Annotated in this window: 56 protein-coding genes and 1 tRNA gene (1 of these 57 running past the window's edge); 35 read left to right on the top strand and 22 right to left on the bottom strand. The window is 65.9% G+C overall.

The genetic code is table 11. The features are described 5' to 3' along the window. The 5 genes from WFK61_RS07335 to WFK61_RS07315 all read right to left on the bottom strand — a co-directional run. A protein-coding gene (locus WFK61_RS07335) for an SDR family oxidoreductase (RefSeq protein WP_047573970.1) crosses the window boundary here: on the bottom strand, positions 1-445 show its 5' portion. 302 nt of this gene lie to the left of the window's left edge; 445 of the gene's 747 nt are visible here — the first part of the coding sequence; its start codon is at positions 443-445; the stop codon falls past the left edge of the window. 12 nt (positions 446-457) lie between these two features. Next, positions 458-1,630 (bottom strand): GNAT family N-acetyltransferase, encoded by a 1,173-nt coding sequence (locus WFK61_RS07330; protein ID WP_336810883.1) that lies wholly within the window; start codon positions 1,628-1,630, stop codon positions 458-460. Further along, positions 1,627-1,953, bottom strand: a complete 327-nt coding sequence (locus tag WFK61_RS07325; RefSeq protein ID WP_336810882.1) for a hypothetical protein — start codon at positions 1,951-1,953, stop codon at positions 1,627-1,629. Before WFK61_RS07325 ends, WFK61_RS07330 begins: the two co-directional genes overlap by 4 nt. Further along, positions 1,950-2,789 (bottom strand): isocitrate lyase/PEP mutase family protein, encoded by an 840-nt coding sequence (locus WFK61_RS07320; RefSeq protein WP_336810881.1) that lies wholly within the window; start codon positions 2,787-2,789, stop codon positions 1,950-1,952. The genes WFK61_RS07325 and WFK61_RS07320 overlap by 4 nt, the downstream gene beginning before the upstream one ends. A 325-nt stretch (positions 2,790-3,114) precedes the next feature. After that, on the bottom strand, positions 3,115-4,947 hold the full coding sequence (locus tag WFK61_RS07315) for an IlvD/Edd family dehydratase (protein WP_336810880.1): 1,833 nt from the start codon (positions 4,945-4,947) through the stop codon (positions 3,115-3,117). Between the two features lie 258 nt (positions 4,948-5,205). Between WFK61_RS07315 and WFK61_RS07310 the strand changes: the two genes are divergently transcribed. After that, positions 5,206-6,390 carry a pyridoxal phosphate-dependent aminotransferase gene (locus WFK61_RS07310; protein WP_336810879.1) on the top strand — a complete coding sequence of 395 codons (1,185 nt, stop codon included), beginning with the start codon at positions 5,206-5,208 and terminating at the stop codon, positions 6,388-6,390. A gap of 347 nt (positions 6,391-6,737) precedes the next feature. Here WFK61_RS07310 and WFK61_RS07305 read toward each other — a convergent pair whose 3' ends face one another. Continuing rightward, positions 6,738-7,547, bottom strand: coding sequence for a DUF3108 domain-containing protein (locus WFK61_RS07305; protein WP_336810878.1), 810 nt, complete (start codon positions 7,545-7,547; stop codon positions 6,738-6,740). 287 nt (positions 7,548-7,834) lie between these two features. Between WFK61_RS07305 and rpmB the strand changes: the two genes are divergently transcribed. Next, positions 7,835-8,122, top strand: a complete 288-nt coding sequence (gene rpmB, locus WFK61_RS07300; protein ID WP_291659159.1) for a 50S ribosomal protein L28 — start codon at positions 7,835-7,837, stop codon at positions 8,120-8,122. A 180-nt stretch (positions 8,123-8,302) separates the two neighbouring features. Here the strand turns inward: rpmB and WFK61_RS07295 are convergent, their stop codons facing one another. From WFK61_RS07295 to WFK61_RS07250, 10 genes are all read right to left on the bottom strand, one after another. Next, a complete protein-coding gene (locus WFK61_RS07295; protein WP_336810877.1) occupies positions 8,303-9,301 on the bottom strand; it encodes an esterase-like activity of phytase family protein in 999 nt (332 codons plus the stop codon). Beyond that, positions 9,301-11,193 (bottom strand): cobaltochelatase subunit CobT, encoded by a 1,893-nt coding sequence (gene cobT, locus WFK61_RS07290; RefSeq protein ID WP_336810876.1) that lies wholly within the window; start codon positions 11,191-11,193, stop codon positions 9,301-9,303. Before cobT ends, WFK61_RS07295 begins: the two co-directional genes overlap by 1 nt. A 31-nt stretch (positions 11,194-11,224) precedes the next feature. Further along, positions 11,225-11,575, bottom strand: a complete 351-nt coding sequence (locus WFK61_RS07285) for a GFA family protein (protein WP_336810875.1) — start codon at positions 11,573-11,575, stop codon at positions 11,225-11,227. 16 nt (positions 11,576-11,591) lie between these two features. Next, complete coding sequence (gene cobS / locus WFK61_RS07280) at positions 11,592-12,578, bottom strand: cobaltochelatase subunit CobS (RefSeq protein ID WP_047579425.1); 987 nt, start codon at positions 12,576-12,578, stop codon at positions 11,592-11,594. Between the two features lie 415 nt (positions 12,579-12,993). Beyond that, complete coding sequence (locus tag WFK61_RS07275; protein WP_336810874.1) at positions 12,994-14,154, bottom strand: glycosyltransferase family protein; 1,161 nt, start codon at positions 14,152-14,154, stop codon at positions 12,994-12,996. After that, the gene (locus WFK61_RS07270) at positions 14,151-15,401 is read right to left on the bottom strand and encodes a glycosyltransferase (protein ID WP_336810873.1); all 1,251 of its coding nucleotides are present in this window, start codon (positions 15,399-15,401) and stop codon (positions 14,151-14,153) included. The genes WFK61_RS07275 and WFK61_RS07270 overlap by 4 nt, the downstream gene beginning before the upstream one ends. Continuing rightward, the gene (locus WFK61_RS07265) at positions 15,398-16,060 is read right to left on the bottom strand and encodes a class I SAM-dependent methyltransferase (RefSeq protein WP_336810872.1); all 663 of its coding nucleotides are present in this window, start codon (positions 16,058-16,060) and stop codon (positions 15,398-15,400) included. Before WFK61_RS07265 ends, WFK61_RS07270 begins: the two co-directional genes overlap by 4 nt. Positions 16,061-16,239: 179 nt before the next feature. After that, positions 16,240-18,063, bottom strand: a complete 1,824-nt coding sequence (locus tag WFK61_RS07260; protein ID WP_336810871.1) for an adenylate/guanylate cyclase domain-containing protein — start codon at positions 18,061-18,063, stop codon at positions 16,240-16,242. Beyond that, on the bottom strand, positions 18,050-18,499 hold the full coding sequence (locus WFK61_RS07255; RefSeq protein WP_336810870.1) for a Crp/Fnr family transcriptional regulator: 450 nt from the start codon (positions 18,497-18,499) through the stop codon (positions 18,050-18,052). The genes WFK61_RS07260 and WFK61_RS07255 overlap by 14 nt, the downstream gene beginning before the upstream one ends. Then, a complete protein-coding gene (locus WFK61_RS07250) occupies positions 18,496-21,237 on the bottom strand; it encodes an ABC transporter ATP-binding protein/permease (protein ID WP_336810869.1) in 2,742 nt (913 codons plus the stop codon). Before WFK61_RS07250 ends, WFK61_RS07255 begins: the two co-directional genes overlap by 4 nt. A gap of 159 nt (positions 21,238-21,396) precedes the next feature. Here WFK61_RS07250 and WFK61_RS07245 point away from each other — a divergent pair, with 159 nt between their 5' ends. From WFK61_RS07245 to WFK61_RS07175, 15 genes are all read left to right on the top strand, one after another. After that, positions 21,397-22,461, top strand: a complete 1,065-nt coding sequence (locus WFK61_RS07245) for a polysaccharide lyase family 20 protein (RefSeq protein ID WP_336810868.1) — start codon at positions 21,397-21,399, stop codon at positions 22,459-22,461. A 26-nt stretch (positions 22,462-22,487) separates the two neighbouring features. Beyond that, positions 22,488-24,365 (top strand): ABC transporter ATP-binding protein, encoded by a 1,878-nt coding sequence (locus WFK61_RS07240; protein WP_336810867.1) that lies wholly within the window; start codon positions 22,488-22,490, stop codon positions 24,363-24,365. Then, positions 24,362-26,317, top strand: a complete 1,956-nt coding sequence (locus WFK61_RS07235; protein ID WP_336810866.1) for an ABC transporter substrate-binding protein — start codon at positions 24,362-24,364, stop codon at positions 26,315-26,317. Before WFK61_RS07240 ends, WFK61_RS07235 begins: the two co-directional genes overlap by 4 nt. A 6-nt stretch (positions 26,318-26,323) precedes the next feature. Then, complete coding sequence (locus WFK61_RS07230; RefSeq protein ID WP_336811193.1) at positions 26,324-27,322, top strand: ABC transporter permease; 999 nt, start codon at positions 26,324-26,326, stop codon at positions 27,320-27,322. Next, a complete protein-coding gene (locus WFK61_RS07225) occupies positions 27,319-28,506 on the top strand; it encodes an ABC transporter permease (protein ID WP_336810865.1) in 1,188 nt (395 codons plus the stop codon). The genes WFK61_RS07230 and WFK61_RS07225 overlap by 4 nt, the downstream gene beginning before the upstream one ends. A gap of 30 nt (positions 28,507-28,536) precedes the next feature. Further along, on the top strand, positions 28,537-29,676 hold the full coding sequence (locus tag WFK61_RS07220) for a glycosyltransferase family 4 protein (protein WP_336810864.1): 1,140 nt from the start codon (positions 28,537-28,539) through the stop codon (positions 29,674-29,676). Then, complete coding sequence (locus WFK61_RS07215; protein ID WP_336810863.1) at positions 29,673-30,497, top strand: polysaccharide deacetylase family protein; 825 nt, start codon at positions 29,673-29,675, stop codon at positions 30,495-30,497. The genes WFK61_RS07220 and WFK61_RS07215 overlap by 4 nt, the downstream gene beginning before the upstream one ends. A gap of 111 nt (positions 30,498-30,608) precedes the next feature. After that, positions 30,609-31,889 carry a glycosyltransferase family protein gene (locus WFK61_RS07210; protein ID WP_336810862.1) on the top strand — a complete coding sequence of 427 codons (1,281 nt, stop codon included), beginning with the start codon at positions 30,609-30,611 and terminating at the stop codon, positions 31,887-31,889. A gap of 72 nt (positions 31,890-31,961) precedes the next feature. Further along, positions 31,962-32,150: a twin transmembrane helix small protein gene (locus tag WFK61_RS07205; protein WP_336810861.1), complete on the top strand. Its 189-nt coding sequence runs from the start codon at positions 31,962-31,964 to the stop codon at positions 32,148-32,150. Positions 32,151-32,303: 153 nt separating this feature from the next. Beyond that, on the top strand, positions 32,304-32,900 hold the full coding sequence (locus WFK61_RS07200; RefSeq protein ID WP_336810860.1) for an acyloxyacyl hydrolase: 597 nt from the start codon (positions 32,304-32,306) through the stop codon (positions 32,898-32,900). Between the two features lie 58 nt (positions 32,901-32,958). Beyond that, positions 32,959-33,540 carry a cob(I)yrinic acid a,c-diamide adenosyltransferase gene (locus tag WFK61_RS07195; RefSeq protein ID WP_336810859.1) on the top strand — a complete coding sequence of 194 codons (582 nt, stop codon included), beginning with the start codon at positions 32,959-32,961 and terminating at the stop codon, positions 33,538-33,540. 8 nt (positions 33,541-33,548) lie between these two features. Continuing rightward, positions 33,549-34,250, top strand: coding sequence for a rhomboid family intramembrane serine protease (locus WFK61_RS07190; RefSeq protein WP_257735291.1), 702 nt, complete (start codon positions 33,549-33,551; stop codon positions 34,248-34,250). Between the two features lie 164 nt (positions 34,251-34,414). Further along, complete coding sequence (locus WFK61_RS07185; RefSeq protein ID WP_336810858.1) at positions 34,415-35,161, top strand: electron transfer flavoprotein subunit beta/FixA family protein; 747 nt, start codon at positions 34,415-34,417, stop codon at positions 35,159-35,161. Beyond that, on the top strand, positions 35,161-36,105 hold the full coding sequence (locus WFK61_RS07180) for an electron transfer flavoprotein subunit alpha/FixB family protein (protein ID WP_336810857.1): 945 nt from the start codon (positions 35,161-35,163) through the stop codon (positions 36,103-36,105). The genes WFK61_RS07185 and WFK61_RS07180 overlap by 1 nt, the downstream gene beginning before the upstream one ends. An 84-nt stretch (positions 36,106-36,189) precedes the next feature. Further along, on the top strand, positions 36,190-37,074 hold the full coding sequence (locus tag WFK61_RS07175) for a 3-hydroxybutyryl-CoA dehydrogenase (protein WP_336810856.1): 885 nt from the start codon (positions 36,190-36,192) through the stop codon (positions 37,072-37,074). Between the two features lie 30 nt (positions 37,075-37,104). Here the strand turns inward: WFK61_RS07175 and WFK61_RS07170 are convergent, their stop codons facing one another. Next, positions 37,105-37,611: a DUF3060 domain-containing protein gene (locus tag WFK61_RS07170; RefSeq protein ID WP_336810855.1), complete on the bottom strand. Its 507-nt coding sequence runs from the start codon at positions 37,609-37,611 to the stop codon at positions 37,105-37,107. Positions 37,612-37,832: 221 nt separating this feature from the next. On the opposite strand from WFK61_RS07170, the gene WFK61_RS07165 reads away from it, so the two are divergent. Next, positions 37,833-38,390: an HNH endonuclease gene (locus WFK61_RS07165; RefSeq protein WP_336810854.1), complete on the top strand. Its 558-nt coding sequence runs from the start codon at positions 37,833-37,835 to the stop codon at positions 38,388-38,390. Between the two features lie 3 nt (positions 38,391-38,393). Here WFK61_RS07165 and WFK61_RS07160 read toward each other — a convergent pair whose 3' ends face one another. After that, positions 38,394-38,921 carry a disulfide bond formation protein B gene (locus tag WFK61_RS07160; protein ID WP_336810853.1) on the bottom strand — a complete coding sequence of 176 codons (528 nt, stop codon included), beginning with the start codon at positions 38,919-38,921 and terminating at the stop codon, positions 38,394-38,396. A gap of 7 nt (positions 38,922-38,928) precedes the next feature. Beyond that, complete coding sequence (locus WFK61_RS07155; protein ID WP_336810852.1) at positions 38,929-39,540, bottom strand: YqaA family protein; 612 nt, start codon at positions 39,538-39,540, stop codon at positions 38,929-38,931. Positions 39,541-39,738: 198 nt separating this feature from the next. Between WFK61_RS07155 and WFK61_RS07150 the strand changes: the two genes are divergently transcribed. From WFK61_RS07150 to WFK61_RS07115, 8 genes are all read left to right on the top strand, one after another. Continuing rightward, positions 39,739-39,823 (top strand) — tRNA-Leu (locus WFK61_RS07150). A gap of 182 nt (positions 39,824-40,005) precedes the next feature. Next, positions 40,006-41,283 (top strand): tyrosine-type recombinase/integrase, encoded by a 1,278-nt coding sequence (locus WFK61_RS07145; RefSeq protein WP_336810851.1) that lies wholly within the window; start codon positions 40,006-40,008, stop codon positions 41,281-41,283. A 213-nt stretch (positions 41,284-41,496) separates the two neighbouring features. Continuing rightward, positions 41,497-41,694, top strand: coding sequence for a helix-turn-helix domain-containing protein (locus WFK61_RS07140; protein WP_336810850.1), 198 nt, complete (start codon positions 41,497-41,499; stop codon positions 41,692-41,694). Further along, entirely contained in the window at positions 41,691-41,945 is a 255-nt protein-coding gene (locus WFK61_RS07135) for a helix-turn-helix domain-containing protein (protein ID WP_336810849.1), read from the top strand. The genes WFK61_RS07140 and WFK61_RS07135 overlap by 4 nt, the downstream gene beginning before the upstream one ends. Then, positions 41,942-42,166, top strand: coding sequence for a hypothetical protein (locus tag WFK61_RS07130; RefSeq protein ID WP_336810848.1), 225 nt, complete (start codon positions 41,942-41,944; stop codon positions 42,164-42,166). Before WFK61_RS07135 ends, WFK61_RS07130 begins: the two co-directional genes overlap by 4 nt. Further along, entirely contained in the window at positions 42,163-42,486 is a 324-nt protein-coding gene (locus tag WFK61_RS07125) for a DUF6074 family protein (protein ID WP_336810847.1), read from the top strand. The genes WFK61_RS07130 and WFK61_RS07125 overlap by 4 nt, the downstream gene beginning before the upstream one ends. A 281-nt stretch (positions 42,487-42,767) precedes the next feature. Further along, positions 42,768-43,649 carry a hypothetical protein gene (locus tag WFK61_RS07120; protein ID WP_336810846.1) on the top strand — a complete coding sequence of 294 codons (882 nt, stop codon included), beginning with the start codon at positions 42,768-42,770 and terminating at the stop codon, positions 43,647-43,649. 311 nt (positions 43,650-43,960) lie between these two features. After that, positions 43,961-44,812 carry a hypothetical protein gene (locus WFK61_RS07115; protein WP_336810845.1) on the top strand — a complete coding sequence of 284 codons (852 nt, stop codon included), beginning with the start codon at positions 43,961-43,963 and terminating at the stop codon, positions 44,810-44,812. On the opposite strand, the gene WFK61_RS07110 is transcribed toward WFK61_RS07115, so the two are convergent. Together WFK61_RS07110 and WFK61_RS07105 are read right to left on the bottom strand one after the other, a co-directional pair. Beyond that, positions 44,809-45,366 (bottom strand): hypothetical protein, encoded by a 558-nt coding sequence (locus tag WFK61_RS07110; protein ID WP_336810844.1) that lies wholly within the window; start codon positions 45,364-45,366, stop codon positions 44,809-44,811. The two genes, WFK61_RS07115 and WFK61_RS07110, sit on opposite strands and share 4 nt — an antisense overlap. 178 nt (positions 45,367-45,544) lie before the next feature. Beyond that, on the bottom strand, positions 45,545-46,150 hold the full coding sequence (locus WFK61_RS07105; protein WP_336810843.1) for a hypothetical protein: 606 nt from the start codon (positions 46,148-46,150) through the stop codon (positions 45,545-45,547). 278 nt (positions 46,151-46,428) lie between these two features. Here WFK61_RS07105 and WFK61_RS07100 point away from each other — a divergent pair, with 278 nt between their 5' ends. From WFK61_RS07100 to WFK61_RS07075, 6 genes are all read left to right on the top strand, one after another. Further along, positions 46,429-47,685, top strand: coding sequence for a S49 family peptidase (locus WFK61_RS07100; RefSeq protein ID WP_336810842.1), 1,257 nt, complete (start codon positions 46,429-46,431; stop codon positions 47,683-47,685). After that, complete coding sequence (locus WFK61_RS07095; RefSeq protein WP_336810841.1) at positions 47,682-47,912, top strand: hypothetical protein; 231 nt, start codon at positions 47,682-47,684, stop codon at positions 47,910-47,912. Before WFK61_RS07100 ends, WFK61_RS07095 begins: the two co-directional genes overlap by 4 nt. A gap of 399 nt (positions 47,913-48,311) precedes the next feature. After that, positions 48,312-48,626, top strand: a complete 315-nt coding sequence (locus WFK61_RS07090; RefSeq protein ID WP_336810840.1) for a hypothetical protein — start codon at positions 48,312-48,314, stop codon at positions 48,624-48,626. A 2-nt stretch (positions 48,627-48,628) separates the two neighbouring features. Further along, positions 48,629-51,220 (top strand): phage tail tape measure protein, encoded by a 2,592-nt coding sequence (locus tag WFK61_RS07085; protein ID WP_336810839.1) that lies wholly within the window; start codon positions 48,629-48,631, stop codon positions 51,218-51,220. A gap of 9 nt (positions 51,221-51,229) precedes the next feature. Beyond that, a complete protein-coding gene (locus tag WFK61_RS07080) occupies positions 51,230-52,375 on the top strand; it encodes a phage late control D family protein (protein WP_336810838.1) in 1,146 nt (381 codons plus the stop codon). 689 nt (positions 52,376-53,064) lie between these two features. After that, on the top strand, positions 53,065-53,244 hold the full coding sequence (locus WFK61_RS07075; RefSeq protein WP_336810837.1) for a hypothetical protein: 180 nt from the start codon (positions 53,065-53,067) through the stop codon (positions 53,242-53,244). 339 nt (positions 53,245-53,583) lie between these two features. Here the strand turns inward: WFK61_RS07075 and WFK61_RS07070 are convergent, their stop codons facing one another. Next, entirely contained in the window at positions 53,584-54,330 is a 747-nt protein-coding gene (locus tag WFK61_RS07070) for a hypothetical protein (protein ID WP_336810836.1), read from the bottom strand. Positions 54,331-54,359: 29 nt separating this feature from the next. Between WFK61_RS07070 and WFK61_RS07065 the strand changes: the two genes are divergently transcribed. From WFK61_RS07065 to WFK61_RS07055, 3 genes are all read left to right on the top strand, one after another. Continuing rightward, positions 54,360-54,782: a hypothetical protein gene (locus tag WFK61_RS07065; RefSeq protein WP_336810835.1), complete on the top strand. Its 423-nt coding sequence runs from the start codon at positions 54,360-54,362 to the stop codon at positions 54,780-54,782. A gap of 88 nt (positions 54,783-54,870) precedes the next feature. Then, positions 54,871-55,149, top strand: a complete 279-nt coding sequence (locus WFK61_RS07060) for a hypothetical protein (protein ID WP_336810834.1) — start codon at positions 54,871-54,873, stop codon at positions 55,147-55,149. A 92-nt stretch (positions 55,150-55,241) separates the two neighbouring features. Next, on the top strand, positions 55,242-55,958 hold the full coding sequence (locus tag WFK61_RS07055; protein WP_336810833.1) for a DUF429 domain-containing protein: 717 nt from the start codon (positions 55,242-55,244) through the stop codon (positions 55,956-55,958). The last annotated feature ends 54 nt before the right edge of the window (positions 55,959-56,012 follow it).

Genomic DNA, 56,012 nt, shown 5'->3' with positions numbered 1-56,012 from the left:
TGGTCGCGCCATAGGCGTAGCGGTTCGGAATGCCGCGCACCGAGCCCGCGCCGGAGGCGATGTTGACGATCGAGCCCGAGCCCTTGGCCAGCATGCCCGGCAGGAAGGCCTGGATCGTGCGGTGCATCGACTTGACGTTGAGGTCGAAGGAGAAATCCCAGGCCTTGTCGTCGGTGTCGAGCACCGTGCCGTGATGGACGAAACCGGCGGCGTTCACGAGGATGTCGACCGGGCCCACCTTCTCGGCGAAGGCATTGACCGCCTTGCTCGACAGCACGTCGAGCTTGCGCTTCTTCGCCTTCGGAATGCCTTCCAGCAGGGCGACATCCTTGTCGGTCGCCCAGACGGTGGCGCCCTCGGCGACGAAGGCCTCGGCGATGGCCCGGCCGATCCCCTGCCCCGCGGCGGTGACGACCGCGACCTTGCCCTTCAAACGTCCTGCCATGCTCGTTTCCTCTTATTGCCCGGCTTTTGCGAAGGTCTTGCGCATATGGGTCAGCCGCCGGTCGGCCATGTCCTCATGATGCGTGATGGCGAAGCCCAGCCGCTCGTACCAGCCGATGCGCTGGGTCAGCTTGGCATGGGTGTAGAGGTGGACCGAAGCATAGCCGAGCGCCTGCGCGCGCTCGTCGGCAAAGGCCATCAGCGCGGCACCGAGCCTGCGACCGCCGGCCTCGGGCGCGACGGCGACGCTCCAGACGGTGAAGTCTTCCGGCTCGATATCGAGCACCAGCGCGGCTTCCAGTTCACCGCCCTCGCCTTCCGCGAGCCAGACCTCGTGTTCCGCGACGACCTGCGCGTAATCGGCGATGCGCGGCAGCGAAGGCACGCCGATGATGCTCTCGTTCGGCGTATAGGCCGCATTCTTGAGCGCGAGGATCGCCGGGATATCGGCAAGCCCGGCCCGGCGCAGCGCGACCGCGCCGACATGGCCGCCGGTCTGGTTGAAAGCGCCGAGCGAGAGCCTCTGCTGGCCCTGCTTGTCGAAATTCGACGGCGCCAGCCAGCGCCGGAAGGCCTGGGCCCGCACCGGCCATTCGCCATCGAGGATCGAGAACCAGGCGGTGTCGCGGTTGGCGCCCTTCACCACCATGTGCTGGCGGAACAGACCCTCGTACAGGAAGCCGAAGCGCAGGGCGGCGCGCTTGGAGGGCTCGTTCCGGTTGTTGCACTTCCATTCGTAGCGGCGATAGCCGAGCGAGAAGCCGTAATCGCCGACGAGATAGATCGCCTCGGTCGCCGCCCGCGTGCGCTGCAGGGCCGGCGAATAGGTGATCCAGCCGACCTCGAACACACCATGCTCGGGCCGGATCTCCATGATCCAGAGATGGCCCTTGGCCTTGCCGTCGGCCTTGTCGATCACCGCGAGCGGCACGATGCCGGCCTTGGCCACCATCGAATCGAGCAGCGCGCGATACTCGTCCTTGCTCTTCGGCGGCGCGGCCGGCAGCCAGTCCCAGACATCGTCGCGCGCGACATCGCAAGCCCAGATCTCGTCGATATGCTTGGCGACATCGAGCGGCTCCAGCCGGCAATACTGGCCTTCCAGAACCTTGGCCGGCGGGAAGGGCGGCGCTTTCCAGCCTGCCGAAAGCGTGGACTGAGCAGGCGGTGCGATCATCGGCATCATGGCTTCGTCATCTCCTGCCAGCCGGTGAGATCGGCGGTCACGGTCCACCCGGCGCCGAGCTCCTCGCGGATCGCCTCGACGATGGCAGCCCCCTCGGCCTCCCAGGCCAATTGCTCGACGGCGTCGGGAAAGCGCGAGCGCGCCTCGTCATCCTCTTCATAGATCGCGTCGAACGCATCCATCCAGGCTTCCAGCCGGTCCGCGAGCTCGTCGGACAAACCCGCATCTTCGGCATCGACGGCCTTGCGCCGGCCCTTCGCATCGACCGTCCAGAGGCCGCTGCGGCCGAGCCAGGCCGGGGCGATCAGGAGCGTGCCGCTCATGAGCGCTCCGCGAGGTCTTTGGTGAAGAACGGGTTCAGCGGGGCCGAGGGACCGTTGCCGGCAAAGCCCTTGAAGCTGCCCTCCTCCGCGATCAGGCGCGTCGCCTCGATGAAGGCGGCCCAGGCCGCCCGCGCCAGCGCCCCGCCGATCGAGATGCGGCGCGTGCCGGTCGCCGCGATATCCGAAACCGACAAACCGAAATCACCATAGATCAGCGTATTCACCGGCTTGCCGCCGGCCGCGGCGACGATGGCTCCGATATCGGCCGGGGTCTTCGGGCCGGGCGCATAGAGCACGTCGGCGCCCGCCGCCGCATAGGCCTCGATCCGCCGCACCGATTCCTTCAGCGGCTCGGGATGCCCGGTCAGGAAGCATTCTGCGCGCGCCGTCAGCACCACGCCGGAACCGGTCTCGTCGATCGCCTTGCGTGCCGCCTTGATACGCTCGACCGCGAGCTCGAACGGATAGAGCGGCTCATCGGCACGCCCGGTCGCATCCTCGATCGACAAGCCCGCCACGCCGGTCGCGACGCAGAGCTTGACGTTGGCAGCGACGCCGTCGGGCGTATCGGCGAAGCCGTTCTCGAAATCGGCATTGACCGGCAGATCGGGCACAGCCTTCACGATCTCCGCGATATGGCCGAGCATCATGTCGCGCGGCACGTCCTGGTCGGCGCGTCCCTGCGTGAAGGCATAGCCCGCGCTGGTCGTCGCCAGCGCCTTGAAGCCCTGGCCGCGCAGCCAGCGGGCCGAGCCGAAATCCCAGGGATTGGGCATCACGAAGCAGCCGGCCTCGTGGAGCTTGCGGAAGGCTGCGACCTGCGGGCTCTGTGCCATGATTTAAATCGTTTCAAATGGAGGCGGAACGAACGGCTGCCATAGTGTCGAGGGTCGTATCGTTTGTCAGCCCCGAAGACCGCGCGTCGCGCAGCGAACGCCGATGCGCAGGCGGAATGGCGTGGGGCGCGGCGCGGGCGGCGAGCTTTAGCGAAGAAGCGCCATGAAGCGTGTCATCCCGCACGCGCCACGGCGCGAAGTGCCGCTGCGCAGATGCGGGATCGCGTGACGAGAAGGCGCTTTTATTGGGCGACGGTCCCGTGTCTGCGCCGCGGCATTGGCATGCCGCAGCGCGCACGGGAAGACACCTTTCAAACGCGAGACATCAGTGGTTGTCGCGCGGGATGCCGAACTTCTTGTGGATCTTCTGGTACTTGACCGCCGGCTTGAGGACCATGCCCTCGGACAGCTCGTCGACGATCTTGCGCTGGATCTCCTGCCAGGGCGTCTGGCTCTTCGGATACTTGTAGCCGCCGGCCGCCTTGAACGCCGCCTTGCGCTCGGCAAGCTCCTCATCCGAGATCAGGATGTTGGCGGTGCGCTTCTTGAGATCGATGCGCACCTTGTCGCCCATCTTGAGCATCGCGAGCCCGCCGCCCGTCGCCGCTTCCGGCGAGGCGTTGAGGATCGAGGGCGAGCCCGACGTGCCGGACTGACGACCGTCGCCGACGCAGGCGAGCGCCGTGATGCCCTTCTTGATCAGGTAATCCGGCGGCCGCATGTTCACGACCTCGGCCGCGCCGGGATACCCGATCGGCCCGACGCCGCGGATGAACAGGATGCAGTGCTCGTCGATGGCGAGCGCGGGATCGTCGATGCGGTGGTGGTAGTCCTCCGGCCCGTCGAAGACGATGGCGCGACCCTCGAAGGCCATCGGGTCCTTCGGGTTCTCCAGATAGCGCTTGCGGAATTCCGGCGTGATCACGCTCGTCTTCATGATCGCGGAATCGAACAGGTTGCCGGAGAGGTTGAGGAAGCCGGACTGCGCCTTCATCGGCTGGTCGTAGCTCTTGATCACCTCGCGGGCGATCGAGAAGGCGCCCTTGCAGTTCTCTTCCAGCGTCTTGCCGTTGGCGGTGATCGCGGGCTTGAGCTTGCCCTTCTCGATCAGCTCCGCGATCACGGCGGGCAGGCCGCCGGCGCGGTAATAGTCCTCGCCGAGATACTCGCCGGCCGGCTGCAGGTTCACCAGCAGCGGAATCTCGTAGCCGATCTTGGTCCAGTCCTCGTTGTCGAGCTTGACGCCGATATGCTTGGCGATGGCGTTGACATGGACGGGCGCATTGGTCGAGCCGCCGATCGCCGAATTGATGACGATGGTGTTCTCGAACGCCTCGCGCGTCAGGATCTTCGAGGGGATCAGGTTCTCCCAGACCATCTCGACGATGCGCTTGCCGGTGAGATAGGCCATCTCGTAGCGGTCTCGGTAAGGCGCGGGGATCGCGGCGGCGCCGGGCAGCGTCATGCCCATGGCCTCCGCCAGCGAGTTCATCGTCGAGGCCGTGCCCATCGTGTTGCAATGGCCGGCGGAGGGCGCCGACGAAGCGACCAGATCGACGAAGCCCTTATAGTCGATCTCGCCGGCCGCCATCATCTGGCGGGCCTTCCAGACGATCGTGCCCGAGCCGGTGCGCTCGCCGCGGAAGGAGCCGTTCAGCATCGGGCCGCCGGGCAGCGCGATCGCCGGGATATCGACCGTCGCGGCCGCCATGATCTGGGCCGGAGTGGTCTTGTCGCAGCCCGTCGTCAGCACGACGCCGTCGAGCGGATAACCGTAGAGGATCTCGACCAGCGAGAGATATTGCAGGTTGCGGTCGAGCGCCGCCGTCGGCCGCTTGCAGGTTTCCTGGATCGGATGGATCGGGAATTCGAAGGGCACGCCGCCCATCTCGCGGATGCCGTCGCGGACGCGCGAGGCCAGCTCGATATGGTGGCGGTTGCACGGCGCGATGTCGGAGCCGGTCTGGGCGATGCCGATGATCGGCCGGCCCGACTGCAGCTCTTCCCGCGACAGGCCGAAATTCATGGTGCGCTCGATATAGAGCGCGGTCATGTCGGCATTGTCGGGATTGTCGAACCACGCCTTCGAGCGCAGCTGCTCGGGCTTGATGCGCCGAACCGGCTTCTTGCCGGGGGTCTTGCCGGGTGCCTTGGCCATCCTCGTTTCCTCTCGTTCGGCGCGGCGCTGGCGGCCGCTTGCCGATCTCACATTCAAACGATTTGAGACTAGCCATCATGCCCATCGCCCGCGGCTCGGCAAGGCCCAATCTGGCTGATAGTCATACTATTTAATCATGCTGTATGCAGCATGCAACAATCCTGCGATGCGCCGCCCGCGCTTGCCAGCCGTGCCGGTTTGGCGCCAAGAACGCAGGAAAGCCGGCCTTCACGCCAACGCTGCCCGAGGAAACGCGCCATGACCCTTCACGTCGTCCCCTCCTTCTCCCGCATCGGCGAGGAGAACGCCTTCGCCGTGCTGGCCCGCGCCACCGAATTGCAGCGCCAGGGCAAGGACATCATCAATCTCGGCATCGGCCAGCCCGACTTCTCGACGCCCAATCATATCGTCGAGGCGGCGGTGAAGGCCCTGCGCGACGGCCATCACGGCTACACCCCCGCCAACGGCATCCTGCCCCTGCGCGAGGCGGTCGCCGCCGACCTGCACAAGCGCTTCGCGGTCGAGGTCTCGCCCGAGAGCGTGATGATCGTGCCCGGCGGCAAGGTCACCATGTTCATGGCGATCCTGATGTTCGGCGAGCCCGGCGCCGAGATCCTCTATCCGGACCCCGGCTTCCCGATCTACCGCTCGATGATCGAGTACACCGGCGCGACGCCGATCCCGGTTCCGATCCGCGAGGAGAACGGCTTTGCCTTCTCCGCCGAGGAAACGCTGGCGCTGATCACGCCGAAGACGCGCCTGCTCATCATCAACTCGCCGGCGAACCCGACCGGCGGCGTCACGCCCAAGGCCGAGATCGACAAGCTCGTCGCGGGTCTGGCGAAGTTCCCGGACGTCGCCCTGATGTCGGACGAGATCTACGATCAGATGGTCTATGACGGCGAGAAGCATGTCTGCCTTCTCAGCTATCCGGAAATCCGCGACCGGCTGATCCTGCTCAACGGCTGGTCCAAGACCTATGCGATGACCGGCTGGCGGCTGGGCTATTCGGTCTGGCCGAAGCCCCTGCTCGACAATGCCCGCAAGCTCGCGGTGAATTCGCATTCCTGCGTCAACGCCCCCGCGCAATGGGCGGGCTTGGCGGCGCTCACCGGCCCGCAGGACGCGGTGCATATGATGCTGGCCGAGTTCGACCGGCGCCGGAAAGCCGTGGTGAAGGGGCTGAACGACCTGCCGGGCGTCTCCTGCATCGAGCCCAGGGGCGCGTTCTACGCTTTCCCGAACGTCTCGCAGACCGGCTGGAAGGCGAAGAAGCTGGCTTCGGCCCTGCTGGAGGAAACCGGCGTCGCCACCATCGGCGGCCCCGATTTCGGCGTCCATGGCGAGGGCTATATCCGCCTCTCCTATGCCAACTCGCTGGAGAACATCGAGAAGGCGCTGGAGCGGATGAAGACCTTCCTCAACACAGCAAAGGCGGCGTGAATCGCTTTTGAGCTGAGCAAAACGCCAAGCTGTACCGCCAACCGCAAGCTCGCGACTAGCGCCCCCCTTGTCATTCCGGGGCGACCCGAAGGGTCGAACCCGGAACCCACGACCGGGCGGGCGGCTTACAACGCGGCATAGAATGTCTCACCCAGTCGTGGGTTCCGGGTTCGCGCCTGCGGCGCGCCCCGGAATGACAATCGTGGGGCTCGAACATGCCGTGATGTGGGCGCTCGCACGACCTTACCGTCATTGCGAGAAGCAAAGCGACGAAGCAATCCAGGGGCGGCAGAGCTCTACGCCCTCCTAGATTGCTTCGCTGCGCTCGCAATGACGGCCTTGGCCGCTCAGTTCCGCGCGCTGGCGGTCACGCCGGGGTCGACCTTGAAGCTGGAGGCCTCGATCACCGCCGTGCCGATCATCGTCTTCACGGAGATGCGCACCGGCACCATCACGTCGGTGCCGGCGATCGGCGCGAGCCAGGCCGTGATGTCGCGATTCTCGGCCATGAACTTGGTGCTGGGCCGGAGCGCCCGGTGGCCGGCGATCGGCACGAACCGCGCCTGGCAGATCGAGACCGGGCCGCTATAGCCTTCCAGCTTGACGTTGCGGGTACCGGCGCTCGACAGCTTGATGTCGTAGCGCGCCGCGCCGTCGAAGATCGGCAGCGTGCGGTTGCAGGCGCCGTCCTTGCCCTTGCCGTTGACCGGCATCAGGAAGGCGCTGAGCGGGTCGACGATATTGCGCTTGTGGCTGTCGTTCAGCGGCACGCGATCGGGCTTCTCGTCGATCGGCGGCTCGATATCGATGCCGGCGACGGCGCCTTCGGCCAGCGCCATGCGGACGGTCCGGCTCTCGCTGGAATTGGCGGAGCTCACCGCGAAGGTCTTCGGCGCGAGCCGGCCGCCGACGAGCGTGCCCGTCGCTGCGCCCGAGCCACGGCCGCCCGTGACGCCCCCGGCGATCCCCGTGAGCTTCGCCGACATGTCGAGCTTGTAGCCGGAATTGTCGATGCCGCCGCTGAGGCTCGCCGTGCCCAGGGTGATTCCCAGCAGCGAGACGTCATAGCGCGCGTCGAGCGAAGCCGCGTTTGCCCCTGCCGCCAGACCGGCGGCGAGGACGAAGCCTGCGAGGGACGATGCGACGGCGGACTTCATCCATTGTCTCCGGAACGCGCGATCCTGCGCTGAATGCACTCTGAATCGGCCCGAATCGTGACCGTCTTCTCCGCGCGGCGAAGCGACGGCCGGTTGAAGCATCGGACCCTGATCTTTACACCCCGTTAACGCTGAAGGCCATGTGAACGGCTTGCCGGAGTTTTCCTTGACGCAAGCTCCGGCCTTGGCTATGGAACCGCGACTTCAATTTGACTTCCGGTGCTCGCCGGCACGTCGCGTGTCGGTTTTTTTGTTTGAGCGCCCCCGGGAACGTAAGGAACGATATCATGGCCCGCCGTTGCGAACTGACCGGGAAAGCCACCCAGACCGGCCACCTCGTCAGCCACTCGAACCGCAAGACGAAGACCGTCTTCCGTCCGAACCTCGTGAACGTCACGCTGCAGTCGGACGCGCTCGGCCGTTCGGTGCGCCTGCGCGTTTCGGCCAACGCCCTGCGTTCGGTCGAGCATCGCGGCGGTCTCGACGCCTTCCTGCTCAAGGCTGCGGCCGGCGACCTCTCGACGGGCGCCCTCTCGCTGAAGCGCGACCTCGAGAAGAAGCTCGCCGCCAACTGAGCGGGCTTTAACCCTCGGGTTTGAAGGAAGCGGCCGCAAGGCCGCTTTTTTCGTTTGGGCGTCGCGAGCAAGTCATTCTCGGGCGAAGCGAAGCGCAGACCCGAGAATCTTGGACAGGAAGAGGCTTCGGCGCCAGCTGGTCATGAGATGCTCGGGTCAAGCCCGAGCATGACGTGTTCTCTACGGAAGCAGCTCGAATTCCAGCAGCACCGTGCGCTGCAGGAACGAGAAATTGTCGTCCGAGATCAGGGTCAGCACCGTGCGCCCCTCCTCCTGATGGACCGACAGCCCCTCCATATTATCGATCTCGAAGCCCAGATCGGCCTCGATCAGGCGCGGTCCATCCACCAGCGCCCCCGGCCGGATATCGCGCCCAGCGATTCGCCTGATCCGCATCCCGACGCCGCGCAGCGGCTTGTACCAGCGCTCCAGCACCAGCATGTCGCCTGACGGCAGGAAGGCGAGATCGGTGATGTCGTAGCCGTCATGGCGGGCGAGCTTGAACAGGCCGGGCTGAGGACCACCGACGAGCGCACCGAGCGTCGGCTCGTCCTCCTTGCCGGAACGCTCGGCGATCGCGACCAGCGCCCCCTTCAGGAGGCCCGCAGGCATGACGCCGAGAGCCTCCAGCCCGCGATTGCGCGGCAGGCGCTTCAGCTCGGGCGGGAGCGAGACGGGCCGCGCCCGCGCCTCGACGCCTTCGCGCGCCCAGTCGAAGCGAGCGACCTCATGCTTGCGCTCGATCCCGACATAAGCCGTGCCGTCATGGATGCAGAGGCTCTCGGTATCGTAGAGCCCCGAGCGCGCGAGCGGCCGGCCGGAGCCGCCGAGAATCGCCGCCATCTCCGCCTCGCCGAGCCCGGTGAGCTTGCCGCTACTGGACGTGACCTTCGCCGTCAGCCAGTAGCCGCGATCGGTCACCGCGACGAGATCGCGCCCGCCATTCAGGCGCGCGAGGCCGGACAAGCCGCCGAAACGCGGATGGCCGGAGGAAAGCACGAGCCCGCTGCGGAATTGTAAGGCCCCGAAGCGGCGCTGCTCCGGCCGGCGCGGCTCGAAAGCCGCAATCGGCCGCACTGATACCCCGACGGAAAAACGGGTCTGCTCGACCGCCTGCGCGGCGCCGGGCAGCGCGAGCGCGCCGAGCCCTGCCAGCGCGGCGCGGCGCGTGAGACGCATCAATGCCCGCGGCGCTTGGAGCCGGAACCGCCCGGACCGTCCTCTTCGAACAGCTCGGCGAGCTTCTCGGTCATCACGCCGCCCAGCTCCTCGGCATCGACGATGGTCACGGCGCGGCGGTAATAGCGCGTCACGTCATGGCCGATGCCGATGGCGATGAGCTCGACCGGCGAACGCGTCTCGATCTCGGCGATGACATGGCGCAGATGCCGCTCGAGATAGTTGCCGGCATTGACCGAAAGGGTGGAATCGTCGACCGGAGCGCCGTCCGAGATCACCATCAGGATCTTGCGCTGCTCGGACCGGCCGAGAATGCGCTTATGCGCCCAGTCCAGCGCCTCGCCGTCGATATTCTCCTTGAGCAGCCCCTCGCGCATCATCAGTCCGAGATTCTTGCGCGCGCGCCGCCAGGGCGCATCGGCCGCCTTGTAGATGATATGGCGGAGATCGTTCAGGCGGCCGGGATTGGCAGGCTTGCCCGATTGCAGCCAGGCCTCGCGCGACAGGCCGCCCTTCCAGGCGCGGGTCGTGAAGCCGAGCAGCTCGACCTTGACGCCGCAGCGCTCCAGCGTCCGGGCCAGGATGTCGGCGCAGGTCGCCGCGACCGTGATCGGCCGGCCGCGCATCGAGCCGGAATTGTCGATCAGCAGCGTGACCACAGTGTCGCGGAAATTCGTGTCCGATTCCTGCCGGAAGGAGAGCGGCTGGAATGGATCGAGGATGATGCGCGGCAGACGGGCCGGATCGAGCGCGCCCTCCTCCAGGTCGAATTCCCAGGTCCGGTTCTGCTGCGCCATCAGGCGCCGCTGCAGCCGGTTGGCGAGGCGCGCGACCACGCCCTGGAGATGGGCGAGCTGCTTGTCGAGATAGGCGCGCAGGCGCGTCAGCTCCTCGGCGTCGCAGAGCTCCTCGGCCGTGACGACCTCGTCGAACTTCTGGGTATAGGCCTTGTAGTCGGTCTGCGGCCGGTCGTTGCCGCGGCTCTCGCGCGGACGCGGCGCCTCGCCGGCCTCCTCGGATTCGGAGTTCTCGTCCTCCTCCTCCCAGTCGCCGGCCGGCGCGTCGGTCGCCTCGGAGGCGCCTTCCTGCAGTTCCTCGGTCGCGTCCTCGCTGACCTCGACCTCGGAGCGGTCGGCCCCGCTCTCCTGCTCGGATTCGCCGTCCTGCTGCTGCTGGTCCTCGGAGGACTGGTCCTGGTTGTCCTCGTCCTCGTCCTGCTCGTCGCCCTGCGCCGTCTGCTCGGCCATGTCGAGCGCGGCCAGCATGTCGCGCACCGTGCGGGCGAAGCCGCGCTGGTCCTCGATCGTCCTGGTGAGCCGGTCGAGCTCGGAGCCCGCCTTGGACTCGATCTGCTCGCGCCAGAGCTCGACGACCTTCTCCGCCGCCTTCGGCGGCTTCAGGCCGGTCAGTCGCTCGCGCACCATCAGGGCAAGCGCATCCTCCAGCGGCGCATCGGCCCGGTCGGTGACCTCCTCGTAGCGCCCGCCGCGATGATAGCGGTCCTCCAGCATCGCGGTGATGTTGCCGGCCATGCCGGACATCCGCCGCGAGCCGATCGATTCGACGCGGGCCTGCTCGACGGCGTCGAACACGGCGCGGGCGGCATCGCCCTCGGGCGCGGCGCGGCGATGGATCGCGGCATCATGGCAGGCGAGCCTGAGCGCCATCGAATCGGCATGGCCGCGCAGGATCGCCACGTCGCCGGGGCTGAGCTTGCGCGGCGGCTCGGGCAGGCGCGCCCGCTCGCCGACGAGCGAAGGCTTGTCGGCGGCGAAGACGATTTCCATCTCCGGCTTGCGGGCGATCGCCTTCATGGCGCCCGAGATCGCCCGCTTCAGCGGCTCGGCCGGAGCCTCTTTCGGCGTTCCTGGCTTGCGGTTCGAGATGGACAAGACTGAGGCCGTCCTCTGGGTTCCGTGACTGTTACCGCGACCGGCCGTCGTACTGGATCGACTGGAGCTCGGTCGGCTCCACACCGGCAAGGCAGCGCACATTGATCGCGACCGTCGGCGTTCCGTCCGGCATCGCGCCGCGCGCGAAGGATTCGACGCCACAGGTCTCGCAGAAGAGATGCTGGATCTTCTGCGAATGGAAGCGGTACTCGGTCAGCGCATCCTCGCCCTTGGTCAGGGTGAAGGCGCTGGCGGGCGAGAACGTGAGGATCGAGCCGCGGCGCTGGCAGTAGGAGCAGTTGCAGGTGATCGTCTGCCCGAGATCGGCTTCGACCTCGTAGGCGACCCGCCCGCAGTGGCAGCTTCCCTGATACTGCGCCATGGCTCGTGCCCTCCCGTTAGCTGAGCACCACGTTCGCGGCGCTTTCCGGCAGTTCCTTGCCGAAGGAGCGCTGGAAGAACTCGGCCACCAGCGTGCGCTCCATCTCGTCGCACTTGTTCAGGAAGGTGACGCGGAAGGCGAAGCCGATATCGCCGAAGATCGCCGCGTTCTCGGCCCAGGTGATGACCGTACGCGGGCTCATCACGGTCGAGAGATCGCCGTTCATGAAGGCGTTGCGGGTGAGATCGGCGACGCGGACCATCTTGTTGATGACATCCTTGCCTTCCGGCGTGCTCTGAAAGTGCTTCGACTTGGCGAGGACGATCGCGACCTCGTTGTCATGCGGCAGGTAGTTCAGCGTGGTGACGATCGACCAGCGGTCCATCTGGCCCTGGTTGATCTGCTGGGTGCCGTGATAGAGGCCGGACGTGTCGCCGAGGCCGACCGTGTTGGCGGTGGCGAACAGGCGGAAGGCCGCATGCGGGCGGATGACGCGCTTCTGGTCGAGCAGCGTCAGCTTGCCGGACTGCTCCAGCACGCGCTGGATCACGAACATCACGTCCGGGCGGCCGGCATCGTATTCGTCGAAGACGAGCGCGATGTTATTCTGCAGCGCCCAGGGCAGGATGCCGTCCTGGAACTCGGTGATCTGCTTGCCTTCCTTCAGCACGATCGCGTCCTTGCCGACGAGGTCGAGGCGCGAGACGTGGCTGTCGAGGTTGACGCGGACGCAGGGCCAGTTGAGGCGGGCGGCGACCTGCTCGATATGGGTCGACTTGCCGGTGCCGTGATAGCCCGAGATCATGACGCGGCGGTTATGCGCGAAGCCGGCGAGGATCGCGATCGTGGTGTCGCGGTCGAATCGGTAATCCGGGTCGAGGTCCGGCACATGCGGATCGGCTGCGGAATAGGCCGGCACCTCGAGATCCGAATCGATCCCGAAAGTCTGGCGCACCGACAGCTTCATGTCGGGCAGGCCGGGCGCAGTCGTCGTCGTCATCATCTTGTCTCCAGGCAAAGGGCCATGACCGGAATTCGCCGGTTAACCCAGAGCCGACCGAGGAGGGAGGCGGATCGTCCCTCATTAGAGCGAAAGACCGGAAGCGGCAATTCGCAAAGCTGCACCCCGGCCCTCGCAAAGGGCATGCCGGCTGAGAGCCTCTAACAAAACCCGGAGGGGTCTCGATGGGTTTTGGAGGAGCCGAATGCCAGGAGGAGCGCGCAGCCGATATCCCCAGATATCGGCAAGTCGGTCCGACGCCGCAGGCGGCCCTCCAAAGCCCACCTGCGGCGCCGGGAATTCGGCCGCCCGCGGCGTCGCGGCGCTTGCCGATACCGAGGGTATCGGCTTCACCCCGCTCCTGGCGGAGCGGACGAATTGCCGGCGTCGAGACCCCTCCGGGTTTTGTTAGAGGCTCTTAGTGTCGGGCGCGGCCGGCGGCCATGGCGAGAAGCTCGCTTACGATCGCGGCCGATCGGGCAGCGCCATTCCGATCAATCGGCAATGCGGGCGGCCGGGAGCCGATGGCTTCGCCGACGGCGTCCGCCAATGCCACCGCGTCTCCGACGAAATCGCCGGACAGCCGGAAGCAGCGCGCCAGGCCGGCCCGCTCCATCGCCTCGGCGCGGACCGTCTGCTCGGTCTCGTTATCGGCATCGAACGGCACGACGACCGCCGGCCGGCCGGCCGCGACGAGATCCAGCACGGTGTTGTAGCCGGCCTGGCTGACCGAGACGGCGCAACCGGCGAGCAAGGCCGGAAAGTCCGGCCGTGCCCGCTCGATCACGACCCTTCCGGGCGCCTCGAAGGCGAGCCGCGCGATATCGTCCTCCGCCATGCCGCGCCCGGCGAGAAGCCGCCAGCGCCGCCCGGAGCGATCGAGACGCGCCGCCGCGACGGCGCAGGCGAAGAGCGGCAGGGCAGCAGCCGAGCCGCCGCCGGAGACGATCACCTCGTCATTGTCCTGCACGGCACCGACCGGGCGATCATCGGCGAGATAGCCGGTATAGCGCAGCTTCGCCGCAAGCCCCTCGCCCACCGGCCACGACCGGTCGAGCGGCAGGAAACCGGCATCGCCATGGACGAGGACCGCGTCGAACATCCCCGCGATCCGCTCCTCGGCCTCGGCGATCCGGTCGGGCCGCGGCGTCACCAGCACGTCGCGCACCGAGGAGAGCACGAGCGCCTCGGGCCGCGCCGCCTTCACGGCCGCAATCAGCGCCAGGAACTCCCCGGCCAGCTGCCGCCGGCCGAAGGGGAAATGCTCGACGATCACGACATCGGGCCGCAATCGCGCCGCCAGCTCTTCGAGCCTGGCGATGCGGGCGCTCCTGCGCTCGGGATCGATCGGCTCGCCGGCCTCGTCGAGCAGCGTACGGAAATCGGTGCCTTCGGTCCTGATCACAGGCAATTGCACGAAGGCGAAGGGCTCGCCCTCCATTGCGCGCAACGGCATGCCGCCGCTGGCCAGCGTCACCGAGAAGCCACCCCGAGCCAGCGCCCGCGCCAGATTCGCCGCTCGCACCAGATGGCCGCTGCCGAGCAGATGCGTCACCGCGATCAGGACGGAAGCGCTCATGCCGCCTCTCCGGACGAATGGCGCAGCATTGCCGCAACCCGGTCGAGCCCGGCCTGCGCCGAGAAGGCATCCGTCAGGCGCGCGTAAGCCGCCTCACCCAAGGCGGCACGCTTTTCAGGTGCCCCGGCGAGTTCACCCAGCGCAGCGGCCAGAGCGGCGACATCGCCCGGTGGCACCAGCAATCCCTCGACGCCATTGCGCACGAATTCCGGTATCCCCGCGAAATCGGTCGCGACGATCGGCAGGCCCTGGCTTGCCGCTTCCATCACCACATTGGGCAACCCGTCGCGGTCACCGTCGCCGGCCTCCTTGGAGGGCAGCACGAAGAGATCGGCCACCCGCAGCGCGGCGATGACCTCGTCCTGCGCCTTCGGCCCGGCCCAGGTGACCCGGTCGCCGAGACCGAGTGCCTGCGCCTGCGTCTGCAAGGCCTTCAGCTTCTCGCCGCCCCCGATATGCGTGAGGCGCCAGTTCAGCGTGCAAGGCAGCTTGGCCAAAGCTTCCAGCAGGTCGTCGAAGCCCTTCTTCGCGACCGCGCGCCCGATGGTGACGAAGCGCACCGGATCGTTCGCGTCCGAGCCATTGCGGGCCGATCGCGGTCCCGGCGCCGGAAAGCGTGCAAGGTCGAGCCCGTGATAGACGAGCGTGACCTTGTCGGGCCGATCGGAAAGTCGCTCCAGCTCGCGATGGCCATCGCGCGTGCAGGTGACGCCCCAGGCGGCGGAGGCGATCTTCTCGCGCTTCTCCCAGTCCTGCGTCGTCCAGATGTCCTTGGCATGGGCCGAGAACGACCAGGTCAGTCCCGCGAGCAAGGCGGCATAGCGGATCACGGAAGCCGGCGTGTGCAGGTAATGCACATGCAGATGCCGGATCTCCCGAGGTAACTCGCTCGCCATCACGCAGGCCTGGCCGAAGCGGCGCCAGCGATTGCGCGTCCGGTCGCGGGCGAGATCCCTCAGGAAGACCGGCAGCAGCCGCAGCAGACCCGGCCGCAACAGGGCAGCGAGGAAGCCGCGTGCGACGCGCCCCGGCTCGTCATGGAGATATTCCGGGAGATAGCGCACCGGCGCGGTGATCTGGTTGTGCATCAGGTGCTTCGCGGCGTCGGTCGGGTGGCGCAGCGACCAGATCTCGAAGGCCAGGCCACGCTGCTGCAGGCCCAGCAGTTCCTGCGCGATGAAGGTCTCCGACAGGCGCGGATAGCCCTTCATCGCCACCGCGATGCGCGGCGCCGGGCGCTCCGTCATCGCCGCCCGATCAGCATGAAGCGCGTATAGTTCTTCGTCGGCTGGGCGCCTTCAAACCAGACCTCCGACAGGCCCGCCTGCTCGCGGAAGGCATCGAGCGAGGGCACGCAACTGCGATGATCCGGCTCGCGGAAATAGTCGTTGGACTGCAGCACCAGCGGCAGCCCCTGCGGCAAGGTCGCGATCCAGCCCGGCACGTCGTCGAGATGCTCGCAGCTCGTGTTGATGACGAGCCCCGGCGCAGGCGACTGCGCTGCGAAATCGAGCGCCATCATGTCCGCCGTCACCGCCCGGAACCGCCCCGCCGCGACATGACGGTGATTCAGAATTTCCGCGATAGACGCGCAGGTCGGGTCGATATCGAGGCTGACGATTTCGGGGACCGCGAGCCTGTCATCGTCGAGCAGCAGCGCGCCGAGCACGCCATACCAGGCGCCGAGCACCCAGACAGGACCTTCAGGCTGAGGGTAGGTCTGCGCCAAAGCCTCGACCAGCCATTGCTTCGAGGCGATCTGCTTGTGGTTGCAGGCGATCGAGAGGTCGGGCGGCGCGCCCTTGCCGTAAAGCCGCGCGATATCGGCGACGATGCGATGGCCCGAGAGCGCCGCCATGCCGCGCAGCAGGTCGTGAAAGGCCTCTTGGGGCGGTTCGGGCGTCATGGGTCAGTCGTTACGAGGAAAAGGCGCCGGACCATAGACATGCGCGCCCGCAAAAAACCAGCCGCTAGATCATCGCGCGTCCGATCGGACGCGATAACGATGATCTATCTTATTGGTGTTGCATCGGATTTATCCGAAAAGTGGACTCCACTTTTCGGTCCGATGCAATAGCGCAAGGATCAGGCCTTTTCGCCGGTCTCGCCCTGCTCCTGCACCACCTCTGCCGACGCGGTCGCCTCGCCGCCCGCGACAACGGGCGCCGGCATCGCGACGTCCTCGCGCTTGCGGCGGGCGATCTCCGGCGCGCTGGCGAAGCCATAGGCGGTCAGCGGCTTCTCACGCCCCTTGATCGCGATCTTCAGCGCCGTCGTGCCGGCATAGCTGCGCCCGCTCGCGCGGATCGTGTCCTCGGAGACGACGACATCGGCCAGCACGCGCCGCGTCGCCGATTCGAGCTGGCTTGCGACCATCACGGTCTCGCCGACCGTGATCTCGCGCCGGCCGAGATTGTCGTTCTCGACCGAGCCGGTGATGGCGTCGCCGGTATGGATGCCGATGCCGATCCTGAGCGGCAAGGGCAGCGCCGCGCCATATTCGCGGTTGAGCGCATCGACCGCGCGCACGATGTCGCCGGCAGCCGCGATCGCGGCCTGGGCGCCCTTGGACGGCGGCCCCTCCAGGCCGAACACCGCCATGAAGCCGTCGCCATAGAAGGCGTCGATCCGCCCTTCATGCGCCGTGATCGCCTGCCCCATCTCGTCGAAGAAGCGGTTGAGCAGGCCGATCAATTCGCGCGGCAATTGCCGTTCGGAGAGCGCGGAGAACGCCCTGAGATCGGCCACGACCACGGTCAGGCCGCGCTTGCCGGCGGCATCATCGAGCTCGAAGGCGCGCCCCGCGCCGGCATTGAGCCGCGAGGCCAGCAGGATCTGCACCTGCAGGTCGTCGCGCGGCCGGATCTGGCAGGCGAGCCTGACGCCCTCCGGCGCCGAGATGCGCCTGAGCAGCTTCGCCTCGTTCATGCCCGGCTTCGGCAGCTTGTCGTTGCCGTCCATCACCAGCACGCGGCAGGTGGCGCAGCGCGCGCGCCCGCCGCAGAGCGCGGCATGAGGAATGCCGAAGCGCCGGAACATCTCGAGCACGGTCGGCCCCGGCGCCAGCCGGCGCGTGCCATGACCGACGAAACGCACCGTGATCTGGCGCGTCGTGCGGACCCGAATTTCGCGGATGCCGATGAACAGCAGGAAACAGGCGACGAGCCCGTAGAAGCCGCCCTTGCCCCACATCACGTCGCGGGCGAACATCGCGGCCTGCGCATCGCTGACCAGCTCGGCCGGCATCGCCAGCCGCTCCGCCTCGCGCGCGCCCACCGAGAAGCCGATGATGGCCAAGAGCGGGATCAGGATCGCGCCCAGCAGGAACGGGTCACGCCAGTGGCGATAGCTGTCGCGGCCGCGCAACATGAAATGGATGCCGATGATGCCATGCGTCCAGACCAGCAGCAGCAGCAGCGACTGCGTCACCGCCAGCCCCGGCCAGAGCCGGCGCAGGACGGAGCGGTAGCTCTCGTCGACGCCGAAATAGATGCCCATGATCCGCGTGCTGATGATGTGGTCGATCAGCAGCAGCGGGATGGCGAGGCCGAGTGCGATCTGCAGCATCTCGCGCAGCGGCATCTTGAAGGTGCGCCGCTGCACCACGCGCAAGAGCGCGAAGACGGGATGGACGATCAGCGAGCCGTAGAGCGCGACGGTCCCGGCCCAGGAATGCCAGAGGCCGTAGCGCCAGTCCTGCACCTTCTCCATGGCATCGACGCCGAGGATGCCGACGGCATGGTTGAGGAAATGGGTCGTCGCGAAGGTGAGCAGGATCAGCCCGGAGACGAACCGGATGTCCCGGCTCCAGGACGAGACCTGATCCATGCCCGCACTCATGCCGGTGCGGTTCGTGCCTGCGGCTTGCGGCCGGTTCATGCGCTGATCGACCTCGTCAAACGGTTTCATGCTCCCGCAGCAGGACGGAGGCGAGCCGGTGCACCCGGTCGGCCAGATCGCGGCAGACCGCGAGGCTGAACTCCGGCACGGTCTGCAGCAATTCGAAGAACAGGTCCTTCGGTATCCGCAGCGCCAGCACCTGCGACTTCGCGCTGACCGTGGCGATGAAGGGCTTGCCGCTGAGCAGGGCCACGTCGCCGGTGATGCTGCCGGTATCCTTGACGAAGCGCCGCTCTTCCCCGTCCTCGCGCGGCTGCGATATCTCGACCTCGCCTTCCATGATGACGTAGACGCCCGCGAGCTTCTCCTGCGGGCTGATCAGGACCGCGCCCGGCTCGAATTGCAGCCGCTCGCCCATCAGCGCGACGAGCTTCAGCCGCGATGCCGGCATGTCCTGAAACAGCGGCATGCAGCGCAGGCAGCCGATATCGTTTTCCAGACTCATGACCGCGCCTCCATTCGTCCAGTGTTCTCGCGCCCGCTGCCTTCGAAACGCGACGCCCGGTCGTTGGCCGCGTCGGGCGTACCAAGCGCCTCGACCGTCCCCGTCGCTCCGTGGAACACCACCCGCAGCGGGACCTCTCCCGCAAGATTAGCATCTCCGACCAGAAGAAACAGCGTCATGCCCTCGCAATAGCGGCGCAGGCGAGCGACGATCTCCTCCGGCTCGTCCGAAATCGCCAGCAGGGCCGAGATGTCGAGCACCGCGATCTGCGGCGCCTTGATCAGGGCCTCGACCAAGGGGATCGCCTGTCGCAGCCGTGCCGGCAGGTAGCGCCCGCGAATGCCGCTCTCGGTATCGAGGCCGAGCCGGTAGAGCGCATCGCCCAGCCCCGATCGGGCGAGCGCCTGCAGTACGATCTCGCCGACCTTGCGCGCGGCATCGGGCACGCCGTAGCCGATGCGCCCGAACATCAGGTTGTCGCGCACGCTGGCGCCGACCATCACCTTGTCGGGATCGTAGAAATCGACATCCTCGACCGCGTCCGCCGGCAGATGCTTGCGGAAGCTTTCCCGCGCCCGGAGGATGCGCCGCTCCAGACGGGCGTCGATCAGGTTCAGCCTGTGCTTAGGCTCGATATAGCCGAGCGCCAGCGCGACGAGGTCGCGCTCCGTCTCCTGGTCGAGCGGGTTGCGCATGTCGTGCTTGGCCAGCAGGTCCGCCAGCTCGTTCAGGCGCTCGAACTCGAAATGCGCGCCGAAGGAATAGCGCTCGAACAGGGCATGGCCCTGCGGCAGGCCGGCGAAGATTTCGACGACGGTCGCGACGATCCGCCCGCCCATCTCGGCCAGCGGCTCGACCAGCGCCTCCGCCTTCAGGATCGACTGGGCATAGGGCTCGAACAGCAGGGTCGCGCTGTCGAAGCGCGACGTCGTGCGCGTGCCGAAGATCAGGTTCTCGATGATCGGCGCGTTGCGGTTGTAGCGGTCGAGCACGAAGGGCTCGATCAGATCGCCCTGCTTGATCCGCGCGAGCTCGGTCGCGACCACGCGGCGCGCCGTGATGATGCGCTCGATCGCCTGCTCGCTGACCGGGCGCATCACCTTGCCGCCGAGCCCGAGCTCGTAGACCTCCTGCGTGCAGCCGAAGACGTCGAGCAGTTCATGGACCCGCGCCGCGAGCTCGGCCGCATCGGTCACGCCGACGCCCTTGTAATCGGTCCAGTCCGCCTCGAACGGGAAAGGCGAATTGCCCGAGCGGATCGCCTCGACGAAGCGGCGGTGTTCCGGCGGCGAGACGCCTCCCTCGGTCTTGAGGTCGGGCCGGCGGCGACGCAAGGGCAGCAGGATATTGTCGCGCATCGAGCCGGCGATGATCTCGGGCTCGTCGCCGGAATAGCCGATGAGATGGCTCGCCCGTTCCACCGACATGCCGGCCAGCGGCTCGCCGTCGATCAGGACGCGGCCGGTATAGCTCGTCGCTTGCCGGCCGAGGATGCGGCCGAGCACGTCCTTGCCGCCACCTGACGGGCCGACCACCGCGACCATGCCCGGCCGCGCCAGGCTGAGCGAGAGCGGCGTCAGCAGCGGCTGGCCGCGATTGTCCAGCAGCTGCACCGCTTCCAGCCGAATCTCGCCCTTCTCCGGCAGGGGCGCGACGCCGTTCTCCTCCTCCAGCACGAGCGTCTCGTCGCTGTTGAACTGCGAGATGACCTGCTCGTACTTGATCGTCACGTCGTTGCGTTGCTGGTCCCAGTCGATCAGCTCCTTGATCGGCGGCGGCAGGTCGCGATAGGCGGCGATCACGGCGACGAGCTGGCCGATATCGAGCCGCCCCTGCAGCGCGAAGAAGCCGCCGATGGCGTAGAAGAAGAACGGCGTGATCTGCGCCAGCAGATTGTTCAGGAACTTGACCGCGAATTTGCGCTTGTAGAGCGCGTAGCGGATGTCGAAGAGCCGCCCGAGCCGCCCGGCGATGTCGGACTGGACATAGGCCGTGGCGCCATGGCCCTGGATCATCGGCCCGGCATCGACGATCTCGCCGATACGGCCAGCGAGCTGGCGCGAGGCGATCTGGCGCTCGCGGCCGAGCCGGAGCTGCTCGCGCCGCAGGATCGGAATGATGATCGCCTGCGCCAGCACGATCAGCAGCGCGATCGAGCCCAGCCAGAAGCTCTGCGCCATGATGAAGACGAGCGCGGTCAGCGCCTGGCTGAGCAGGAAGACCGGCTGGATGAAGGCGTCGCCGACGAAGCCGCCCACCGGCTCGACCTCGTCCTTGATCATGCTGGCGACCTCGGCCGGCTTGACCGCGCGGATCTCCTCCGGCCGGAAGCGCATCAACTGGCTGAACAGGTCGTAGCGCATGCGCCGGAGCATTCGTTCGCCAAGGATGCCCTTGCGGACGTTGATGACGTATTTGAAAGCGCCGTTGATCAGCACCAGCAGCAGGAAATAGCTGCTAAGCCCGATCAGCAGGCCGTACTGGCCGACGACGATGCCCTCCGAGATCTTATAGCTCGCCCCGCCCAGCCAGGACGGCAGGTGCAGTGTGAAGTCGAGCAGCGTCGCCGTGGTCTTGCCATCCCTGAAGGCGCCGCCCTGAATCGCGTCGTTGACGATACGCTTGGGCACGTCGAACGAGGCCCAGTTGAAGGGAATCGAGACAAGGATGATCAGCAGGACGACGACCTGCTCGGCCCGGCTCTTCTGCCAGATGTAACGGAAGAGATTGGACTCCAAGAGGCAACCCTGTACCGAAGCGCTCGCGGCGCGACCTCGACGGGTCCGGCGGGCCCGAAGCGACCATATGTGGTGAGGTTGCGGCCGAGTGCAATGCACGCCACGCTGCGGCCATGCCGGCGTTGCAAACTGGGAACGCCGTTGATCCGCGGGGGAAGCTTGAACAGGGTCGTCGCGTCGGGATTGCTGTGCTGCGCGGTTGCCTGCGGGCTTGTCGCCTCCAGGGCGGCGCCGATCCGCGCTGAAACCGGCACCGAGACCGGGCAACGCATCCTGCGTGACGGTTTCGAACGCGGCGGTTTCGCCCCGGAAGGCGGGCTTTTCTACAAGGACAATCCCGAGCAGCGCGCCGGTCGCATGATTTTCGACCGTAGCGCGCCTTACAGCGGCACGGGCGCCCTGACGCTGACCGCTGTTCCGTCCTGCCCTCCCGATGCAGCGGGATGCAGCGAGCGGGCCGAGGCCTGGGAGCGCCCCGACGTGCTCGTCCCCTTCCGCAGCGCGGTCTGGTACGGTTTCGCGCTTCGCCTCAACGATCCGCTGGCCCAGGACGATCGCAGATATGTGATCGCCCAGTGGAAGCGCGAGATTCTGCCCGAGGCCGTCGGCGACTATTCGCCGTTCCTCGCCTTGCGCCTCTATCGCGGCCGCCTCGGCATCACCGTCGAGACCGACCAGATTCCCTCCTACCCGATCGGCGGCGGCGAGCGGCCCGAGGGCTGCCTGCCGGGCGAGGCCCTGGTGCTGAGCCGTACGGAAGAGCAGCAGACCCGCGCGCTGGTGGCCATCGAGAGCGGCACGACCACGGAGAATTATCCGAGCTATTTCAACGCCTGCGCACCCGGCATCCGGGTCACGCCCCATGCCGACCTGCCCTCCGCGCAGCAGGGCTGGATCGATTTCGTCGTCCGCTCGCAGTCCGGTCCCGATGGCGAGGGGCATATCGAGATCATCGCCGACGGCGTCCATATCGTGACGGTTCAGGGCCATATCGGGCATGGCGGGCCAGGTCTCGACGACAACCAGTATTTCAAGATGGGGCCTTATCGCGCCCCGGCGCCGCTGCCCTGGAGCATCAGCTATGACGACTTCCGGCGCGGGCCGCGTTGCAGCGATGTCATCCGCATCGGGCAATGCCCGCCGGAACCGCCGCAAGCGTCGAAAGCGATTGGCAAGCCGCCACTTTCGACGTCTAGTGACGCGAGGAAAGCTGCGGGGCCGTGAGGCTTCCGGGACGTATCGATCAGACCATGGACATGCTGCGCATCAGCGACCTGCGTATCGGCTTCACGATCCACGGCCTCGCCCGTGACGTCGTGAAGGGCGTCAGCCTGCGCGTTCCCGCGGGCAAGACCGTCGCGCTGGTCGGCGAATCCGGCTCCGGCAAATCGGTGATCTCGCAGGCGATCATGGGGCTGCTGCCGCGGGCCGGCGGCGTCACCGGCGGCGAGATCCTGTTCCGCGACCCGCTCGCGCCCGAGACCGTCGTCGACATCGCGACGCTGCCGGCCGAGGGCGAAGGCATCAGGGCGCTGCGCGGCGGGCGCATCGGCATGATCTTCCAGGAGCCGATGTCCTCGCTCTCGCCGGTCCACACAATCGGCAACCAGATCGAGGAGGCGCTGCTCCTGCACCGGCCGATGCCGAAGGCGCAGGCGCGCGAGCTGATCGAGGCGATGCTGAAGCGTGTCGGCTTCAAGAATCCCAAGCGCGCCTTCGATCTCTATTCCTTCGAGCTCTCCGGCGGCCTGCGCCAGCGCGCCATGCTCGCCATGGCGCTGATCTGCCAGCCGGCGCTGCTGATCGCCGACGAGCCGACCACCGCGCTCGACGTCACCATCCAGGCCCAGGTGCTCGACCTGATGCGCGATCTCCAGGCGGAGATGGGCATGGCGATCCTGCTCATCACCCACGATCTCGGCGTGGTCGCCAACATGGCCGACGAGGTCGTCGTGATCTTCCATGGCGAGATCATGGAGCGCGGCCCGGCCGAGGACATCTTCCGCCGCCCGCGCCACCCCTATCTCAAGGCCCTGCTCGACGCCTCCCCGCATTTCGACATGCAGGACGGCGAGCGGCTGGTCGCGCTGCGCGAAGCGCGCCCGCGCCCGGCCGTCACCGCGCCGCCCCCGAAGCCCGCTGCGGACGCCGCCCCGCTGCTCAGCGTCCGCGGCCTGCACAAGACCTATGTCACGGGCTCGCGCAGCTTCTTCGGCAAGGGCAGCCAGACCAGCGTCAAGGCCGTCGACAATGTCAGCTTCGACATCAGGCGCGGCGAGTGCCTCGGCCTCGTCGGCGAGAGCGGCTGCGGCAAGACGACCGTCAGCAAGATCGTCATGCGCGCGGTCACGCCCGATTCCGGCGAAATCGTCTTCGATGACGGGCGCGAGCGGGTCGACGTGCTCGGCCTCGACGGCGATGACCTTCGCAAGTTCCGCCCGCGCGTCCAGATGATCTTCCAGGACCCGGTCTCGTCGCTCTCGCCGCGCATGACCGTGATGAACATCCTGCGCGAGCCGCTGGTGATCCACGGTCGCGGCGATGCGGCCGAACAGGACGAGCGAGTGCGCAACCTGATGCAGGATGTCGGGCTCGATACCCGCTTCCTCAATCGCTATCCGCATTCCTTCTCGGGCGGCCAGCGCCAGCGCATCGGCATCGCGCGTGCGCTCGCGCTCGACCCCGAGCTGATCATCTGCGACGAGCCGGTCTCGGCGCTTGACGTCTCCGTGCAGGCGCAGATCCTCAACCTGCTGAAGGACCTCCAGGCCGAGCGCGGCCTGACCTTCCTGTTCATCTCGCACAATCTCGCGGTGGTGAACTACATGGCGGACCGTATCGCGGTGATGGCCAATGGCCGGATCGTCGAGCTGGCGCCGCGCCATACGCTCTTCACCCGCCCGGCCCACCCCTATACCCGGGCGCTGTTGCGCTCCGTGCCTTTCGCCGATCTCGACCGCAAGCTCGACTTCAAGCTGGCGGCACCCGGCGGCGCCTCCGACGACAGCCATTGGGACACGGCCTTCAAGGCCGGGCCGGACGAGGCCGCGCTAGCGCCTCTCCCACTCGGCGACGGTCATTACGTGCTGGCGCGGCCCAATGCCGATATCCGGGAGCTGGTGCCATGACGCAGCGCCGCAGCCACCCGACCCGTCGCACCGCGCTGCTGCTCGGCTCCGTCGCGCTCGCCGGAGCGAACCTGCCCCGCCTCGCGCAGGCCGCCCCCTTCCCGGGCACAGCGATCGACAGCCCGTTCTTCAAGGATCAGGTCGCGGCCAACGCATTGCCGCCGGTCGCCGCGCGCCTGCCGGCCAATCCCCGCGTCATCGATCTCGAAGCGCTCGGCCGGCAACAGGGCCGTCATGGCGGCAATATCCGCATGCTGATGGGCGACCAGCGCGACATCCGCATGATGACGCTCTACGGCTACACCCGCCTGATGGTCTATGATGAGAATCTCGACCTCGTGCCGGACGTGCTCGAAAGCTGCGATGTCGAGGACGGCCGCATCTTCACGCTCCGGCTGCGCCAGGGCCACCGCTGGTCGGACGGTTCGCCCTTCACCACCGAGGATTTCCGCTACTGGTGGGAGGATATCGCCAACAACAAGCGGCTCTCGCCGGGCGGTCCGCCGCAGGCCCTGTTCTCGGCCAACGAGCCTCCCGTCTTCGAGGTGCTGAGCGAGACAGAGGTCCGCTACAGCTGGCGCACGCCGAACCCGATCTTCCTGCCGGCACTGGCAGGCGCGCAGCCGACCTATATCTTCATGCCCTCCGGCTACCTGAAGCAGTTCCACGAACGCCACGCGCCCAAGCACGAGTTGGCTCAGCGCGTGAAGGAGCACCGCGTGCGGGACTGGGGCGCGCTGCACGAGCGCCTGTCGCGCATGTACCGGCCGGAGAATCCGAAGCTGCCGACGCTGGAGCCCTGGCGCAACACCACGCCGCTGCCGGCCGAGCAGTTCGTCTTCGAGCGCAACCCCTATTTCCACCGTGTCGACAGGAACGGCCGCCAGCTCCCCTATACCGACCAGGTGACGCTGACGATCGGCACCAGCGCGCTCGTCCCCGCCAAGACGGCGGCCGGCGAGGCCGATCTCCAGGCCCGCTATCTCCGCTTCGACAACTACACCTTCCTCAAGGAAGCCTCGAAGCGGATGAATTTCGAGGTGAAGCTCTGGAAACGGGCCGAGGGCGCCTATTTCGCCCTGCTCCCGAACCTCAACGCCATCGACCCGGTCTGGCGCGACCTCAACCGCGACATCCGCTACCGCCGCGCGATCTCGGTCGCGATCAACCGGCAGGACGTCAACAAGGTCATCTTCTTCGGGCTCGCCAAGGAAAGCGGTAACACCGCCCTGCCGGAAAGCCCGCTCTACGATCCCCGCTTCACCTCGCTGTGGGCCCAGCACGATCCCGCGCTGGCGAACCGCCTGCTCGACGAGATCGGCCTGACCAGGCGCGACGATGACGGCATCCGCCTGCTGCCGGACGGACGGCGGCTGGAATTCACCATCGAGACCGCCGGCGAGAACACCGAGGAGACCGATATTCTCGACCTGCTCAAGCAGGACTTCTTCGCTGTCGGCATCAAGATCTACCCGCGCTCGACCCAGCGCGACGTCTTCCGCCGCCGCATCCTCGCCGGCCAGACCGTGATGTCGGCCTGGGCCGGCATGGACAATGCGCTCGTCACCTCGGACATGGAGCCGGACGCGCTGGCGCCGACCTCCTCGGCCCAGTTCCAGTGGCCGCGCTGGGGCCAGTTCGTCGAAAGCAACGGCAAGGAGGGCGAGCGCCCGGCCCTGCCCGCCGCGAACAAGCTCGTCCGCCTCTACGAGGAATGGCGCGTGAGCTCGACCCGCGACCAGCGCCGCGCGATCTGGCGCGAGATGCTGACGCTCAACGCCGAGGAACTCTTCACCATCGGCGTCATCAACAGCACGCTCCAGCCGATCGTGGTCTCGCGCGATCTGCGCAACGTGCCCGACAAGGGCCTCTACAGCTTCGAGCCCGGCGCCTTCATCGGCCGCTACATGCCCGATACCTTCTGGTTCGACCGAGCCGAGACCAAGGCCTGACGCGTGCTGATCCGCTACATCCTCAAGCGCATCCTGATCATGATCCCGACGCTGATCGTCACCAGCGCGCTGATCTTCACCGTGATCAACCTGCCCGAAGGCGATTATTTCGAGACGCTCGCGGCCGAGATGCAGGCGCAGGGCGAGAAGGCGGACATGAGCCGCATCGAGTTCCTGAAGAAGGAATACGGCTTCGACCGGCCGCCGGTGGAGCGCTATGTCCGCTGGGTCGCGGGCCTGCTCCAGGGCGACATGGGCTATTCCTTCGAATACCAGCGCCCGGTCAGGGAGATCGTCGGCGACCGCCTGCTGCTGACGATGATGGTCTCCTTCGCCACCATCATCTTCACCTGGATCGTCGCCTTCCCGATTGGCATCTACTCGGCGACGCACCAGTACAGCTGGGGCGATTACGGGCTCACCTTCCTCGGCCTCGTCGGGCTCGCCGTGCCGCATTTCCTGCTGGCGCTGGTCTTCATGTATTTCGCCAATGTCTGGTTCGGCACCTCGATCGGCGGCCTCGTCGATCCCGCCTATCTCAACCAGCCGATGAGCTGGGCCAAGCTCCGGTCGGTGCTCGAGCACCTCTGGATTCCCGTCATCATTATCGGCGCCGGCGGCACCGCCGGCATGATCCGGGCCTTGCGCGCCAACCTCCTCGACGAGTTGCAGAAGCAGTACTACGTCACCGCCCGCGCCAAGGGCCTGCCGCCCGGCAAGGCTCTGCGGAAATACCCGCTGCGGATGTCGCTCAACTTCTTCATTTCGGATATCGGCGACATCCTGCCCTCGATCGTCTCGGGCGCCGAGGTCGTCGCCATCGTGCTTTCGCTGCAGACCACCGGCCCGCTGCTGATCCGCGCCTTACAGAGCCAGGACATGTATCTCGCCGGCTCCTTCCTGATGTTCCTCTCCTTCCTGACCGTGATCGGCGTGCTGATCTCGGACATCGCGCTCGCCATCCTCGATCCGCGCATCCGCCTGCAGGGAGCCGCGACCAAGTGAAGGCGACCTCGCTCTCCCATCTGCCGCCGGACGGCGCCCCGCTGGCGCACGAGGTCTCGACGGCCCCGTTCGAACCCTATGCCACCGAGGCGATGACGCCGGAGCAGGAGCGGGTCTATCTCGCCTCGCAATGGCAATTGATGTGGTGGAAGTTCCGCAAGCACAAGCTCGCGGTCATCTCCGCCTTCGTGATCCTCGCGATCTACGCGATGGCGGCCTTCGCCGAGTTCCTCGCGCCCTATCACTACACGACGCGCAATACCGACTTCATCCGCGCGCCCAGCCAGAGCGTCCATCTCTTCCACGAGGGCAGCTTCATCGGCCCCTTCGTCTACCCGTACACGATGCGTCTCAACATGGAGAACCTGAAGCGCGAGTACGAAGTCGACACCACGCGTCCGCAGAAGCTGCGCTTCTTCTGCGAGGGCGACAGCTACATGTTCTGGGGCCTGATCCCCGGCAACCGCCGCCTCGTCTGCCCGCCCAAGGACGGCACCTTCTTCTGGCTCGGCTCCGACAGGCTCGGCCGCGACATGCTCTCGCGCATCCTCTATGGCGGGCGCATCTCCCTCTCGATCGGCCTGCTCGGCGTCTCCGTCTCCTTCGTGCTCGGGGTGATCATCGGCGGCATCGCCGGCTATTACGGCGGCCGCATCGACCTCTTCGTCCAGCGCATCATCGAGATCGTGCAATCCCTGCCGCATATCCCGCTCTGGCTCGCGCTGGCCTCGATCCTGCCGCCGACCTGGAGTCCGCTGCTGGTTTATTTCGGCATTACGGTGATCCTCGGTCTGATGGACTGGACGGGGCTTGCCCGCTCCGTGCGCTCGAAGCTGCTCTCGCTGCGCGAGGAGGATTATGTCGTCGCCGCCCAGCTCATGGGCGCCAAGCCGAAGCGCATCATCGCCTTGCATCTCGTGCCCGGCTTCATGAGCCACCTCATCGCCTCGGCCACGATCACCATCCCCAAGACCATCCTGGGCGAGACGGCGCTCTCCTTCCTCGGGCTCGGCCTGAGACCGCCGATCACCAGCTGGGGCGTGATGCTCAACGAGGCCCAGAACATCAATGTGGTGGCGCTCTATCCCTGGCTGCTCTATCCGGTCGTGCCCGTGATCGTGATCATCCTCGCCTTCAACTTCCTCGGCGACGGCCTGCGCGACGCGGCCGACCCCTATCGCTGACGTCAGACCCGCATCGCCACGAAGACCGCCTTGCGCATCGCCTTCCACACACCGCTCAACCCGCTCGGAGACGACGGCGTCTCCGGCGACCGCCGCATGGCGCGCCAGCTCGTGGCGGCGCTCGAAAGCCTCGGCCATGCCGTCGAGCCGGTCGGGGCGCCGAAGGCCTATTTTCGCGAGGCCGATCCCGCCCGCTTCGCCAGCGTCGCCGCTGAGGCCGCCCGGCTGCGCGACGCCCTGCTCGCCGGATACGGGGCCGGCAAGCCGCAGCCCGATCTCTGGTTCACCTACCACAACTACTACCGCTCGCCGGACTTCCTCGGCCCGGATATCGCAGCGGCGCTCGGCATTCCCTATGTCACCGCCGAATCGAGCGATTCAACCCGGCGGGCCATCGGTCCGTGGGCCGCGCAGACGGCTGTCGTCCGGCAGGGCCTCGCAGCCGGCGACGTCCATTTCTTCTTCACCGATCGCGACCGGCAGGGGCTCGAACCCTGGCGAAGCGAAGGGACCACCCTGCTCCCCCTGCCGCCCTTCGTCGCGCCCGGCCCCGAGCCCGTCCGGCGCGCCGGCCCATCGGGCGCACCGCGCCTGATCACCGTCGCGATGATGCGCGACGGCGCCAAACTGCAGAGCTACCTCACCCTCGCGCGCCTCCTCGACCGCTGCCGGAACGAGGACTGGACGCTGAGCATCATCGGCGATGGCCCCTGCCGTGCCGAGATCGCAGCCGCCTTCGCCGGGCTGCCGGAAGGGCGCATCATCTGGCGCGGCCAGCTCGACCGGGAGGCCATCCAGGCAGAGCTTGGCCGGCACGACATCTTCCTCTGGCCGGGCATCGGCGAGGCCTATGGACTGGTCTATCTCGAAGCCCAGGCCGCCGGGCTGCCGGTCGTCGCCTTCGACAGCGGCGGCGTCGCCGAGACTGTGCGTTCAGGCGAAACCGCCCTGCTCGTCGCCGAACATGACGAGGAGGCTTTGGCGGCGGCGCTGACGAGCCTGCTACGCGACAACGAACGGCGCGACAGGATGGGCGCAGCCGCCCGCCGCTTCATCCTCACCGAGCGCACGCCGGCACGCGCGGCCGAAAGACTGGCGGAAGGACTGGCACTGGCCGAGCGGAACCGCAGCGCCAAGCTGCAATCACCTCCCGGGACAACCTCGCCATGAATGCCCCGCACTGGCAGGCGCTCGCCCTCGAACTCGATCATTGGAGCGCATCCGGCCGAACGATCGGCCTCTGGCTGCGCGACGACGACGCCGTGGCGCCGAGCCCGGCGCTCGACCGCCTTTCGGAACTGGCCGAGCGTTTCGCGGCGCCGGTTCTGCTCGCGGTCATCCCGTTATTGGCCGAGCCCGCGCTGGCGGCCGCGCTGCGGGCCATGCCGCTGCTGCGCCCCTGCCAGCATGGCGCTTCGCATCTCAATCACGCACCGGCCGGCGGCAAGAAATCGGAATTCGGCGCGGAGCGCATCGCAGCCGATGTCGATGCCGACATCGCGCGGGGCCGCAAGCGCCTGCACGACCTCCTCGGCGATGCCGTCCTGCCGATCTTCGTGCCGCCCTGGAACCGCATCGCCCAGAGCCATGCTGCGCGTCTGGCAACGCTCGGCTTCGCCGGCCTTTCCTGCTTCCGCGACTATCGTCTGGGCCCCGATGGCGGCCCGCGCCTGCTCAACACCCATGTCGACGTCATGGACTGGCATGGCGGCCGCATCGGACGCCCGGCCACGGATATCCTCAAAGAACTCGTCGCCATGCTGACCGCGAGGCGGCAAGGCGAGGCCGGCGACATCGAACTGGGCCTGCTGCTGCACCATCGCGACCATGACGAAACCGCCTGGTCCGCCCTCACCGATATCCTGAGCGCCGCCACCGCTCATCCGGCTGTCCGGATGATCGATCCCGGCCGGCTTGCCGCGCAGCCCGGTATCGGCCAGTGGGGCGATATCAGGACGGGACTGGCCTCCCAAACCGATACTCAGGTTTAGTTCCGACGGGCTTGGATCGACACCTTCGACCGGTTATAACCGCTCCATCGTTTTCAACTGCGTTCGTCCTCGCCAAGAGGTCGTCTGGCCTTTCCGGGGGGCGACGTTCCGATGCCTTCAAACGTCGTCGACCTCGCCGGCGCCGAACGTGCGCCGCGCAGCCCCCATGCTCCGCGCGTCCTGATCTATAGCCATGACACTTTCGGGCTCGGCCACATCCGCCGCTGCCGCGCGATCGCCAATGCGCTGATCGCGAGCTTCCCGCATATCTCGGTGATCATCGTCTCCGGCTCGTCGGTGATCTCGAGCTTCCAGTTCGGCGACGGCGTCGACTATGTCCGTATTCCCGGCGTCGAGAAGCAGAGCGACGGCAGCTACGAGCCGCATCACCTCAATCTCGGCCTCGACGACACCATCCGGCTGCGGGCCGAGATCATCAAGCAGACCGTGCTCTCCTTCGATCCCGACGTCGTCATCGTCGACAAGGAGCCCGTCGGCCTGCGCGGCGAATTGAAGCCCTCGCTCGACATCCTGCGCCGGCGCGGCGCCCGCATCGTGCTGGGCCTGCGCGACGTGCTCGACGAACCCGCCGCGGTGCTGGAGGAATGGAGCCGCAACGGCGCGCTGGAGGCGCTCGACACGGTCTATGACGACATCTTCGTCTACGGGCTCGACAACGTCTATCAGCCCCTGACCGGCCTGCCGAACCAGCACCGCTTCGCCGACAAGCTGCGCTACATGGGCTATCTCAAGCGCGCGGTGCCGAGCCCGATGCCGCCGAACCGCTATCCGCGCATCACCAAGCAGCCCTTCATCCTGGTCACGCCCGGCGGCGGCGGCGACGGCGCCGGCGTGATCGACTGGGTGATCTCCGCCTATGAGGCCGATCCGACGATCGAACTGCCTGCGCTCATCGTCTTCGGCCCCTTCATGTCCCGCGAGAAACGCAAGGAATTCGCCGAACGCATCGCCCGCAATCCCAAGCTCGAGGGGCTCGGCTTCGAGCCGCGCCTCGAACTGCTGATGAACCGGGCCCACTGCGTCGTCGCCATGGGCGGCTACAACACGTTCTGCGAGATACTCTCCTTCGACAAGCCGGCGCTGATCGTACCGCGCGTCCGGCCGCGGCTCGAACAGGCGATCCGCGCCGGCCGTGCCGACGAGCTCAAACTGGTCGACGTCCTCTACGATCCCTCGCAGACCGGCGAGGGCGAGCGCGATCCCCGCGTGATGGCCGCCGCGCTACATGCCCTGCCGCGCCGCCCGCCCCCGTCGCAGGCCTTCGTGCCGGACCTGCTCGACGGCCTGCCCTCGATCAGCCGCGCGCTCGCCGGCGACCTCTCCATGCCCGTCCGCGGCCGCGCCCTCGCGCAGACGGCTGCGACGAGCTGACCCACGGTTCAGGCCACGCCGGCCGCATCACGGCGCTGGCCAAGTCCCTCGCACCAGCCTAAGCGTTTCGCCATGACGTTTTCGAACACCCTCGTGTCCGTCGCGGTCGGCGCCGTCGCCGTCGTCCTGCTGCTCGGGCTGGTCAACATGCTGCGCGGTGGCAGCGCCAACACCTCGCAGCGCCTGATGCGCCTGCGCGTGATCCTGCAGTTCATCGCCATCGTGCTGATCGTCATCGTCCTGTGGTGGCGCAACGGCTGAGCCTGCGACACTGCGCGCAAGCCTTTGAAATCAAAGAAACACGCTACTTTCCCGACTGTGGATGGAAGCCCGGCTCACCGGGCTTTGCCACATTCCGGACACGAGTATGTGTGCTTCACTAACGCCTCTTCACCCGCTCACCGCCGAAGGCCCATGGTTCGCGTCGCGTTGCTGCTTCTTGCCGTTTGCCTGGCCGCCTCTGCCGCTCCCGCGCAGACCCGGTCCCTCTCCGGCACTGTCTCCAGCTACGCCCCCGCGACCGAAGCGCCCGCCCCCGCCTGGGAGGCAAGGGTCGGCGCCGGCCTCGCCAATCCCGGCGGCCGGGAGAGCGGCCTGCCCAACCTGAGCGCCGATCTGCTGTCGCCGCGCCTCATTCCCCTGAGCGACCGGATCGCGGCAGCCTTCATCCCGCGCTTCAACATGGGCGCGAGCCTCAATCTCAACGGCACGCGCTATGCCTATGCCGGCGCGACCTGGACCTTCGACGTGACGCGCGACGTCTTCGTCGAGGCGAGCTTCGGCGCGGCGCTCAACGACGGCAAGACCGGGCTGGTCATCCCCGAGAATCGCCTCCCGGTCGGCTGCAACACCGGCACGCGCGAGGCCGCCGCCCTCGGCTTCCGGCTCTCGGACCGCTGGAGCCTCGTCACCACGCTCGAGCATTTCAGCACGGTCGGCTGTTCCGACAAGCCGGGCACGGGCAATCGCGGGCCGGCCAATATCGGCGCGAGGCTCGGCTACACGTTCTGACGGAGCGACCTGCCGCGAACGCGCTTCCGTCCGGCCGGAGCCGCGCTATAAGCGTGGCATGGTCAAGCTCAACCGCATCTACACGCGCACCGGCGACAACGGCACGACCGGACTGACGAGCGGCCCACGCCGCCCGAAATTCGATCTGCGCGTCGCCGCCTACGGCACGGTCGACGAGACCAATGCCTGCGTCGGCCTCGCCCGCCTGCATGCGGCGACGGAAGATGCCCTGGTCGATGCCATGCTCGGCCGGATCAGCAACGATCTCTTCGATCTCGGCGCCGACCTCTCGACGCCCGAGACGGACAAGCCCCTCGCCTTCGAGCCCTTGCGCATCGTCCAGGCGCAGGTCGACCGGATCGAGGCCGAGATCGACCAGCTGAATGCCGATCTCGCTCCCCTGCGCTCCTTCGTGCTGCCCGGCGGCACGCCGGCCGCGACCCATCTCCATCTCGCCCGCACCGTCAGCCGCCGCGCCGAGCGCCTGATGACCGAACTCGCCGCGACCGAGGGCGAGGCGGTCGCTGCGCCAGCCCTCAAATACATCAACCGCCTCTCGGATTTCCTGTTCGTCGCCTCCCGCTACCTCAATGCCAAGGCAGCCGGCGACGTGCTCTGGGTGCCCGGCGGGAATCGCTGAGCTCGGCCATGTTCGTCCCCCTGCATGACGGCGTGCCGCTGCGCTTCATGCGAACGCCCTACATCACCTACGGGCTGATCGGCGCCAGCCTCGCCCTTCAGCTCGTGCTGCAGCTCTGGCCCGGCGGCGAGGAGGCGGAGCTGGCGATCATGGCCGGCTTCGGCATGATTCCCTCGGTGCTGTTCGGCACGGCGCAACTGCCGGAAGGGCTCGCCCATGTCCCGGCCTGGGCCACCCTGTTCAGCAACATCCTGCTGCACGCCAATCTCGCGCATCTCGTCGGGAACATGCTGTTCCTCTGGGTCTTCGGCGACAATGTCGAGGATGCGATGGGCCATGCCCGCTTCCTCGCCTTCTTCTTCCTCTGCGGGCTCGGGGGTTCGCTCTTCCATGCCGGCATGTATCCGGATTCGCAGCAGCCGCTGATCGGCGCATCCGGCGCCATCTCCGGCGTCATCGCCTCCTATCTGATGATCTATCCGCAGGTCCGGATCTGGGGCCTCGCCTTCAACTGGATTCCGATCCACATCCCCGCGCTCTATGCGCTCGGCGGCTGGATCCTGTTGCAGGCCGCTTCCGCGCTGCTCGGCGCCGACGGCAATGTCGGCTGGTGGGCCCATCTCGGCGGGCTGGCCACGGGCGCCGCGCTGACCCCGCTCTTCGTGCACCGCAGCATCGCCCTGTTCGGGCGCAAGCCCGCCCGTGGCTGAAGCCGCGCTGTTTTGCCTCCGAGTCGGGCCCGGCCGGACGTTGACAAGCGCAAACGGGCGTCGTTACGGTCCCAGCGCATTCCAGCCGAGGGCCGCGATGCCGCTGTCCTGCCGTCAGGTACGGTGCGGCGCGAGGCTCATCTCTTCTGAACGGTGATCTGGCGATGAAGATCTTGGTGCCCGTGAAGCGGGTGGTTGATTACAACGTGAAGATCCGCGTGAAGGCGGACGGTTCGGGCGTCGAGCTGGCGAACGTGAAGATGTCGATGAACCCGTTCGACGAGATCGCGGTGGAAGAGGCGCTGCGCCTCAAGGAAGCCGGCAAGGCGACCGAGGTGGTGGTGGTCTCGATCGGCCCGGCCCAGGCCGCCGAGACGATCCGCACGGGTCTTGCCATGGGCGCCGATCGCGGCATCCTGGTGAAGGTCGATGGAATCGTCGAGCCTCTGGCGGTCGCCAAGCTGCTGAAGAAGGTGGTCGAGCAGGAGGCTCCCGGCCTCGTCATCCTCGGCAAGCAGGCGATCGACGACGATTGCAACCAGACCGGCCAGATGCTCGCAGCTCTCCTCGGCTGGGGCCAGGGCACGTTTGCTTCGAAGGTCGAGCTCGGCGCGGACAGCGTCGATGTCACCCGCGAGGTCGATGGCGGCCTGCAGACGGTGTCGCTCAAGCTCCCGGCGATCGTCACCACGGACCTGCGCCTCAACGAGCCGCGCTATGCCTCGCTGCCGAACATCATGAAGGCGAAGAAGAAGCCGCTCGACGAGACCTCGGCCGATGCGCTTGGCGTCGATGTCGCGCCGCGCCTCAAGGTGCTCAAGACGGTCGAGCCCGCCGGCCGCTCCGCCGGCGTCAAGGTGGCGAACGCCGCCGAACTCGTCTCCAAGCTCAAGACCGCCGGGGTGATCTGATGACCACGCTGCTGATCGCCGAACACGACAACGCCTCCGTCAAGGACGCCACCGCCAAGGCGCTGACGGCTGCCGCCAAGCTCGGCGGCCCCGTCCACATCCTCGTCGCGGGCCAGGGCGCCAAGGGCGCGGCCGATGCCGCTGCCAAGCTCGCCGGCGTCGAGAAAGTGCTGCTCGCCGATGACGCGGCCTATAGCCATGCGCTGGCCGAGCCGCTGGCGGCGCTGATCGTCAAGCTCGCGGGGGCTTACGACGCCATCGTCGCGCCCTCGACCACGACCGGCAAGAACGTGCTGCCGCGCGTCGCCGCCCTGCTCGACGTGATGCAGGTCTCGGATGTCAGCGCGATCGTCTCGCCCGACACGTTCGAGCGCCCGGTCTATGCCGGCAACGCGATCCAGACCGTGCAGTCGACCGACGCCAAGAAGCTGCTCACCATCCGCACCGCCTCCTTCGCGGCGGCGGGCGAAGGCGGCTCGGCTCCGGTCGAGAGCGTCTCGGCTGCGGAAAACCCCGGCAATTCGTCCTTCAAGGGCGAGGAGGTCGCGAAGTCCGACCGTCCGGAGCTGGCCTCGGCCAAGATCATCATCTCGGGCGGCCGCGCGCTCGCCTCGGCCGAGAACTTCGGCAAGGTGATCGAGCCCGTCGCCGACAAGCTCGGCGCGGCGATGGGCGCCTCGCGCGCCGCGGTCGATGCGGGCTACGCCCCGAACGACTGGCAGGTCGGCCAGACCGGCAAGGTCGTCGCCCCCGAGCTCTACATCGCCGTCGGCATCTCCGGCGCGATCCAGCATCTCGCCGGCATGAAGGACTCGAAGGTCATCGTCGCCATCAACAAGGACGAGGAAGCCCCGATCTTCCAGATCGCCGATTACGGGCTGGTAGGCGATCTGTTTACCGTCCTGCCGGAACTCGACGCAGAACTGGCAAAAGCCGGCAAGTAACGCCGGGATTACCGCTTCCGGGCCGCCCTCAGGGCGGCCCGCTCCGCTCCTGCGGGAGCCTGAAAGTTCATCCGGGATCAAACCATGTCGGACCACGCGATCAAGACGATCGGCATCATCGGGGCAGGCCAGATGGGCAACGGCATCGCCCATGTCGCGGCTGCCGCCGGTTTCGACATCCGGCTGCACGACATCGCCGAGGAGCGGATCAACGCCGCGCTCGCCACGATCGACGGCAACATGGCCCGGCAGGTCTCGAAAGGCGCGCTGGCGGACGAGGAACGCCGCGCGGCGATCGCGCGCATCCGCCCCGCCGTCGGGCTGGCCGATCTCGGCGAGTGCGACCTCGTCATCGAGGCCGCGACCGAGAACGAAGAGGTCAAGCGCAAGATCTTCACGGCGGTCTGCCCGCATCTGCGGCCTGACGCGATCCTCGCGTCGAACACCTCCTCGATCTCGATCACGCGCCTTGCCGCCGCGACCGATCGCCCCGAGCATTTCATCGGCATCCATTTCATGAATCCGGTCCCGCTGATGCAGCTCGTCGAGCTGATCCGCGGCATCGCCACCGATGACGGCACCTTCGAGCGCGCCAAGAACCTCGTCGGCAGCCTGCACAAGACCGTCTCGGTCTCCGAGGACTTCCCGGCCTTCATCGTCAACCGCATCCTGCTGCCGATGATCAACGAGGCCGTCTACACGCTCTATGAGGGCGTCGGTTCGGTCGAGGCAATCGACACGGCCATGCGTCTCGGCGCGAATCACCCGATGGGCCCGCTCCAGCTCGCCGATTTCATCGGCCTCGATACCTGCCTTTCGGTGATGCAGGTGCTCCATGACGGGCTGGCCGATTCGAAATATCGCCCCTGCCCGCTGCTGGTGAAATATGTCGAGGCCGGCTGGCTCGGCCGCAAGACCAAGCGCGGCTTCTACGACTATCGCGGTGAGAAGCCCGTCCCGACCCGCTGAGCCGGTCGCTTCAGCACTGAAGCCATCGCTTCAGCGGCGGCTGATCCGGTTCTCGACACCACCGGCCGATACCGAGGGCGCCTTGACGCCGCTCTCGGCGCGCCATTCCACCACGTTCTTGGCGCCCTGCACCTCGATCTGCGTCGGCCCGGCCAGCGTCAGCTCCAAGGTCTGATCCGCGCCGGAAACATCGATCTTCGCCGTCTCGGCCGCCTTCACTGTGACCTTGACCTTGTTCTGCGCGACCTCGACGACGAGTCCGCCGGCAGTACCGCCCTCGATCTGATTCGAGACGCCGCTGACCACGAGCTCTCCAGCCGTATCGAAGGACAGTGTGTGATCGGCGCCGTGCACGCTCACCGCGCCGCAGCGGCCGGTGAGCACGACCTTGTGTCCGGCACCGGAAATCGCGACGTACTGCCCGTCCTCGCAGGTGAAATCCCGCGACATCTGCGCGCCCTCGACCCGGATCTCGGCGGCGTAGGCCGGCAGGATCACGACCATCGTGGCAAGGAACGCGGCAAGCTTGGCCTTCACGGGCGGATCCTCCGGGGTTTTGCGCACGAATCGGCCCTATCGGCCCTCTACGGCGACTAGCGGCGGAGTCGGGCGATTATGTGCCGGGCCGCACCGGTGCGCCTCGACGCAGCTGCAACAAGCTCCTTCACATTCCTGTCGTCTCGCGCTTACATTGCTTTCCGGGCGGGATTCGTCCCGCTCGACGAAGCGGAGGTGCGACGGGTTTGACGGCGCATGTGATGCATCCGATGGCATCGCCGGACGGCTGTCCGGCTCTGGTGCTGAACGCCGATTTCCGGCCGCTCAGCTACTATCCCCTGTCGCTCTGGAGCTGGCAGGACGCGATCAAGGCGGTCTTCATGGACCGCGTCAACATCGTCTCCGAATACGACACCGTGGTCCGCAGCCCGAGCTTCGACATGCGGCTGCCCTCGGTGGTCTCGCTGAAGAGCTATATCAAGCCTTCGCGGACGCCGGCCTTCACCCGCTTCAACGTCTTCCTGCGCGATCGCTTCGCCTGCCAGTACTGCAACACGCGCGAGGAACTGACCTTCGACCATGTCATTCCGCGCTCGAAGGGCGGCCTGACCACCTGGGAGAACGTCGTCGCCGCCTGCTCGCCCTGCAATCTGCGCAAGGGCGACAAGATGCCGGCCACGGTCGAGATGTTCCCGGCTCAGAAGCCCTATGCGCCGACGGTCAACGACCTCCACCGCAACGGCAAGCTCTTCCCGCCGAACTATCTGCACGAGAGCTGGCTGGACTATCTCTACTGGGATTCCGAGCTGGAGCCGTAAGGCTTACGCCGCCGCTTTTCCGCGCAGCAGCCCGAACAGAGCGAGCAGCAAGAGTCCGGCCGAGGCCAGCGCATTCCAGCCGGCAAGCGACAGGCCGAGGAAACGCCAAGCCGCCTCCCCGCAAGAGACGATCCGCGTCGTCTGCAACTGCTCCATGAAATCCTGCAGGCCGGCCGCGGCCGGGGCTGCCCCGCCGCAATCGTTCGGCCCCATGAACCAGCCCCATTCGACACCGGCATGATAGACGCCGAGCCCGGTGCTCCAGGCCATCAGCCCGGCCAGCCCCAGCAGGACGAACCACTGCAGCCGCGGCGAACGCGCCAGCACCAGTCCCACGAGCGCGAGCCCGATTGCGGCATAATGCGGCGCGCGCTGCTCGAGGCAGAGCTTGCAGGGGCGCAGGTGCAGGACGAGCTCGAAGAACCAGGCCCCGGCGATCAGCGCCAGGCTGACCACGCCGATGAGGGCGATCAGCTGCCGCGCGCTGGGCTGGCGGCGCGGAGCGGGGGTGGCAGCAAGGGAGGCGGTCATGGCGGGCTCAGCAGGAGAGAAGCTGGCCCGACCCTGCGACGAGCTTGAGGCCGAAATAAAGCAGGATCAGCAAGGCCGCGCCCACCACCGCGATCACTTTCAGGCGACGTTCGATGAAGTGGCGGATCGTGTCGCCATAGCGCTGGAGCAGGAAGGCCAGCGCGAAGAAGCGCGCCCCGCGCGCCAGCACGCAGGAGATGACGAAGAAGGTCAGGCCGATATGGACGGCGCCGGCCAGGATCGTCACCACCTTGATCGGCGGCAGATGGGCAAGGCCGGAGGTCGTCAGCAGGATCAATGTCGTGTCCGGCCCGGCGCAGGCCTTGAGCGTCTCGAAGGCGCCGAGCTTGCCGTAGAAGGCGAGAACCGGCTTCGCCAGCGCCTCGAAGGCGTAATAGCCGAGCGCATAACCGGCGATGCCGCCGAGCACCGAGAACAGCGTCGCCACGAAGGCCAGCCGATAGGCCCGCTGCGGCCGGGCGAGCGCCATCGGCACGAACAGCACGTCGGCCGGGATCAGGAAGAACGAGCTTTCGACGAAGGCGACGACCGCCAGCCAAAGCTCCGCCCGCGGCCGGGCGGCGAGCGACATCGTCCATTCATAGAGGCGCTTGAGCATGGCGCGCTCTAGAGCATGCGCGAAGGGGGGACGCAACGGCTTCGGCGCCGCCATTAGGCGCGTTTTCGTGCCATGCCGGCCCGCCTTCGATGTCGGCGGCGAAACATCCTGCGGATCGCCGCTCGAAACCTGCGTGAATGGCGGCGCCGGCGATTGACCGGCATTCGTCGATCGCTATAGTCCGCCCGCCTGCAAAGGGCCCCTGTGGCGGAATTGGTAGACGCGCTCGACTCAAAATCGAGTTCCGCAAGGAGTGCTGGTTCGATCCCGGCCAGGGGCACCATTGGCTGTTTATCAGCGGTCACAGCCGATCAATTTTTGCCAAAAACTGTGCGCTATGACCGGTTTGCGCGTCATATGTGATTAAGAGCGATCAAGGGCAGTCACGGCGTTTGTTGGCATTCGCGTTGGAAGACATCAATCTCTTCCAACAGAATTGCCAACACCGCCCCCCCGAGGTGCTCCGTGCCACTTACCGACGCGAAAATTCGTGCGGCCAAGCCGTCAGATAAAACGGTCAAGCTCTCTGACGGAGAAGGCTTGCAGCTTTGGATTATGCCCTCAGGCACTCGATCGTGGCGACTGGCATATCGGTTCGGAGGCAAGCAGCGCGGGTTAGGGATCGGCCCATACCCAGCGATCTCGCTGTCTGCGGCTCGCCGAGCGCGTGAAGCGGCAAAGCGGCTGCTCGCCACCGGGAACGATCCGACCGGGCACAGCACCGTGATCACGGTTGCTCTCGACGAGGCACGCCGCATCGACGCAGGCGCCAGCACGCGCGAGGCAGCGACCGCCGCCGCCGTAGCTGCGAAGCAGCGTGAGGCCGTACTGCCGGGCGAAAGTTTTCGCGAGGTGGCGAAGGAATGGCTTGCGAAGACGTCGAAGGATGGCCGCGCCGAGGTCACGGTCGAGAAAGTATCATGGCTGCTCGGGTTTGCGCTCAACGATATCGGAGACAAGAGCGTGCGGTCGATCTCGTCGCGAGACGTCCTCGGCGTACTGCGCAAGGTCGAGGCGCGAGGCCGGGTGGAGAGCGCCAATCGCCTCCGTTCTGTCGTCGGACGCGTGTTCCGTTATGCCATAGCAACCGACAAGGCGGAAAATGATCCGACCGTCGCGTTGCGCGGCGCCATTGCAACACCTGTCGTCCGGCACCGCCCAGCGATCGTCGATGAGAAGCCGTTCGGCGCGCTTCTCCGGGCGGTCTGGGGTTTCGAAGGACTGGCTACCATCCGCTTTGCGCTCAAGCTGATGGCCTATCTCGCACCTCGGCCGGGAGAGCTTCGCCTTGCAGAATGGCCCGAGTTCGATCTCGACGCTGCGGCTTGGAACATCCCGGCTGGCAGGATGAAAATGCGCAGGCCGCATCGCAAGCCACTGCCCACGCAGGCTGTCTCGCTTCTTCGGGAGCTGCACGAGATAACGGGGGACGGCAAACTGCTTCTTCCGGGGCAGCGCGTCTGGACGCGCCCGCTCTCCGAGAACACGCTAAACGCTTGCCTTCGCCGCCTCGGGTATTCGGGGGATGAGGTCACAGCTCACGGATTTCGCGCGAGCTTCTCGACTATCGCGAACCAGTCGGGAAGGTGGTCTGCCGACGCGATCGAGAAGGAGCTAGGCCATCTGGACGAGGATGAGGCGCGACGCGCGTATGCGCGCGGCCTCTTCTGGACCGAGCGCGTTGATCTGATCCAGTGGTGGGCGAACAAATGTGATGAGCTTCGCGTGACCGGTCAGGATTGATAGCGCGTTGGACCTACTGGATATACTCGTAACCTAGGTCGATCACCCTTGACCGGCCCTAAAGCGGTTGCTTATACCCCCCACGTACCGGGGACACCGGATGAATGCAGAACACCACGCGGCGGCGTGGAGCATTTCGTCCGGTTTTCGCCGCCGCGAAGACCACTCTCACTCGGCGGCCATTACTGGCCGCCTCGTAAAGGTGGTCAACATATGGCTGCGGACAAAGCGCTTCCCCCGGAGCAGGTTCTCCTTTCGTATCCCGATGCCGGCCGTATCCTTGGCATATCCAAGAGCACGGTTCGCAATCTGACGTTGCGCGGCAAGCTCACTCCGGTCGAGTTTCTGGGTGTCAAACGCATTCCCCGGCGCGAAGTCGAACGTCTGCTTACGGAGATCGGAGCGGCATGATGGCTCTCGATCCCAACACCGACGCCAAGGCCATCGAGAAGCTCATGCCGAAGGCGAACTACCGACCCGAGGCGGTAGCGCGCCTGCTCGACGTCAGCGTCTTCTCTATTCGGCGCATGGTTCATCGCGGCGAGCTTGAGGGTGCAAAGGTATGCGGCGGCCTGCGCATCCTCCGCGCGTCGATATGGGCTTACCTGCTTCGGACCGGCCTCGACGTGAACTTCGCAGACCTATCGGAGGGCACTCGATGACCGAGATAGCGCGCATTCGACAGGCCATTGCCGAGGCACAACTCCACCTCGACAACCTCACGGCCGCCGCAGAGCTGGCGGCCGATCGGGGATCGCGAGGCCCCTCGCCGAAGGAGATCGAGCAGGCGGAGTGGCATCTCGCGTTTCAGCGCCGCCGGCTGGACCTAGCGCGCAGCGCCGTCTCGGCGCCGCTCGCACCTGCGATGCGAGGTGTCCGATGAGCGCGGCCATTCAGTTCATCGCCGAGCATGCCGTCAGCTTCGTCTTCGGCGGCGGGAACGGGTCGGCGGCCCGAAATGCCGTCGTTTTTCCTTTCCCAGCCAAGCGGCGACGCGGCGACATCACCGGCATCGTCGCCCACATGCTGGCACTCGACCTCGCGGACGGCGAGGCTTTCCTCGCCGTCCTTGAACGTGAATACGCCGACCATCTCGTCGGCAAGCTCATCCAACAGCACGTCATCGACGATGAGGTTTCATCCTTCCGAGGCGCCGTTCGTGCAGAAATTTGGAACGTCGTGCTGCGGGGTGGTCACTCATGACAGCCGTCGATGCGAAGTGGGTCCGAGATCGCGCAAACCAGTCTAGCCCGCAGCCATCCGGAAATTGGCCGCTCAGCGCCGGCTCGGCGGATCGAGTGTCCGCTACTCCGCCCGATCCGGGCGGCGGCGGTCCGGGGCGAGCTAGTCCCAAGAAAGAGAGGCTCGCCGGGGCAGGGAACCCCGGCGAGCCCAAATCAAAGTTCACGCGCGACGAGAATACTGTCCCTCACGGCGAAACGGCAAGCCAGTCGCCGGGTGATATCCGGTACGCAGCGCGGCTGATGCGCTATTGGAAAGCCTTCGACGTCAAGAGCCGCCGCGACAGTGAGCGCGCCTGGCTGGACGCATTGATGTTCGACAAAAATGCGCCGGAGATCGCGACGAAGCTCGGGCTAGCCGTATTGTCGTTCCGAGCCGACGAAGACGATTGGATCACCGTCCCGCAGGCCGAATTGGCAGGCATGATAGACCGCAGCACCAAGCGGGTCGGCGACGCGTCCGGAGAAATCCGTGATGCCGGCTACTTCGACTACGAGCCCGGTAGGAAGAACGTCGGCTACTCGCGATATCGCCTCCGCGTGCCAGATGCTGCGCTGATCGAAGACGTCGTCAGCCAGAAGAAAACTTCTGCCTGTGAGGGTGGTCAGTCGGTTGCGGGCCGGTTCGAAAACGGCGTCTCAGCCAGAAGAAAACTTCGAGCTGAACAAGCTCTCAGCCAGAAAAAAAGTTCTGGCAGATATAATAGTAAACCTATCTCTGAGGGTAGGTCAGATAATAGCTCAGTTATGGATAAGGGGGAGGTTCCCCTTAAGGGGAACCCTCCCCCGATTAATACTGGCTGTGTTTTTAAAGAGAGGTCTGGCTCTAAATTTACAGAGCGCCGAAACGCGCCTGACGCGCGTTCGGCTCTGGACCTGCCAGATGCCTCTCTCCGGCCCTGCCCCACTCCGGCCGAGCTAGCCGCGATGCGAGAGGCCGTCGCCGACGCTCAGGTTCAGCTCTCAAGCTTGGAAGTTCGGTCGGACTTCGCTGTTCATGACCAGGAGCAACAATGGGCCGATGCCATCGCCGAAGCCAAGCGAACCCTTTCCGATCAGAACAGGCGGTTGAGGCAAGCCCTGCTCCGCGCGCAGGGACACAGCGGGGTCGGCTATGAAGACTGAACCTCGCGACGCGCCCTCAGAGCGGGCCACAGGCGCCATCCGCGCTCAAGCGCCGCTCTGCCGCATGCTCGGGTCTCGGACCCGCTCAGCGGCCACGCCTGCCACGGCACGGGCCGGTCATGCTCGGGAGGGTGGCCGGAAAAGGTACTTCCGAGGAGGGGGGGCGGCGTGCGGGGGTCGCGGCCCCGGCATTTGCGTGTTTTTCCAGTTTCGAAATTCCGACTTTTGTTGCATTTGAATTTGAGGCCGAGATTGGAATAAGCGACTGAATTATATGAACTATCAATCAAATTTCGTTGAGGAACGAGTGCATGGGAGATGAACGAGAGGGCATCGGCGGAGCTGAGCACCCAATCTTGCACATTCAGCTCAACGCCGATGGCGTGGTTGCACCAGCGCGCCAAGCCGCAGCCACCGTCGCTGAGGTCGTGGCGGGATGTCTGCGGGCTTTCGAGGCAGGAGAGTTGGCTCGTCCGGCGCCATTGGCTGGGTTTTCCGCTGTGATCGATCTCGGAATGCCTGACCTCGCGCCCGAGGCCAGGCATTCGCTTTATTCGAACTGGCTCGTAGCTAAGGGCTTTCAGGACCTGTTACGAGGAGTTCGGGCCTCTCTCGAAGAGGCGCTCCTTTTTATCGCCCTGATGGGATACGAACCCAAGCTCACGACTGTTGGCGCAATAGAAGAATTCGTTGCTCAAACACGTAAAACGGCGAGCGGACTGAAATTTCCTGCGCTTCTAGAGCGCATCCACCGAGGCCTAAAATTGCCCTTGATCTATGGCGCCGAGGTCCAGTCCCTCCAATCAGCGCGAAACTGCCTTGAGCATCGGAACGGGATTGTAGGTCAAGGCGACGTGGACCCTATTACCCAGGCGCTGACCATCAGCTTTCCGCGTATGAAAGTATTCTACGAGCGGGACGGTCAAGAATTAGAGATCATGCCGAATGCGGTCGTAGATGCAGGAGAAGAAAAGGCTGAGGTGCAAATCTATATGCGGCGCGATATCGCGACCAAGAGCTTCGCTTTAGGCGAGCGGATCGAATTTTCGGTACCAGAGTTCATTGAGATCGCAATGTCGTGCATGATCTTCGCAGCGGACCTCGCGGGTAAGCTGCCATCGGGTACCCGCGCGGTACCGCCTAGAGGAACCGACGAGAGTTAGTCGCGACCCGTCACCTCCAATGCTGCCACGATCGCCGGCCGGACTAGATCGCGAATTTCCGCGCGATACTCGTCCGAGCTGGTTTCCCATCGCAGGTATCGCTTCTCGCGCAGCGCATCGTGGAATGCCTTTGCGCCTGCGTCTACGGCGGCCTCTAGTCGTTCCCGCGACTGCTTAATCGAAGCGGCGAGTTCGGGATGCGCCTCGGCGAAGGTCATGGGCTTGGCCTTTGCAATCTCTTCCTCGGTCCACGGCCGCTCGATCTCCGGATCGGGGCCCATCAGCTCGCCTGTCGCGGTCTCTACCCACCAACCATCTCGATCCTGATGCGCAATTCCTTTCGCTATGAGCGCGCGCATTTCGCGGTCATAGATCGCCCAGCGGCGCATCATCTCCGCCTCGCCCTCTTCGGTGTCGGGCAGGTCGCCAGTGGCGAAGCTGGGCCATTTCCCCGTCATCGTCCTGCACTCGCTGTTCACTAGAAGCATCAAAGTGCGACGAACGTGCACCAAGTGCAACGACTGCATCGATTGCAAAACAATCAGCTCCTGCATTGGAGTTTTACTTAGATTTTTCGGCGGGATTGGTGGTGATTGGGCCGGCGGCAACAGTCAGCCGCATCCTCTGAATGGGGCCGGCGGCGTTCGTCCTTGCCGCCGCCGGCTTCCTAGCGCTGGACGGCCAATGATCTCCACCTTACGAAACGTCTTCCGTTCGCCTGGCACCTCGACCTCAGCCGAGGTTGAGCGCGCCATCTCTGAAATCGATGGGCGCATCTCCGATAAGACGCGGCAGCATGAAGCGCTTTCGGCACGACGCGTTGATATCCTGATCGAAGACGAAGCGGCAGCATCGAAGCTGCGACGGCAGGTCGCCGATCTCGGCGAGGAAGTTACGGACCTTTCCGCAGCTCGCGAACGACTTGTCGGAAAGCTTGATCAGGCACGGGCGGTCGAAGCGGAGCAGGAGGCAAAGCGGCGCTACGCCGCCGCAATCGAGCGGCGCGACGCCACGGTCAAGGTACTGCGTCAGAGGCTCCCGAAACACCTTAAAGAGCACCTCGTCCTCATACGTCTGATTGAGGAAACACGAGCCGAGGTCCACGCCGCGAACGCCGCGCTCCCGCCGGGAACAGCTTACATCGCTGACGCCGAGGGTCTGGTGCGCGATCGGGCAGGAATTCCAGAAGTGGTCCTTGATGAGGCCCGAGAAACCCTCTGGTTGCGCACTGACCGTTACCCCGCAGAGCAAATCGACATCACGAAGGTCCGCGGCTTCCGCAAGCTGGGCGGTGGTAGGGCGCAGTTCAACGAGCTGACGGATCGCGTTGGTGGTCAAGTCTATAGCCAGCAGACCGACCAGATCATCCCCTGCCTCGGGTACGTCGAGGTCCGGCGCACTATTCGCGCAGCTACACCTCGCCAGGACAGCGAGCCACTGCGCCGGATCATGATGCCCGGCCTTCGCTGGCACGATCCAGGTTACGTCCCTCCGCCGTGGCACGACCCCTCGCCCGAAGATGTGCTACGCGCTATCGAAAGGGCTGAGGCTTCCGCTGAAGAGCCCGCTCCTAAGTCCACTGAGGTCCGCGTAATCACGACGCGCGAGGACCTCGAATGATCCCGTATCACCGGATCGCGGAGCGGCTGTATAGCCGCCCGCTGCTCATCCTTCCGCAGACCGCGCACACAATCGAGGGCTTCGTCCGGTCACGCATCCGGGACGGAGGCGAGATCGAGGCGGGCGGTCGCAGCGGCGGGAGCAACGAACGCAGCGCCGAGACGATCGAGTTCTTCCAGTCCACCCGGAACGAGACCGGTGGCCAGGAAGCGCACAGCCCTCGCGCTTCGCGCTTCGTTGGCTCGACCCCGCTTGATGCTTCCGGCCGACCGCTGCCGTTCCGCCGAACGCAGGACGGGACCTCGATCATCACGATCGTCGGTGAGCTGGTGAACCGGGGTGCTTGGATCGGGGCCTCGTCGGGCCTCGTTTCATATGAGGGCATCTCGCATCAGCTTGCAGCGGCGACGGCCGATCCGATGACGCGGACGATCTTGCTCGATTGCGAGAGCCCCGGTGGCGAGGCGGTGGGGGCATTCGAATGCGCGGCGGCGGTTCGGAAGGCGGCGGCGGTTAAACCTGTCGTCGCGATAGTCAACGGCATGGCCTGTTCAGCGATGTACGCCATTGTCTCCGGTGCGACGCGGATCGTGACCACGCCAACCGGCCTCTCCGGCTCGATCGGCGTCGTGATGATGCATCTCGATTATTCACAGCTACTCGCAGCTATAGGGATCGAGCCGACCTTCATCTTCGCCGGAGACCACAAGGTGGACGGCAATCCCTACGAGCCGCTCCCGCAGGCCGTCAGGGCCGACTTCAAGCGCGAGATCGACGCGTTCTACGACCTGTTCCTGCAAACGGTCTCGGCCGGCCGGGGTGCCCGGCTCACTGCGCAGAAAGCGAAGGCGACACAAGCCAAAGTCTTGATGGGCGAGGCAGCCGTGAAGGCAGGCCTGGCCGATGAGATGATGACGTTCGACGAAGCGCTGACAGCGATCGCGAACGGGTCTTTGGTTCGCCGGAGCAGCGGCCCTGTCTCGATCGCCTCTTCGGCTGGGCAGACCTCAGCCGCCACCACGACTGAGAGCCCGCTCGTTACCGCTGCCCGGCGCCATGCCGCAATGGCGCGAGGCAAGGCGTCGCCGCCTACGGCGAGCGCAAACGCCAGCCCGACCGCGCGCCTCGCGACGAAGCCCGCTGCACCATCAGCCGTTGGGGCAAAAACTAACGTGCCGGTTGAACGCGGCATCGTCGCGGCGGCCCGCGCCGAAGCCGAGCGGATGCGCGCCAAACGACGGAGGCTCAATTGATCAGCAATCAGGATCGGAATGCAGCGATGACAGAACTTGCCGAGACCTGTGAAGCGATCGGCCTCGACTTCGACCTTGACGCGGCCATCGCATCGAATGTCTCGGTTGGCGACGCCGCGCTTCTCGCCTTGTGCCGTGCCCCCTCGCTGGACGAGCGAGCCCTGATCCGCTCGGGCGCCATGCTTCGGCCTCGGCTGAATTTTGAGGAGCCAAGGCTTCATGCGTGAAGTGCGCCAGCCAACTGGCGCCTCGGCGCCCTCGACCAGAACGCGAGCCAGGACAAAACCGTCCCGGCGTAATCGCACGTATGCGACCCCGGAAAAAATCCGTGCAGCTTTCTTGGCGGGTCAGGGGAAGAACGCAACGGAGATAGCCTCGGTCCTTGGCAACACGACCGAGCGAAAAATCCGAGACATGCTTCGGGATGCAGGTGTCCGTATGGAGCGGCCGTTCGGGCGTCCCAAGGCGGTACAAATCCACTGCACAATCACGGACCTGCGCCGCCTCGAAGATGCCGCCGCAGAGCGCGAGGCCGCCCCTGGCGACTTCGCACTCCATTTGCTCCGCTTGCTCCTCAGCGAGCCTACCCTGCTCAGAAACTTGCTCGACGAAGCGGAGGAGGCGGCATGAGCGACCTGCCGCCATTCATCATCGTCAGTCTGCCTGGCGCGACGATCGCGATCGACGGCGGCGCGACTAGCTCTGTCGTCGTCCGATTGCCTTCTGATGACGAAACCGGAGCGATGATCCCAGCCACAGAGGCAGGCGACCCTGCCGGCATTTCAGCCTTCTATAGTCTTGCGGGCCTTTCGGTGGATCAAGCCGACGCCCTGCCGGAACCCACGCTCGACGCACTAGTCGCTGGCATCACCCAAGCCGTTGCTCTCGTGCTTCAACGCCGCGCCGCAAAGGCCCTCGCCTACGATCCCTTCGAGAAATAGCCATGGGGAACCTGACTTCCACGCTTACCGTCAAGCTGATCGACGGCATCTCCGGCCCGGCCAAGGGCGCGGCCGGCGGGCTCGGGCAGATCAACAAGGCGCAGGCCGACCTCGCTAAGTTCAAAGGCTATCGCGAACAGGCCGCGCGTCTTGATGAGATGTCCCGTGCACATGACAAGGCGCGAGGAACTGTCAAGCAACTCGCGTCGCAACTCATCGCGGCCGAGAACCCCTCGAAGAAGATGCAGGCCGCCTACGAGCGGGCGACACAGTCCGTCGACAAGCTCGGAAACAAGATGGAATGGCAGCGAGCGCGGGTTCGCGGCGCCGCTGCCGAGCTTGAGAAGATGGGCGCCTCGGCGCGCAACCTGACCGGCGCCGAGAACGCGCTCCGCGCCTCGATCGACAAGACCACGGCTGCGATGAAGCGGCAGGAGGCGGCGGCGGCACGATCGCATCGCCGCCGGGAGGCACTCGGCAATGCCGGGGCGCTCGCGGGTGGGATCGCGGCCTATCGCGGCAAGGAGACCGCGAAGAAGGCGATCGTCTCGGCCGCCGAGTTCGACATCGGGACGCGGAAGCAGCGCGAGTTCACCGACCTGTCGAAGGAAGATCAGGCGGGCTTGCTCAAGCAGGCGACGAAGATCGGCCAGGACACGCAGTTTTCGAACCTCGACGTCGTCAAAGCGCAGACCAAGGCGATGCAGGGTCTGCCGAGCGGGATCACAGGCCGGATCAAGGCCGAGGTCGCGGAGGGCATCCTCGAAAACGTCAAGAACTACGCCCTCGTGATGGAGGCCGACCTTGAGACGTCGGCGGAGGCGATCCGCTCCTACTTGCAGGCCACCGGCAAGGACATCTCGACGAAGGAGAAGGCGCTCTTCGAGGCCAACAAGGCGACGAACCAGCTCGTCAAGATGGCGAAGCTCGGCGGCATGTCCGATGAGGACGTGCAGAGCTACATCAAGTACGCCGTTCCGACCGGCACGGCCGCCGGCTTGACGCCGGAGAGCATGCTTGCGCTGGGCGCGCTCGCCCGCCGGGGCGGGCTACGCGGCGATGAGGCCGGCGTCTTCATGCGCGCCACTGCCTCCAAAATGGCAAACCCGACTAAGGATGGCCTCGCCGCTCTGAATGCGGCGGGGATCGACTACAATTCCTTCGTCCGCATGCCCAAGAGCTTGAGCGCAGACGGGTTGCAGGGGCAGTTCCGCAACTCGATGGGCCTCAATTTCACCGATGCGACCCGGAAGAAGCTCGAAGGCGTCCTCGGCAACTCCGGCCTGATCGGAGATCGCGGAAAGTTCGTCACCGCTGTGACGGAGGCAATCTCCGGGCAGATGGAAAAGACGAAGAAGGGGGCGATGAAGCCGGCCGATCGCGTCAACGTCGCGAAGGCCGCGAGCAAGTTCCACCAGATGTCGGCGCAGAGCGTCGATGCCGAAGCTCTGCTTGATGCGGTCATGGGGTCGAGCATGACCCTGGCGCAGTTGAACGCCTTCCTCACGAACAAGCATGGCGGCAAGGGCGCGATCACTCAGAAGCAGCGCGAGGAATACGTCGCGAGCCGGAAAGAGCTGAACAAGACAGGCGACGATCCCGACTTCGCGAAGCGCAAGGCAGATGAGATCATGGCCGGTCTTGGCGGTTCGTTGGAGCGGCTCAAGGGCTCGGTCGAGAACTTCTATCTCGCGATCGGCCAGGCCAACGAGAAGCTGCTCACGTTCTCCTTCGACAAGATCGGGAACGCGATCGACGGCATCTCCAACATGAGCGACACGGCGAAGCAGGCCGCGACCGCGCTTGGAACACTGGCGGCCGTTGGCGGCGGTCTCTACGCCTTCACGCGGTTCTCCGGAATGCTGCTCGGCATGGGCGGCTCGGCCGCCGCCCTAACCGGCTCGGCCGCTGCGCTCGACGCGTCGGCCGCCGCTCTGATGCGCGCTGCTGTGGCGCAGGGTGCCGGCGGCGTTTCTGCCGGCGGCGCTGCGGCTGGCGGCGCTGCGGCGGCTGGCGCCGCTTCTCGGTGGGGGATGCTCCTCCGTGGTGCGGGCGTCGCCGGGATCGCAACGGCGCTCTACGCCGCGCTCTATCCGGTCCGCGAGGCGAACGAAAAGCGCTTCGAGAACGTCGCCCCCGGCGAGGTCCACAATCAGGGCCAGAACCGGCGCAAGTCCGGCAACGCGATGATGAGGGAGCAATTCCTCGAAGAGCGGCGCCGGCTCGGCATTCTGCCGGAGCAAGGCGACGCGGCCGGGACGCAGGCGGGCACGAACGCGGCAGACGGTATCGCGGGCGGCATAGCCAACAACGCCGGCAAGATCGATGCGGCTGCCTCGTCGATCTGGTCGAAGATCAAGGCGATCTTCGGCGCAGGCGTTGATGTCCCGATCCGGCCTTCTGTTTCGCCCGCCAATCCGGCGACGCCGGGGGCGAACAAGCAGAGCAGCGTGGCACCGGTCATCCACAACTCCGTCCGCATCAAGACGCCCTCAGGCGATCCAAACGAGATCGCCTCTGCGGTCTCGCGAGCAATCGGCGAAAGGACTGCCGAGAGCCTCCGAGGAGCGTTCACGGACAGCGATTACGCCTAAGGAGGGCATATGGAAAGGCGGAAGGCCGTCTACATCGTCCTGATCGACGGCAAGGACATCACACCCGGTCTTGTTGCCGTCGTAACCTCGATCACGGTTGTCGATGGCGATGGCGAAAAGGCCGACAGCGCAACGATTGACCTAGACGACAGCAACGGCCAGATCGCGCTTCCGCGCGTCGGAGCGAAGATCGAAGTTGGTCTCGGTTGGGAAGGCGACATCGGCGCCGTCATCTGCTTCGAAGGCAAGGTAGACGATCTCAAGAGTACCGGCGGACGAGGTCAGGGCCGGATGCTCTCGATCTCCGCGAAAAGCGCCGACACGCGCGGCAAGCTCAAGCAGAACGACGACAAGCACAAGGACGATGCCACCCTTGGCGACGTGGCGTCGGAATGGGGCAAGGACGCCGGCCTGGCCGACGTCAAGGTTCATCCTGATCTCGCGAAGATCAAGCGCGACTACTGGTCGATGGATCGAGAGAGTTTCCTCTCATGGGCGGCCCGAACCGCCAGTGAGATCGGCGCGACTTTCAAGGTCATGGGCGAGCGGGCGATCTTTGTCCCGCGCAGCTCCGGCCAGTCGGCGAGCGGGAAGCCTCTTGCAAAGATCACCGCTGCATGGGGCGAAAACCTGATCTCGTGGAACATGTCGCCGGTCCAGTCCCGCGACGAATACAAGACCTTCGAGGCGAACTTCTACGATCGCAAAGAGGCGAAGTGGAAGACGAAAACCTTCGACGCGAAGGAGGTCGGGTCCGGGATCGAGGCGTCCAAGACGAAGCGCTTCTCATCGGCAGATGAGGACAGCGCGGAGAGTGACGCTCAGAGCGAGGGCAAGGAGAGCGACCGCGAGAAGGGCGGCGGGTCGGTTGAGATCGATGGCAATCCGGCGGCGCAAGCCGAAGCGGAGTGTCAGCTTTCCGGCACGCGGCCAGGCATCGACGGAACGTACCGGGTCGAGAAGGTGACGCACCGCTACACCCGCTCCTCCGGTTTCACGACGACGCTCGACCTCAAGCAGCCCAAGGGCGAGGCCGGCAAGGACAACCGGAAGAGCGAACCGGCCGGCGGCGCGAGCGGGTCGGCCAAGACGCTGACCTCGCCGAACAACTCATCAGTCAACGGCATTGGCGACGCGCCGAGCGCGATTGCCTAGCCAGTCGCGCGGCTATTCCCGCGCCAAAGCGCCGGGGGTGATCGCCACCCCCGGCCTCTTGTTCAGGCTATTTGACGTTGACGTAGACCAACGTGACCCGCACCCCGCCGCGCCTGTCGGTGTTGATCACGACCTCTCGTGGGGTTCCGCGTGCGAGGTCTGCACGACGGAGCGCAAGCTCCTTGATGCGGCGTCGCTGTTCAGTCGTCAGAGGCTTTGTCATTCGCTTGCTCCTTAGCCAGACGGAGCGTCTGGTGCGGTATATAGCAGGCGCTTGCATTTTTGATTTTTGGCATCCGTCACGCCGCCCCAGAGCCTCGGCAAATCCACCGCGCTCGTGGCTGGTCTCCTCGTCCTGGCTCTCAATCCGCAACCCGGCCTCGTTCCGGTCCCGCCGGCTCTTCCCGGTCGATACGAGGATGAGGCCGAGCCCTCCAATCGCCACACGCGACGGAGGGCGGAGAAGCTCAAGAGGCGAGTATGAAATTGATAATGCCGCCCTTGCCGCGACACGTTCACGGCTGCGGCATGGGCTGAAAAAGAAAGCCGCCGACCTCTGCAAAGGTCTGGCGGCTTAACGTGAGCACTCTTTCGCCGAGCGTCGCTGGACGCCTCCGAGCATCGTTGAGCGTCGCTGATCCGAAATACCATCGGGACAGCGACGTGTAAACGCGAGATCGGGGGCGGTGATGAAGATCGAGATCAGCGCGGGCGACGATGTCCTGACGCGCTACGCGGAACGGCTCGATCGTGCCGGCACAAAGGCGCCTGTCGCGATGGCTCGCGCTCTCAATCACGAGAGCGACAAGGGCCGAGCGCAGATCACCGGGATCAAGTCATCCATAATCGGCATCGGGTTCGAGACCTGACGCACCTCAAACTAGCGGCGCCAACGCCTGAAGCACCACTGCAATCGCGGCAAAGATCGCCCCACCAGCATTCCAATTCGCCTGAGCGGAGAACGTAGCGGACATGTGCCAGCCATCGAGGTAGGCACCACCTAGATGGGGAGTTCGCCCCTCCTTAGCCGCGTTGCGTCGCTCGCGTTTTAGGTACTGCTCCTGCGTGACCTTAACCCTCGCGCTGCGAAGCCAAAAGCCTGCCGAGACTAGGGCCGCAATCAGCGAGGCCCATTGCAAAGCTGCCGTCATTTCTGCCCCCGCGCTCGTATGCATCCATATCGAGCCAGCCAAACCCACCACCCAACGTCAGGCCCATCGCGACCAAAGCGCGTCCGCGCTCTCGCGGAACGCTTCGACTTGATGGTCAATATCGATCATCACGACCCCGGTGCCGGCAGCAAGTTTCTCAGCGATCGTAGCGGTCGAGCGAGCGAAGCCGAACAGATCGTTGATCTGAGGCAGCTCTCGGCCATCATCAAGCTCCGACCAGTGCGCCGCAGCTTTGTTCCGGTAGTGGCTGAGCGAAGCATTCCGCTCGTCCGTTTCAGCCAGCTTCCATAAGTCCACTGCCCGATCGAGGTCAGCGCGATTTTCCTCATAGGCCAGACGGGAGACCTCGGGATCGCGTAACAGTTCGAACGCAGCTCGAAGTTGCTTGTCGCCCTTTCGGACCGGAGCGTAGGCCCTCATCGCCAAAAAAAGGATACGCCAGAAGAGCGCGTCCCTGATCCGGTTCATTGCCAAGCCGCCGCCAGCATCTCGGATTGGGACGAAGGTCTCTTCCCGATTGCCGCGCTCTAAAATCTCTACGCAGGCTAGCATGTCGATGCCGTCGCGATACGCGTCGGCCGCAATGCCGCGTACGCGACCCCAACGTTCTTCAGGCGTCATCTCGTTCCCTCCCAATGGGCAAATTTCCAAACAGCAATGGCCGGCGCAAGTTGGAAAAATAAAAAAAGCAAATACTTTCAGTAATAACGATTTTGGAAAATATAGAATTGGAATTTGGAAATAAAAACGATTGCTTAATAAGAAATTTATGCTGAGATACATTCATCGCAGCGCGCGATTGGAGGTGCCGAATGGCGAATATTTGCTACACTTTTGAGATCGATGGGCGACCCGCGTACATGGCGTTTGCGAGTGAGGATGATGCCCAGAAGCGCCTATGCCGAGGTTTTGATGTGATCGAGAACGGCTGCTCGGTGCTTCGCCCCGGCTCGGCCGTCTCCATGCGGCCGAGCACGCGGGACGAGATAGGCACATTCATCAACCTGGCCGCCCGAGCCTGCCTCGCCGGCCGGATCGAATGGGAGGATGTCATGGATGGCTTTCCGATCTTCCTTATCGCGGGCGCTGACCCCGAGTTTCCCGATCTGGACATCAATACCGCGTTGCCAATGAGCGCTCCCCCGCGCCCTCTGATGGGCTTTGGCATCCCGATCGAGGACCACCTCGCATTCTATCGCTTCGCACCACCTCCAAGCGTGCCACAGGCCGCTTGAGGGCATCCCAGCCGGCGCGACCGGCGCCTCCGGCGGCGAGACCCTCCTCGCCGTCATTCTGAACCAGTTGCGTATCAGGAGCCCGCCGTTGGCCTTTTTCTCGATCACTTCCACCATGCTCGCTGAGAACCGAGCGAACGTGATCTTCGTGTTTCGACCCGACGATCCGGCGATCGTTTCAGAGGCCGATTTCGGCGAAGCATTGGCCAAACTCGGCTGCATCGCAGGGACGCGTTGGCGGTTTCGCGAGGCGCATAGCCGCCTGCTCGATCCTCGCCGGATCGTCATCGGCCTAGCAGGGATAATTCAGGCCGTTAGGTTCATCCATCCCTGCGCTGAGGCGGCTCCGGAGCCAGCAGATGCGTGAGCGCCCTGTAGTTGATCATGATGTTTGCGTAACGGTCCAACGTATTTGCCATGAACGCTTCTTGAGCTTCATCCGCGCGCTGGCGATAGCGGATGCAGCTCGGGACAGCGTTGACATGGCCCTTGCGGCTCGGGCTATCACAACCGCATCATCTGCTGATGAGAACGGTTCTCGGGATAGATGCCGCGTGGACCGCAAGCCAGCCAAGTGGGGTCGCGCTCGTCGTCGATGATGGCGGAAGCTGGCGCTTGGTGCGGGCGGCAGCTTCCTATGCGAGCTTCGTTACGCCTGCGGGCGCGGCGGCTGAGGCAAGGCCCTCAGGAGGGCTGCCCAATGCGGATGCACTACTCGCCGCGTGCCACATGCTCGTCGGAGCTAGTCCGGCTCTGGTGGCGATCGACATGCCGCTATCGCTCGTGCCCATCACATCGCGCCGCGCGGCCGACAATGCCGTCTCCGCCGCCTATGGCGCCCGGCATTGCAGCACCCACACCCCGAGTGCGACGCGGCCAGGCCGGATTAGCGACGATCTCACCGCCGGCTTCGCGGCGGCTGGCTATACCCTCCGGACGAGAGGGACACCGGAGCATGGCCTGATCGAGGTCTATCCCCATCCCGCACTGGTCGAGCTGGCGCGGGCGACACGCCGTCTTCCCTATAAGGTCGGGAAGGCCCGCTCTTATTGGCCCGCTCTGGCGCCAGGGGAGAGGCGGAAGAACCTGCTGGCAATGTGGGGCTCAATCGTCGCGTTGTGTGTTTCGGCGTGCAAGTTTGACCCCTTGAGGCGGGGGATCGGCGTCCAACTTTGACCCCCTTGAGCCGGTTTCGGTGAGACTGTCCGTTCTGGTTTCAGACGGGCGGGC

It is taken from the genome of Allobosea sp. MMO-172, assembly GCF_037147855.1.
Lineage (GTDB): Bacteria > Pseudomonadota > Alphaproteobacteria > Rhizobiales > Beijerinckiaceae > Allobosea.
The sequence above is the reverse complement of the archived record's forward strand: the minus strand, read 5'-3'. Positions and strand labels throughout refer to the sequence as shown.

What these genes read in the sequence shown, in the direction of transcription:
- WFK61_RS07330 (WP_336810883.1), bottom strand. Translation starts at nt 1,630, where the DNA reads ATGATGCCGATGATCGCACCGCCTGCTCAGTCCACGCTTTCGGCAGGC.
- WFK61_RS07325 (WP_336810882.1), bottom strand. Translation starts at nt 1,953, where the DNA reads ATGAGCGGCACGCTCCTGATCGCCCCGGCCTGGCTCGGCCGCAGCGGC.
- WFK61_RS07320 (WP_336810881.1), bottom strand. Translation starts at nt 2,789, where the DNA reads ATGGCACAGAGCCCGCAGGTCGCAGCCTTCCGCAAGCTCCACGAGGCC.
- WFK61_RS07315 (WP_336810880.1), bottom strand. Translation starts at nt 4,947, where the DNA reads ATGGCCAAGGCACCCGGCAAGACCCCCGGCAAGAAGCCGGTTCGGCGC.
- WFK61_RS07310 (WP_336810879.1), top strand. Translation starts at nt 5,206, where the DNA reads ATGACCCTTCACGTCGTCCCCTCCTTCTCCCGCATCGGCGAGGAGAAC.
- WFK61_RS07305 (WP_336810878.1), bottom strand. Translation starts at nt 7,547, where the DNA reads ATGAAGTCCGCCGTCGCATCGTCCCTCGCAGGCTTCGTCCTCGCCGCC.
- rpmB (WP_291659159.1), top strand. Translation starts at nt 7,835, where the DNA reads ATGGCCCGCCGTTGCGAACTGACCGGGAAAGCCACCCAGACCGGCCAC.
- WFK61_RS07295 (WP_336810877.1), bottom strand. Translation starts at nt 9,301, where the DNA reads ATGCGTCTCACGCGCCGCGCCGCGCTGGCAGGGCTCGGCGCGCTCGCG.
- WFK61_RS07285 (WP_336810875.1), bottom strand. Translation starts at nt 11,575, where the DNA reads ATGGCGCAGTATCAGGGAAGCTGCCACTGCGGGCGGGTCGCCTACGAG.
- cobS (WP_047579425.1), bottom strand. Translation starts at nt 12,578, where the DNA reads ATGATGACGACGACGACTGCGCCCGGCCTGCCCGACATGAAGCTGTCG.
- WFK61_RS07275 (WP_336810874.1), bottom strand. Translation starts at nt 14,154, where the DNA reads ATGAGCGCTTCCGTCCTGATCGCGGTGACGCATCTGCTCGGCAGCGGC.
- WFK61_RS07270 (WP_336810873.1), bottom strand. Translation starts at nt 15,401, where the DNA reads ATGACGGAGCGCCCGGCGCCGCGCATCGCGGTGGCGATGAAGGGCTAT.
- WFK61_RS07265 (WP_336810872.1), bottom strand. Translation starts at nt 16,060, where the DNA reads ATGACGCCCGAACCGCCCCAAGAGGCCTTTCACGACCTGCTGCGCGGC.
- WFK61_RS07260 (WP_336810871.1), bottom strand. Translation starts at nt 18,063, where the DNA reads ATGAAACCGTTTGACGAGGTCGATCAGCGCATGAACCGGCCGCAAGCC.
- WFK61_RS07255 (WP_336810870.1), bottom strand. Translation starts at nt 18,499, where the DNA reads ATGAGTCTGGAAAACGATATCGGCTGCCTGCGCTGCATGCCGCTGTTT.
- WFK61_RS07240 (WP_336810867.1), top strand. Translation starts at nt 22,488, where the DNA reads ATGGACATGCTGCGCATCAGCGACCTGCGTATCGGCTTCACGATCCAC.
- WFK61_RS07235 (WP_336810866.1), top strand. Translation starts at nt 24,362, where the DNA reads ATGACGCAGCGCCGCAGCCACCCGACCCGTCGCACCGCGCTGCTGCTC.
- WFK61_RS07215 (WP_336810863.1), top strand. Translation starts at nt 29,673, where the DNA reads ATGAATGCCCCGCACTGGCAGGCGCTCGCCCTCGAACTCGATCATTGG.
- WFK61_RS07210 (WP_336810862.1), top strand. Translation starts at nt 30,609, where the DNA reads ATGCCTTCAAACGTCGTCGACCTCGCCGGCGCCGAACGTGCGCCGCGC.
- WFK61_RS07205 (WP_336810861.1), top strand. Translation starts at nt 31,962, where the DNA reads ATGACGTTTTCGAACACCCTCGTGTCCGTCGCGGTCGGCGCCGTCGCC.
- WFK61_RS07200 (WP_336810860.1), top strand. Translation starts at nt 32,304, where the DNA reads ATGGTTCGCGTCGCGTTGCTGCTTCTTGCCGTTTGCCTGGCCGCCTCT.
- WFK61_RS07195 (WP_336810859.1), top strand. Translation starts at nt 32,959, where the DNA reads ATGGTCAAGCTCAACCGCATCTACACGCGCACCGGCGACAACGGCACG.
- WFK61_RS07190 (WP_257735291.1), top strand. Translation starts at nt 33,549, where the DNA reads ATGTTCGTCCCCCTGCATGACGGCGTGCCGCTGCGCTTCATGCGAACG.
- WFK61_RS07185 (WP_336810858.1), top strand. Translation starts at nt 34,415, where the DNA reads ATGAAGATCTTGGTGCCCGTGAAGCGGGTGGTTGATTACAACGTGAAG.
- WFK61_RS07180 (WP_336810857.1), top strand. Translation starts at nt 35,161, where the DNA reads ATGACCACGCTGCTGATCGCCGAACACGACAACGCCTCCGTCAAGGAC.
- WFK61_RS07175 (WP_336810856.1), top strand. Translation starts at nt 36,190, where the DNA reads ATGTCGGACCACGCGATCAAGACGATCGGCATCATCGGGGCAGGCCAG.
- WFK61_RS07165 (WP_336810854.1), top strand. Translation starts at nt 37,833, where the DNA reads ATGCATCCGATGGCATCGCCGGACGGCTGTCCGGCTCTGGTGCTGAAC.
- WFK61_RS07160 (WP_336810853.1), bottom strand. Translation starts at nt 38,921, where the DNA reads ATGACCGCCTCCCTTGCTGCCACCCCCGCTCCGCGCCGCCAGCCCAGC.
- WFK61_RS07155 (WP_336810852.1), bottom strand. Translation starts at nt 39,540, where the DNA reads ATGCTCAAGCGCCTCTATGAATGGACGATGTCGCTCGCCGCCCGGCCG.
- WFK61_RS07140 (WP_336810850.1), top strand. Translation starts at nt 41,497, where the DNA reads ATGGCTGCGGACAAAGCGCTTCCCCCGGAGCAGGTTCTCCTTTCGTAT.
- WFK61_RS07135 (WP_336810849.1), top strand. Translation starts at nt 41,691, where the DNA reads ATGATGGCTCTCGATCCCAACACCGACGCCAAGGCCATCGAGAAGCTC.
- WFK61_RS07130 (WP_336810848.1), top strand. Translation starts at nt 41,942, where the DNA reads ATGACCGAGATAGCGCGCATTCGACAGGCCATTGCCGAGGCACAACTC.
- WFK61_RS07125 (WP_336810847.1), top strand. Translation starts at nt 42,163, where the DNA reads ATGAGCGCGGCCATTCAGTTCATCGCCGAGCATGCCGTCAGCTTCGTC.
- WFK61_RS07120 (WP_336810846.1), top strand. Translation starts at nt 42,768, where the DNA reads ATGCGCTATTGGAAAGCCTTCGACGTCAAGAGCCGCCGCGACAGTGAG.
- WFK61_RS07115 (WP_336810845.1), top strand. Translation starts at nt 43,961, where the DNA reads ATGGGAGATGAACGAGAGGGCATCGGCGGAGCTGAGCACCCAATCTTG.
- WFK61_RS07110 (WP_336810844.1), bottom strand. Translation starts at nt 45,366, where the DNA reads ATGCAGGAGCTGATTGTTTTGCAATCGATGCAGTCGTTGCACTTGGTG.
- WFK61_RS07100 (WP_336810842.1), top strand. Translation starts at nt 46,429, where the DNA reads ATGATCCCGTATCACCGGATCGCGGAGCGGCTGTATAGCCGCCCGCTG.
- WFK61_RS07090 (WP_336810840.1), top strand. Translation starts at nt 48,312, where the DNA reads ATGAGCGACCTGCCGCCATTCATCATCGTCAGTCTGCCTGGCGCGACG.
- WFK61_RS07085 (WP_336810839.1), top strand. Translation starts at nt 48,629, where the DNA reads ATGGGGAACCTGACTTCCACGCTTACCGTCAAGCTGATCGACGGCATC.
- WFK61_RS07080 (WP_336810838.1), top strand. Translation starts at nt 51,230, where the DNA reads ATGGAAAGGCGGAAGGCCGTCTACATCGTCCTGATCGACGGCAAGGAC.
- WFK61_RS07075 (WP_336810837.1), top strand. Translation starts at nt 53,065, where the DNA reads ATGAAGATCGAGATCAGCGCGGGCGACGATGTCCTGACGCGCTACGCG.
- WFK61_RS07070 (WP_336810836.1), bottom strand. Translation starts at nt 54,330, where the DNA reads ATGTATCTCAGCATAAATTTCTTATTAAGCAATCGTTTTTATTTCCAA.
- WFK61_RS07065 (WP_336810835.1), top strand. Translation starts at nt 54,360, where the DNA reads ATGGCGAATATTTGCTACACTTTTGAGATCGATGGGCGACCCGCGTAC.
- WFK61_RS07055 (WP_336810833.1), top strand. Translation starts at nt 55,242, where the DNA reads ATGCAGCTCGGGACAGCGTTGACATGGCCCTTGCGGCTCGGGCTATCA.